This window comes from Pseudoalteromonas sp. bablab_jr010, assembly GCF_016464105.1.
Lineage (GTDB): Bacteria > Pseudomonadota > Gammaproteobacteria > Enterobacterales > Alteromonadaceae > Pseudoalteromonas > Pseudoalteromonas simplex.
Window position 1 is genome coordinate 1 of record NZ_JACDWV010000078.1, and the last position, 57,671, is coordinate 57,671.

Annotated in this window: 44 protein-coding genes and 1 pseudogene; 22 read left to right on the forward strand and 23 right to left on the reverse strand. The window is 41.5% G+C overall.

What is annotated here, in order from left to right:
• Window positions 1-235 precede the first annotated feature (235 nt).
• From JIG37_RS06830 to JIG37_RS06885, 12 genes are all read right to left on the reverse strand, one after another.
• Window positions 236-841, reverse strand: coding sequence for a hypothetical protein (locus JIG37_RS06830; RefSeq protein WP_199529026.1), 606 nt, complete (start codon window positions 839-841; stop codon window positions 236-238).
• Window positions 842-1,436: 595 nt separating this feature from the next.
• Window positions 1,437-2,453: a DUF4238 domain-containing protein gene (locus JIG37_RS06835; RefSeq protein WP_199529027.1), complete on the reverse strand. Its 1,017-nt coding sequence runs from the start codon at window positions 2,451-2,453 to the stop codon at window positions 1,437-1,439.
• A 424-nt stretch (window positions 2,454-2,877) separates the two neighbouring features.
• Window positions 2,878-3,093 (reverse strand): hypothetical protein, encoded by a 216-nt coding sequence (locus JIG37_RS06840; RefSeq protein WP_199529028.1) that lies wholly within the window; start codon window positions 3,091-3,093, stop codon window positions 2,878-2,880.
• A gap of 445 nt (window positions 3,094-3,538) precedes the next feature.
• A complete protein-coding gene (locus JIG37_RS06845; protein WP_199529029.1) occupies window positions 3,539-4,189 on the reverse strand; it encodes a hypothetical protein in 651 nt (216 codons plus the stop codon).
• A gap of 242 nt (window positions 4,190-4,431) precedes the next feature.
• Window positions 4,432-5,544 carry a hypothetical protein gene (locus tag JIG37_RS06850; protein WP_199529030.1) on the reverse strand — a complete coding sequence of 371 codons (1,113 nt, stop codon included), beginning with the start codon at window positions 5,542-5,544 and terminating at the stop codon, window positions 4,432-4,434.
• The gene (locus JIG37_RS06855; RefSeq protein ID WP_199529031.1) at window positions 5,544-6,140 is read right to left on the reverse strand and encodes a hypothetical protein; all 597 of its coding nucleotides are present in this window, start codon (window positions 6,138-6,140) and stop codon (window positions 5,544-5,546) included. The genes JIG37_RS06850 and JIG37_RS06855 overlap by 1 nt, the downstream gene beginning before the upstream one ends.
• A 25-nt stretch (window positions 6,141-6,165) precedes the next feature.
• The gene (locus JIG37_RS06860) at window positions 6,166-6,882 is read right to left on the reverse strand and encodes a SprT family zinc-dependent metalloprotease (RefSeq protein ID WP_199529032.1); all 717 of its coding nucleotides are present in this window, start codon (window positions 6,880-6,882) and stop codon (window positions 6,166-6,168) included.
• Window positions 6,883-6,929: 47 nt separating this feature from the next.
• On the reverse strand, window positions 6,930-10,211 hold the full coding sequence (locus JIG37_RS06865) for a type I restriction endonuclease subunit R (RefSeq protein ID WP_199529033.1): 3,282 nt from the start codon (window positions 10,209-10,211) through the stop codon (window positions 6,930-6,932).
• Between the two features lie 43 nt (window positions 10,212-10,254).
• Entirely contained in the window at window positions 10,255-13,194 is a 2,940-nt protein-coding gene (locus JIG37_RS06870) for a hypothetical protein (RefSeq protein ID WP_199529034.1), read from the reverse strand.
• 12 nt (window positions 13,195-13,206) lie between these two features.
• The gene (locus JIG37_RS06875) at window positions 13,207-14,427 is read right to left on the reverse strand and encodes a restriction endonuclease subunit S (protein ID WP_199529035.1); all 1,221 of its coding nucleotides are present in this window, start codon (window positions 14,425-14,427) and stop codon (window positions 13,207-13,209) included.
• Window positions 14,417-15,961: a type I restriction-modification system subunit M gene (locus JIG37_RS06880; protein ID WP_199529036.1), complete on the reverse strand. Its 1,545-nt coding sequence runs from the start codon at window positions 15,959-15,961 to the stop codon at window positions 14,417-14,419. The genes JIG37_RS06875 and JIG37_RS06880 overlap by 11 nt, the downstream gene beginning before the upstream one ends.
• A gap of 46 nt (window positions 15,962-16,007) precedes the next feature.
• Window positions 16,008-16,619, reverse strand: coding sequence for a restriction endonuclease subunit S (locus JIG37_RS06885; protein ID WP_199529037.1), 612 nt, complete (start codon window positions 16,617-16,619; stop codon window positions 16,008-16,010).
• A gap of 760 nt (window positions 16,620-17,379) precedes the next feature.
• Between JIG37_RS06885 and JIG37_RS06890 the strand changes: the two are divergent.
• The 7 genes and pseudogenes from JIG37_RS06890 to JIG37_RS06920 all read left to right on the forward strand — a co-directional run.
• Window positions 17,380-17,829: pseudogene (locus JIG37_RS06890) on the forward strand (band-7 C-terminal domain-containing protein); the annotation flags it as partial.
• A gap of 8 nt (window positions 17,830-17,837) precedes the next feature.
• Window positions 17,838-18,290, forward strand: a complete 453-nt coding sequence (locus tag JIG37_RS06895; RefSeq protein ID WP_199529038.1) for an NfeD family protein — start codon at window positions 17,838-17,840, stop codon at window positions 18,288-18,290.
• 103 nt (window positions 18,291-18,393) lie between these two features.
• Complete coding sequence (locus JIG37_RS06900; protein WP_199529039.1) at window positions 18,394-19,230, forward strand: patatin family protein; 837 nt, start codon at window positions 18,394-18,396, stop codon at window positions 19,228-19,230.
• A gap of 88 nt (window positions 19,231-19,318) precedes the next feature.
• Window positions 19,319-21,517 carry a carbohydrate-binding family V/XII gene (locus JIG37_RS06905; RefSeq protein ID WP_199529040.1) on the forward strand — a complete coding sequence of 733 codons (2,199 nt, stop codon included), beginning with the start codon at window positions 19,319-19,321 and terminating at the stop codon, window positions 21,515-21,517.
• 194 nt (window positions 21,518-21,711) lie between these two features.
• A complete protein-coding gene (locus JIG37_RS06910; protein WP_054553954.1) occupies window positions 21,712-23,337 on the forward strand; it encodes a methyl-accepting chemotaxis protein in 1,626 nt (541 codons plus the stop codon).
• 38 nt (window positions 23,338-23,375) lie between these two features.
• A complete protein-coding gene (locus tag JIG37_RS06915; RefSeq protein WP_054553955.1) occupies window positions 23,376-24,182 on the forward strand; it encodes a transporter substrate-binding domain-containing protein in 807 nt (268 codons plus the stop codon).
• A gap of 2 nt (window positions 24,183-24,184) precedes the next feature.
• Window positions 24,185-24,655, forward strand: a complete 471-nt coding sequence (locus JIG37_RS06920) for a DM13 domain-containing protein (RefSeq protein ID WP_054553956.1) — start codon at window positions 24,185-24,187, stop codon at window positions 24,653-24,655.
• Window positions 24,656-24,742: 87 nt separating this feature from the next.
• Here JIG37_RS06920 and ahpF read toward each other — a convergent pair whose 3' ends face one another.
• The 3 genes from ahpF to JIG37_RS06935 form a co-directional block, all read right to left on the reverse strand.
• Entirely contained in the window at window positions 24,743-26,323 is a 1,581-nt protein-coding gene (gene ahpF / locus JIG37_RS06925; RefSeq protein ID WP_054553957.1) for an alkyl hydroperoxide reductase subunit F, read from the reverse strand.
• Between the two features lie 155 nt (window positions 26,324-26,478).
• Entirely contained in the window at window positions 26,479-27,048 is a 570-nt protein-coding gene (ahpC, locus tag JIG37_RS06930) for an alkyl hydroperoxide reductase subunit C (RefSeq protein ID WP_054553958.1), read from the reverse strand.
• 207 nt (window positions 27,049-27,255) lie between these two features.
• The gene (locus tag JIG37_RS06935) at window positions 27,256-27,759 is read right to left on the reverse strand and encodes a 2,4'-dihydroxyacetophenone dioxygenase family protein (RefSeq protein WP_199529041.1); all 504 of its coding nucleotides are present in this window, start codon (window positions 27,757-27,759) and stop codon (window positions 27,256-27,258) included.
• 141 nt (window positions 27,760-27,900) lie between these two features.
• Between JIG37_RS06935 and JIG37_RS06940 the strand changes: the two genes are divergently transcribed.
• From JIG37_RS06940 to JIG37_RS06970, 7 genes are all read left to right on the forward strand, one after another.
• Window positions 27,901-28,920 (forward strand): AraC family transcriptional regulator, encoded by a 1,020-nt coding sequence (locus JIG37_RS06940; protein WP_054553960.1) that lies wholly within the window; start codon window positions 27,901-27,903, stop codon window positions 28,918-28,920.
• A 92-nt stretch (window positions 28,921-29,012) separates the two neighbouring features.
• Window positions 29,013-30,551, forward strand: a complete 1,539-nt coding sequence (locus JIG37_RS06945) for an AMP-binding protein (protein WP_138618330.1) — start codon at window positions 29,013-29,015, stop codon at window positions 30,549-30,551.
• Between the two features lie 78 nt (window positions 30,552-30,629).
• Entirely contained in the window at window positions 30,630-31,049 is a 420-nt protein-coding gene (locus tag JIG37_RS06950; protein WP_138618328.1) for a DUF3429 domain-containing protein, read from the forward strand.
• 54 nt (window positions 31,050-31,103) lie between these two features.
• Complete coding sequence (locus tag JIG37_RS06955) at window positions 31,104-31,475, forward strand: hypothetical protein (protein WP_054553963.1); 372 nt, start codon at window positions 31,104-31,106, stop codon at window positions 31,473-31,475.
• Between the two features lie 4 nt (window positions 31,476-31,479).
• A complete protein-coding gene (locus JIG37_RS06960) occupies window positions 31,480-32,280 on the forward strand; it encodes a class I SAM-dependent methyltransferase (RefSeq protein WP_138618326.1) in 801 nt (266 codons plus the stop codon).
• A gap of 2 nt (window positions 32,281-32,282) precedes the next feature.
• Window positions 32,283-33,269 (forward strand): Gfo/Idh/MocA family oxidoreductase, encoded by a 987-nt coding sequence (locus JIG37_RS06965; protein WP_138618324.1) that lies wholly within the window; start codon window positions 32,283-32,285, stop codon window positions 33,267-33,269.
• A gap of 151 nt (window positions 33,270-33,420) precedes the next feature.
• A complete protein-coding gene (locus tag JIG37_RS06970) occupies window positions 33,421-35,097 on the forward strand; it encodes a methyl-accepting chemotaxis protein (protein WP_199529042.1) in 1,677 nt (558 codons plus the stop codon).
• A 36-nt stretch (window positions 35,098-35,133) separates the two neighbouring features.
• Here the strand turns inward: JIG37_RS06970 and JIG37_RS06975 are convergent, their stop codons facing one another.
• Window positions 35,134-37,149 carry a TonB-dependent receptor gene (locus tag JIG37_RS06975; protein WP_199529069.1) on the reverse strand — a complete coding sequence of 672 codons (2,016 nt, stop codon included), beginning with the start codon at window positions 37,147-37,149 and terminating at the stop codon, window positions 35,134-35,136.
• Between the two features lie 443 nt (window positions 37,150-37,592).
• Between JIG37_RS06975 and JIG37_RS06980 the strand changes: the two genes are divergently transcribed.
• From JIG37_RS06980 to JIG37_RS06995, 4 genes are all read left to right on the forward strand, one after another.
• The gene (locus JIG37_RS06980) at window positions 37,593-37,883 is read left to right on the forward strand and encodes a hypothetical protein (RefSeq protein WP_054553967.1); all 291 of its coding nucleotides are present in this window, start codon (window positions 37,593-37,595) and stop codon (window positions 37,881-37,883) included.
• The gene (locus tag JIG37_RS06985; protein WP_199529043.1) at window positions 37,880-39,448 is read left to right on the forward strand and encodes a PepSY-associated TM helix domain-containing protein; all 1,569 of its coding nucleotides are present in this window, start codon (window positions 37,880-37,882) and stop codon (window positions 39,446-39,448) included. The genes JIG37_RS06980 and JIG37_RS06985 overlap by 4 nt, the downstream gene beginning before the upstream one ends.
• 150 nt (window positions 39,449-39,598) lie before the next feature.
• Window positions 39,599-40,456 carry a DMT family transporter gene (locus tag JIG37_RS06990; RefSeq protein ID WP_199529044.1) on the forward strand — a complete coding sequence of 286 codons (858 nt, stop codon included), beginning with the start codon at window positions 39,599-39,601 and terminating at the stop codon, window positions 40,454-40,456.
• A 231-nt stretch (window positions 40,457-40,687) separates the two neighbouring features.
• Entirely contained in the window at window positions 40,688-42,766 is a 2,079-nt protein-coding gene (locus JIG37_RS06995; RefSeq protein WP_199529045.1) for a TonB-dependent siderophore receptor, read from the forward strand.
• 46 nt (window positions 42,767-42,812) lie between these two features.
• Here the strand turns inward: JIG37_RS06995 and JIG37_RS07000 are convergent, their stop codons facing one another.
• Both JIG37_RS07000 and JIG37_RS07005 read right to left on the reverse strand, forming a co-directional pair.
• Window positions 42,813-44,993, reverse strand: a complete 2,181-nt coding sequence (locus JIG37_RS07000; protein WP_199529046.1) for a PHB depolymerase family esterase — start codon at window positions 44,991-44,993, stop codon at window positions 42,813-42,815.
• Window positions 44,994-45,214: 221 nt separating this feature from the next.
• Window positions 45,215-47,191: a ligand-gated channel protein gene (locus JIG37_RS07005; protein WP_244664367.1), complete on the reverse strand. Its 1,977-nt coding sequence runs from the start codon at window positions 47,189-47,191 to the stop codon at window positions 45,215-45,217.
• A 118-nt stretch (window positions 47,192-47,309) separates the two neighbouring features.
• Between JIG37_RS07005 and JIG37_RS07010 the strand changes: the two genes are divergently transcribed.
• The gene (locus JIG37_RS07010; RefSeq protein WP_138599394.1) at window positions 47,310-48,218 is read left to right on the forward strand and encodes a LysR family transcriptional regulator; all 909 of its coding nucleotides are present in this window, start codon (window positions 47,310-47,312) and stop codon (window positions 48,216-48,218) included.
• A gap of 58 nt (window positions 48,219-48,276) precedes the next feature.
• Here JIG37_RS07010 and JIG37_RS07015 read toward each other — a convergent pair whose 3' ends face one another.
• The gene (locus tag JIG37_RS07015; RefSeq protein WP_199529070.1) at window positions 48,277-48,894 is read right to left on the reverse strand and encodes a LysE family translocator; all 618 of its coding nucleotides are present in this window, start codon (window positions 48,892-48,894) and stop codon (window positions 48,277-48,279) included.
• Window positions 48,895-48,985: 91 nt separating this feature from the next.
• On the reverse strand, window positions 48,986-49,744 hold the full coding sequence (locus tag JIG37_RS07020) for an SDR family oxidoreductase (protein WP_135926970.1): 759 nt from the start codon (window positions 49,742-49,744) through the stop codon (window positions 48,986-48,988).
• 110 nt (window positions 49,745-49,854) lie between these two features.
• Here JIG37_RS07020 and JIG37_RS07025 point away from each other — a divergent pair, with 110 nt between their 5' ends.
• The gene (locus tag JIG37_RS07025; protein ID WP_199529048.1) at window positions 49,855-50,760 is read left to right on the forward strand and encodes a LysR family transcriptional regulator; all 906 of its coding nucleotides are present in this window, start codon (window positions 49,855-49,857) and stop codon (window positions 50,758-50,760) included.
• A gap of 24 nt (window positions 50,761-50,784) precedes the next feature.
• On the opposite strand, the gene JIG37_RS07030 is transcribed toward JIG37_RS07025, so the two are convergent.
• The 3 genes from JIG37_RS07030 to JIG37_RS07040 all read right to left on the reverse strand — a co-directional run bounded on the left by JIG37_RS07030 (window position 50,785) and on the right by JIG37_RS07040 (window position 55,159).
• Window positions 50,785-51,882 carry a serine hydrolase domain-containing protein gene (locus tag JIG37_RS07030; RefSeq protein WP_244664368.1) on the reverse strand — a complete coding sequence of 366 codons (1,098 nt, stop codon included), beginning with the start codon at window positions 51,880-51,882 and terminating at the stop codon, window positions 50,785-50,787.
• Window positions 51,883-52,134: 252 nt separating this feature from the next.
• Window positions 52,135-52,590: a hypothetical protein gene (locus tag JIG37_RS07035; protein WP_199529050.1), complete on the reverse strand. Its 456-nt coding sequence runs from the start codon at window positions 52,588-52,590 to the stop codon at window positions 52,135-52,137.
• 115 nt (window positions 52,591-52,705) lie between these two features.
• Window positions 52,706-55,159 (reverse strand): prolyl oligopeptidase family serine peptidase, encoded by a 2,454-nt coding sequence (locus tag JIG37_RS07040; protein WP_199529051.1) that lies wholly within the window; start codon window positions 55,157-55,159, stop codon window positions 52,706-52,708.
• Between the two features lie 162 nt (window positions 55,160-55,321).
• On the opposite strand from JIG37_RS07040, the gene JIG37_RS07045 reads away from it, so the two are divergent.
• Both JIG37_RS07045 and JIG37_RS07050 read left to right on the forward strand, forming a co-directional pair.
• The gene (locus JIG37_RS07045) at window positions 55,322-56,329 is read left to right on the forward strand and encodes a LacI family DNA-binding transcriptional regulator (protein WP_199529052.1); all 1,008 of its coding nucleotides are present in this window, start codon (window positions 55,322-55,324) and stop codon (window positions 56,327-56,329) included.
• Window positions 56,326-57,546 (forward strand): glycosyltransferase, encoded by a 1,221-nt coding sequence (locus tag JIG37_RS07050; protein WP_194441308.1) that lies wholly within the window; start codon window positions 56,326-56,328, stop codon window positions 57,544-57,546. The genes JIG37_RS07045 and JIG37_RS07050 overlap by 4 nt, the downstream gene beginning before the upstream one ends.
• The last annotated feature ends 125 nt before the right edge of the window (window positions 57,547-57,671 follow it).

Here is a 57,671-nt window from a genome sequence, read left to right on the forward strand (position 1 = left end):
AATATCAGCATGAAAACCGACGACATTACTTGCTTCATCCTATGTATTAACTCGCTCTAATTCGAGCTGAAGAAATTATGGCTTAAAAAGTTAGGCAAGGATCAGTGCGTTTAACTTGACTGTGGGAGTCATACCAACGCTTGCCTAACCGGCGCGAAATAGCAGGCTAAAATTAGCGATGAAGGAGCGCAAGCCTGCTGTTTTGCGTCCTTTGGTTTAGGCACTTGTTATAATTTTATTTTCGATTAAACTTTTGCAACATTACATCAAAGTCAACTACTGAGGTACCTGCCGATGTCGACGATAGATTCATAGACTTTGCCGATTCATTTACAACCCAACTAGCACCACCTTTAGGTAATTGTGTTGAATAAAATTTGTAAATTTTGCGATAGCCATACTTTGCCTCAAGCTCCGATATTACAGCCATAATATGATTATAAACGACCTTACCGAATCCAATAGCTTCATCTACTGATGGAATATATCCTTTATGGATTACCTTATTTCTAAAACCTCGATCTTTGCTACTTAGCTCTGGTGGTAATTCACCAAGTGATGATAAGTAAAGGTACGTAAAGGCACCAAGTTGACGTTCTGATTGATTTGAGATTGTCTTCCACGCTTGGTCTGATAACTCTGATGAAATATTGGCATTCTGCATTTGGAATTTAATAAAGAACTCATAAAATCGCTCTAACGAGCTTGCAAACGACGATACTGACTCTCTTGTATAACCGTCACTTAAAGCATTCATACCCAAGTCATACAAAATTTCGTATTTTGCTGCATTCAACACTACCGAATACTCGTGACCTTTAGGGCACCTGATTTCATGCACTCCGCTATCATGAAGCATATGGGGTGTCAGTCTAAAACTAAGAGACTGCATTCCAGTACTATCGAATGCTTCTTGCATACAGTAAGGACAAACATGATTTATCCGCACGAGGAGCCTCCAAAATTATAACAATTTTATAGTGCGCTCGTCGCGCATCTTTCTGCCGATGTTACGCGTATGTATTAATAAATCTATTTTTATCAAATAACGTAATGCATTGCCAACCATAATATTTTTATTGACACTAGAGGTACTCTGAAAAAGAAAATGCGCTCGTCGCTCATTTTCTTGAATATGGGAGCACAACAACAAAACTGTATATTAATACAGTTGTTTATATCATCACCAACATAAAAGTTAGTGGAATATCAGATTATGGAGTAGAGCCAATATCATTAAGTTCATCACTGTATCTGATAGCTCAAAGGTGATCTATAGAGTATTTACGTTAACTGACAATGGGGCAAAGACGAGTTATATACATAACCCGTCTCTGGACAAAAGTGTTTCAGCTTCTTCGCTAAATTAGCTGAAAACGGATTAAATAAAGTACGGGAAACCTTAAAAGGCAGAAGGAAGAATCGGCCCTCGCATTTTACCTTTCTACAAACTGTTTTGCTCGATCATGACGGTCTCCAACAAACTTGCTATATGGTTTCAAAGACTCCTCACTACATCCAAATATGTTTACATAAGCACCTTTAGCAATCTTTGTATTTAACTCATTGACATCATCAAGGGTTAATATTGATTCCCCGCCAGGAAAACGATGGGAACTGCTAACCATGATTGCAATTGTTGGAGACAACGGATAGTACAAGTCCAATTGGTCATCCTCTGGAGGCGTCATATCATTAGTCAAACCCTTATGAACGTTTATCACTGGATTATCCGACGTGATAAACGGTTGAGTAGTCTCATTTAATAGAAGGCAATAATTGTCCTCTTTTCGAGATACGAACATTGAGTAACCAAGGTTTTGACCTAGCATATGACTTATAAACCACCAACACTCAGTCGATATATGATGCACTAATTTTGCTTGTTCAGAATCATCTTTTGACATAACCAGTAGTGCGATGTCGCGAAATGGTTTTGTTCTAGTGAACTGGTGCCCAAGATAATTACAAAAAGCAGTCAATTGCTTCATATCATCTAAGCAAGACAAATCTCGATTAATTAGCAGAGAAATGGTCTTCCCAGCGCTGCTTTCATAAGCAGTATGCAAATTCTCTAGGGTATTATGTTTATGCGCTTCGATTTCCTTCTCTGTTTCCACGCTCTTCTTACCACTCGTTTGATAAAACTCCTCCATTTTCTGAATTAATAGAAATTTTTGGAGCAGCTCCATATTTTGTTTATGCAACTGACTTTCGGAAGATATCATTCTGATTATCTTTACATGATCTTTAGTCAGTGGCTTGATTTGGTAAAAGTGCTTCTCCTTCGCAACCATCTTTACACTATCATAAGCAAAACCACCTTTAGCCTTCTTAAACCAGACTTTATTTTTGGTATCACCTATAGCCCAGTTTCGTAAATAGTTAGCCCATACATAATGATGTTCCTTTTTTAGCTGATGTGCTTTCTTCAACGGCTGTTCTTGTAGCATAATACTTTCCATTGCAGGGATTGAACAATTAGTGTGCCATAGTCGAGTGTATTAACAATACTATAGTGACAAACGGATTTTACCCACCTAGTTAAATGCGTTATCTAAGTAAGTTTTCAAGGTTTATGGTATTACTAAAACTAAGTTCAATTATACTTTTCCGCGTCGAGTTGGTATTAAATTGAAACACATAATGGGGCAGAACCAATTTAGGTAGTCTGTCAGATATAATCACATCAAGAAAACGAAACTGACAGATTACATTCAGACTAATTCAATTTAGATTGTTACACCTAAATTTTACTAGCACCAAGGCTTCATTCTGATCGCCGATATTAGAATTAAGCTTTCTTTATGATACAAGAAGACTTGCTTTCAGCAATCATAGTATAAGTTAACGAAGAAATCATTTCAGTCAAATAGCTTACTTATAGTCATCAGGGTTTAGTGGCTCCACGCGAGCTAAATAGCCGTGTACTTTTATTTGTTCATCAGTTAAAGATTGATCTGAAAATTTTTCAAGTTCAATTGAGCGCTTATCTTCAGTAAGCTTACATAATAGAATATCACCGATATTTAAATTACATTCCTTATTGTCAGGTAGTGGAATAGCCCCATTTTTACCTACTTTCACAATCATATATCAACCTGCGTATGGTATTTAAATAGTCTTGACTCTGTTTAAGGATATTAGAAAAAGACTTCATTCTGATCTCAATACTTAAATAAAGTCTTGATGATAAACTCGAATATTGAAATAAGCCTTCATTCTGATCTCAATACTTAAATAAAGTCTTGATGATAAACTCGAATATTGAAATAAGCCTTCATTCTGATCTCAATACTAAAATGAAACCTTGCTGATAAACTCGAATATTGAAATAAGCCTTCATTCTGATCTCAATACTAAAATGAAGCCTTGATGATAAACTCGTATATTGAAATAAGCCTTCATTCTGATCTCAATACTAAAATGAAGCCTTGATGATAAACTCGAATATTGAAATAAGCCTTGATTCTGATCTTAATATTAAGATGAAGGCTTAATTCTAGTTTCGAATATTTAAATGAACCCTTGATTCTGATCACCTGCAATCATATTTACGCGAATTATCAAATTTACTTTGTGCGCGTAACCAAAAATCGCAAGGCATTCCGGTTAACGTCTCAAGCCGTTTAGCCAAAGTAACTGTTACACTTATTTTCTCTTTAAGAAAATCATCGAATTGCTCGACCGATATACCTAGCAGCTTGCTGAGAGAATCATTACTCAATTCTTGAGCTTTTAGCTTATGCAAAAATAAATCCTCGAAAAATCTCGCTGGGTGCAGCATCTCTTTGCCATCTGGAATATCGACAATATCACTGACTTTAATTTCAGTAATGGATGTAAACTTTTCCAGGCTGCGAATTCTTGAAGTCATAAAGTCTACACCGGGGTTACACAGATTCTTATGCTTGTATGGGTTTTGATGTCGACCTTGGCTTGTCTGCAAACTGTCACTCGAAGCCTGGATTACTTTTGCACTCGGTATAGCGTTCTTTACCTCAGCAACAACTGATTCGACCAAATCAGCGTAGCTAGTCGCATCTCTACTGCATTCTATTGCTAATTTTCCGTCGTCTGAATGACTAATAATCGCGTCATCAAATCCCGCCTCGAAAAGACAATCGTCAATATCATCTAACGTTAAAAAGTCATTATTAATCTCAAACCTTATTGTTACTTCAATCATGACGGGTATACCTTTATTTTCGTCAGCAGTCACTTAAGCCTACACCATTAACTCCAATATAATCAAAATGACTACATCCATTCAGTTGATCCTGCTAATTCCTTAAGCTAGTTCACTTAGGTTTAAACTTAGTTTTATTAATATACGCATCTCAGAAAGTCTGGAGTTTTAAGAGTGCCAATTTCAAGTTGGATTTATAATTAAGTCTTATACCCTTCGTTTCAAGAAAGGCATTTAATCTGCTAGAAAAACATCACTTGTCGATTTCGTAATACATCGCCATCATATTTCTCTTTCAAAGGGTTAATGGCTTTTTGAACAGCTTCAGCAAGGTCATTTACTTCACTGTAGAGTATCCTGAGCGCCTCTACTTTTTCTTCCGCATTGAATATCTTTCTTGATTCATCAGGGACTATTAGCGCGTTTCTTTCATCATCAAGATATGAAATTATTAGCAAGTATGAACGCAAATTTTCGAGGAGTGTTAACGGTAAATATTGGCTACAAAGTAACCTTTCATTCATAGAATAGGCAATCGCAGCAATATCGTAACTAGTAAGCTTTTTTGCTTTTGATTTCTTATAATCTGGCATATCGGCAATGATGTTTTTCATTAACCGAGTTACTTTTTTAAGGTTACCACCGTACTGAGTATCTCTGTTATTTACCTTCTTGATGTGAAGAAAAGGCTTGTTCTCAATTAAAGCATGATTGTCTTTGTTGTAAATATTTACTGCTCTGAAGTGCTCAAGCTTTGAGCTTTGGTAGTCATGCGTATCGTGCCAACTGCTTGGAACGATATCCACTTTTCGTCTTAGGCTCCCCCCACTGAGGGCTATCGACTTTGCTCCACTGGTGTTTACTTCAGCAGCATGATAGCGAGATTTGAGTTTTGCTTCCGCCTGAAGTCTCAGCTCTTTTACTATATCAACCATTAACCGAGTATCGCTAGAATCAGAGTAGTAGGTGCCGGGCAAAGCTGGTCTTTGGATAGTAATTACATCCGATTTTAGTACCAACATATCTACGTCAGAATGGCCTTCGATATGGATATCCAATGCCACAGAGCCTTGCATTCTAGCTTCGGTATTGATTCCTGATGTTTTCAGCATTTCAATCAGTGTTGATGCTACTCGCTCGCCCTCAACTATAGAAATTCGTGTAGACTCTGGACTGACTGCCGCCATTGAACCAATCACATATTTTATAGCAGCAATTTCGTGTAACTGTTCATGCGCTTCTGCCAGTCTTGTGTCGCCAGAATACGAATATAGTCCTTTTTCCAGACGATCTCTCTCAGCTGTTCCTTGGCGACGGTTTTTTAGATTCGCTAGTCTATTTTCAAAGTTGATCATTATTGTTCCTTCCTTAAAGTCATTCTTCCAAAAGTCCTTCTACCATTACTATTAAAATAAGCGGCTTCACCTAGGTTTAAATCTTTGTTAAAAAATAATTCACAATAGCCTTTGTGGGAATTCAATTTATGATATTGATCAGTATCAGGGTTATTTGTATAGCTATAGTGAAGAATCCAACCACCCTTTGTTCCCGGCTTTTTCCCCAGAGTAGCAGTATAGCTCTCGCTTGAACTCTCTGCTGCTTGTAAGGTTATAGAAATTTTTTCCCAAGTTTGTTCGATATCTATTTCTGCATCCCAGTTATACTTTGTGGAACCATCTTCATTTAGCGTTTCACCTTTCACTGACCAAATACCACTAATATCAGGGATGCTAAAGAACGGAATTTTCCACCCAAACCGATCAAAACAATAATGAAGACCAAAATAAATTATGGCTGGAGTTATAATGGCTGTTGCGAATGCTTCTATGTTTGTCGCTTCGTATAACCAAACCAATAACGAAGAAACAGCACCTGTTAAAATTACAGATGCTACACCGAGCCACCTTCCAATAGCTGCTCTACTATGACCAAATATTGCGTAGTCGTGCATTTTTTTGCTCCTATAAATTCATTAATCAATTAGTGATAACGGAAGCCATTCCATCCAGCCGTTTTTTCGTCTTTTCCCACTTTGGCATTACCTGGCCCATAAGCCGATAGAACCGCTCACTGTGGTTATGCTCCGCAATGTGGCAAAGCTCGTGTAGGATCACATAGTCTATACACTCACGCGTAGCTTTGACTAGGTTAGGGTTCAGGGTGATTCGGCCATTGGGTGAACAGCTGCCCCATTGCGTTTGCATGGTCAGTACGCGTAGCGGTGGCCGTTCTTCTACCCAAAGGGTTTGTTCCAGCATGGCATCAAGGCGTTTAGCGAATGTCTCCTTAGCCCGCAATTTGTACCAGTCTGTTAATAGCTCTTTAACCTTGTCAGCGGACCTTGTTCTTACCGAAACTTCTAACTTGCCGCGTAGCAGTTTCACGCCTTGAACCTGCTCAGGCGCTTCAATCACTTTCAGAAGGTACTGTTTTCCCAGATAGTAATGGCTCTCACCGCTGATGTATTGCCGAGGTGTGATGAATTCAAGTTGTTTGCGGAAATCCCGAAGCTGCTCGTATATCCAGCGCGCACGTTTTTTAACAGCAGATAATACAGCTTCGTTTTCTGCCCCCTCAGGAGCCGCTACAATTACCCGGAAATCGGGATAAACCTTGATTAATATCTTGCCTGTGGCTTGCAGGCGCTTAACTCGCTCAAAAGTAATCTGCTCGTCACCATAGCGGAAGCTCATGGTATCTCTTTGAGGTTTAGTAGGTACGTTCATCTGGTTATACCCACTCAAAAACCATTTAATCCGACCCGGGTGATCTGAACAATCATCTCAACAATCTTCTTGGCTTGGTCCATTCCTCCTCCAATGGCTTTGCACTCCTGAAACATACGCGGCAATAGTTTTTTTCGAATGTCGGCTTCGACATTCTGCGGGTTGATAGAGTTTTCTGCAACAGAGGTTTCTACTGCCTGGTCAATTTCAAAGGCAACTTTTACCCACTTATCCTGAACTTGCTGGTCCAGTATAGCCAAAGTTTCAGGCAGAACTTTCTTGAACACACCAAAGTAAGCCTGAGCATGGCGATTTCCTGTAAAGGCATCAGGAATGTCGTTCAAGCGCCTATCTTGAACTTGCTCTTCGAATTCACGGAACAGCATGTACTGTTTCAGTGGGTGGTCGAATAGCTTTTCAGCATCAAAAATGGCTTGGCGCAACAGCTTGGAAAATGCTTCTTGAGCGTAAGGGTCATTCCGTAGTTCTTGTTCAATCATGCGAGTTACGCGAGTTTTGATGATATCGGTTTCGTTGCGAGTTTTATCTTCGCTCCAGTCTTCTGGCTGTTGCTTTTGCCCCATCTTACCGACTTCATACACGCCACCGGATTCTTTAACCTCTACACCCACCACATGCTTATCCAGAAGCTTTTTCACTTGTTCAGCGTATTCGTCGTAATCAATCCTCTCACCAGCATCTTGCTGCACCAGTTGGCGCAGACTGGAGAATTGCTTCACAGTTTCTTTGTAATGACAACGATCCTGGTCGCTAAAGCTCTTGTCTTCAAAGAAAGAGGCTGATTGCAGCGCTACCTTCAAGCAGCTGGCAAAGGCCGTGAGGGCTTCGTAGAAGTCTTCACGTACCTTTAGATGCACGTCAACCAGCTCTCCGCCACGCTCTTCAATCTTTGGAACCAGCACCTTTCGTAACTGCTCAATGTCGTTCTTGTTTTTGATGCCATTGAATATTGACCATAGCTGCTTATAGAGTTGTGGCAAGCGCTTGTACTCGGTACTCATCTGGTTATAGAGGCCTGCAATATCATTGATGTCATAACCCCCCTGAGTGCGGGAAGCCAAATCCTGATATTTCTGAATAGTGGTATCCAATTCCGCCAGAATGCCACGGAAGTCAATAAGTAAACCAAATTTTTTCTTTGGATGCAGACGGTTTACCCGTGCAATCGCTTGGATCAGGTTGTGCTCTTTTAAGGGTTTGTCGATATACAGCACAGCGTTTTTCGGCTCATCAAAGCCAGTGAGCAGCTTATCAACCACGATGAGTATCTTCAATGAATCATCTTTATCAAAGCGTTCAATCTGGTTCTTAGTGTAAGCTTGTTCATCCTGACAGCCAATATTGTCTTTCCACCACTGGGACACTTCGGGTGTGGTTGCCTCATCCACAGCAGTATTGCCTTCGCGGCTATCGGGTGGGCTCATCACAATGGCAGTTTCAAACAAGCCAGCTTCGTCCAGATACTTTTTGTATTTGATTGCAGAGGCTTTGCTGTCGCAGGCTAACTGGCCTTTCAAACCTTCATCGATGTTCTTTACGAAATGGTTGGCAATATCCAGGGCAATCAAACGAATGCGGTCATCAGCACTGTATACCTGGCCTTTTTGGGCAAACTTACGCTTTAGATCGGCCTTTTGTTCGTCTGAAAGCCCTTCGGTAATACGTTCAAACCAACTGTCTATGGCGCGTTCATTCACGTCTAAGTCGGGAATGCGCTCTTCATAAAGCAGCGGTGTAACAGTCTGATCTTCCACTGCACGTTGCATGGTGTAAGCATGCAGAATGGGACCAAACTTATTGGTGGTCTTGTCATCTCTTAACAGTGGTGTGCCAGTGAAGGCGACAAAGGCTGCATTGGGCAGCGCCTGCTTCATGCGGATATGGTTTTCACCCCCCTGACTGCGGTGGCCTTCATCAATTAGCACAATAATGTCAGAGCTATCGTTTACACACTCTGGCATTTTGGTAGCGGTATTAAACTTCTGGATAAGCGAGAAGATGATCCGCTCTGTACCTTTACCGATCTGTTCGGCCAAGCGTTTGCCTGAGGTTGCCATCGCTGCTTCTTTGTCTTTTTTACCGGCCAACTCACCGCCGGAAGCAAAGGTTTTGCTCAGCTGAGTTTCCAGGTCTACCCGGTCAGTCACCACCACAATACGGCACTGCTTCAAGCTTCCATGTAGAATCAGCGCCTTACTTAAAAACACCATGGTAAATGACTTACCAGAACCCGTGGTGTGCCATATTACCCCACCTTCACGTCCGCCGGTTACACTTCGGGTATTAATGCGTTCAATCAGGCGCTTGATACCAAATACTTGCTGATAACGGGCAATGATTTTGCCAGCCTTTTTATCGAACAATGTGAAGTAACGATTCATCTCCAGCAACCGGGTAGGGCTTAGCAGGCTAATCAGTAATTGATCCTGACCAGTAACAGCAAGTTCCCCCGCAGCGTTCAGGCTCTGGTACCAATCCAAGTCTTTTGCTGGGCGATGGTTGAACAAGTTCGCCAGCTGTTCCTCTTTTAGCGTTTTGTTTTTGATAGCGTGCATCTCGCTATCGGTGATGTCTTCTTCACGCCAGGCGGCCCAGAACTTAGCGGGAGTGCCATTGGTACCATACCTGCCCTCGTTGCCGTTTATGGATAACAACATTTGGCTATAAGCAAACAATAACGGGATTTCGTCATGCCGTTGGTTACGCAGGCTTTGTGAAATGCCTTCGTCAATTGTGGGACCCTTTTTGGTATTACTATCGGGGCGTTTCGCCTCAATTACCACAAAGGGAATACCGTTTACAAAGCACACTATATCCGGTCTACGGCTTTCCACTCCGCCAGAGCGGGTAACAGTAAACTCTTCGGTATATACAAAGCTGTTATTGACCGGGTTCTGCCAGTCAATCAGTGCAACCGTCGGGTTGGCCTTTTTGCCATCTACAAACTCAGTGACAGGGATGCCGTACAGCAAGTGGTTGCATAGGCGTTCGTTGGCAGTTAACAGACCCTCATTAAGCGCAGGGCTGCATACCTCGGCAATCAGTTTGTCTATAGCCTTTTCAGAAAGCGGATGGCTTTTACCTGCGAAAGTAAAAGTGCGTTTTTGAAGTTCCATGCGTAGCACCTGGCGTAAAACCACTTCATCGACCTTACCACCACGGGCGGCTAACGCGTGTTCAGGAGAGAGAAATGACCACCCTAGGTTGGTCAACAACGTCAGAGCCGGTAACTTGGCACTGTATTCTTCCTGAAATTTGGGTATGTATTGTGTCATTCTTTATCTCTCTTCAACCCTTGATACGCGAGGTGCAGTAAGTTCATCGGGTGAGTACCGAGTCACAGTCATAACCTGGTGGTAGGTGTTTAAAATAGTCTTTTGAGCCTGGTTTTGACTTGTATTGAAAATCCCTAAGCCCTTTAATGTCGAGTTTTGTAGTCAGTACGCAAGGGTTTTCACCACCTTTAACATAAAGCATTGTCTTGCTCTCTGTTTTGGTTGGCCTTAATACGCAAGAGCCCCCGTATTGCGAGGTATTTGCTTGAACTGTGTAGCAATGCAGATCCCTGACGGCAGACTCCAGAATATGCTGATAATAATTTGTGTCTTTATTCCAGACGCATGCAAATAGCAGATCAATTTGCGATTTGAATAAAACTCGGTGTGTGATGTCTGATAGTTCGAAGCAGTTGTATGTCGTAAATGACAATCCACGCCATGATACTTTGTGATAGTATGCATTTTTCTTTAGTACAAGATTACCAGGCTTAAGCCTTACAGCTTCTAAAAGCTCTAGTTCGGCAGGGGCATAATGATTTTTTACGCGAGCTGTCATTACACAGGATTTGTACTTGCCAGACACTCTAAATGGCAACGCTTCTATGATCAAATTATATGCGACGCCATTCGATACCCAGTGTTCAAGTCCGAAAACAAGACCTATTTGATGTCTACGAGAAAATGACACCATGAATGGAAGCCAGCTGACAGGTATTGCAACTTCAGGCATCACCAATAGATCAGCTTTCTCATAAAGCGCCGAATTTAGAATGCTATAAAGATCCTCCTGACGTTTAAAGCTAAGATTTGGATGTCTATCTCGGCGGACAGCACTACTTATATCATCTTCTTTTACTCTCAGGTTTGCTATTGCCAAATTAATCTGGTCTCTAGAATCCTTGTCAGAAACAAATAGGCTGGACTTAACAATCCCTCCGGTGTCTAAATCTTCAGAGGTAAAGTCAACTGGAAACTCTTGCCCAAAGAATCGACTTTTATAGACATCAATGGTTTCTGTTAGCCAACCATTCAAATCATTCTCAACAGCGAGATGTTTTCCCAAATGAAATATCTGCCACTCGTCGAAGTGTATAAAACGTGGCGAAAAAGAAATTTTGTTCTCATCTAACGTGACATTTTCATTGCTTGTGAAATCATTTTCTAATGTCAGGTCAGATTCTTGACTAGAGTAGTTGGCCAGTGGCCAAGCAACTAGATGGTGACGAATTAAGTTTGAACATCTTAACTGCCATGCAAAATGATGCAGAGCAGATCCACGTGTAATTAATTCACTTAATTCTGATTTATGCTTATGAAATGCACTGCTAGAAGAAATAGTTGGACTGAAAAAGACAGAAATGCTCTTTATGTCCAAAAGACCGATCGTAATTGCTAATGCAATCTGGTTGTATAAATTGAGGTCTTTATTTAGCTTTTTAGTAAACCGGTTTGAAGACCTTCTAGAGTTTGGCATAATGCCAATAATCTTATTTATTTCGGCTTCAACATATCGATAGAAAAAAGACAAAAATCCGTAATTATTGGTAATTACTGAATATTGGTACAGCTTTTCCCATAAACGGAAAAATTGAAGTGCGTTCTGCCCTTTAAAAAACTGTTTAAGTTGTGGAAGAACCACATCCCTATTGTTCAGTTTGCATAGTCGATGAGCCGTTATATGGCTGGATAGGTACTTTGCCAGCTCTGTCTCATTTTCAGCTAGCCCAACAATGCTGCGTAACTTATTGGCAGACCCATCATAGAGTACGTCGTATGCAAATCTGTCGAGCTCTTTATTAATATGATCGCTCGGCAAAAATTTGAATGCACTGCTTCTTTCATCAAGTTCTTGCTTAAATACTTCCAGCCCGGCGCGGCTATGCTCCTTATCAAAGAACTGCAAAATGAGCTTATCCTGTTGCATTGGTAACGAATTGTCAGCAACTGATATAACATATTTGGCATTATCGTCGGTTGCTGTGAGCACAGAGCTTAAATAATGATTTACAAATGAGGGAATTGGGTTTTCTTCATCAAACTTAGGACGTTTGAAGACCATTATAATGTCATCGACGTAGCGACCATAATAAGCTGGCCTAACATCATCACCAATAGAATAATCAAATTCTGAAAGATACCAATTGGCGATGATGGATGCTGACGCCATGCCGATGGGTAAACACTTTTTATCTTTGCTCTTAATATGAGTTTGCTTAATTCTAGGTGCGATAACTTGTTGGTAACGCGTGTATATTGCTTCCAGTACAAGATTAAGCTTTAACGCAAATTCTAAGAGTTGGGCGTTGTCTGAATAGTGATTTTGAATTTCAGCTTCGATGCAGTTAAAATCTAAATCCACATGATAGAAGTAAGACTTCAAATCCAACGATAAAAGTGCAACATCATCACCATTCTTAGATACTTGAGTTGCAACCTCTAAGGCCTGATCGCGCCATTGGTTGTATTGGTCTATGTATCGCTTGAAGACCTCTTGGCCGGAAAGGTCACTATCTTTTGAAAAGTTAAGAGCCGAGGAGTGCATCCGATTTCCATAGCTGTCCTTGCTCATGCCTTTCTCAAGAGCAGGGCCAACAAACAGGCACCACAACATTTCAATAATATGAATTTCTACCGGAGCATTGATGAAGTAGTTAACTTTTGAAACTTGATATTGCTCAGAATCACGGACATTACTGATGAATAACCCTGAATTCAAGCTAGGTTTGTCTTCTTTGCGCTCAACCAGCTTTGGCAGCAAGTGGTAATTAATACTTTTAAGCAAATCCTTGAAATATTTTTGGTTGCAAGGATCTTCTTGATCAACTACCTCCAATATGGATTCTAATACCTTGTCCATTTCAGTATGGTTTGTTTCAAAATCTGCCACACGTTGTTTTAGAAACAGATTAAGGTTCTCATGGTATGCGTAGCTTTTAACGAACAGATACGCTTTCCTTATATGATTAATATTCAAATCCATAAATAGCCCTTCTTACACCAAAACCCTTCGTTTACCACTCAACAGCTGCTGCATCAGCGCTTTTTTCTCTTGCTTCAAAGCATCGAACTTGTGTTGCAAAGAAGATATTTCCTGATCGGCGCTGGAAAGTACGGTAGCGATTTTTTGTTGCTCATCGATAGACGGACAACGTATCTTGATTTTGAAAAATGTTTTTGGATTAAGTCGCTTTGATCCAGTGCCAGACATTTTGTTTTCAAGAGAAGTAAAGAAATGCCCTTGAGTCATATAGTGATAAAACCAAGACGACTCACAAGATCCGGTAAAGTCAAAGGCTGGTAAATCTTGTGAAGTTTCATAAGCATCCAGGTTTTTCGGTATTATACCGAATGCGCCTTTGTGTATATTTTGCTTGCCGTAAATGAACTGACCAGCTGACCTGACAAAGTGTGCTGTTGACTCAACAGCCTCGGTTCCTCGAAACTCTCTAGCTTCAATACCTTTCAAGTTCAATCTTACCGTTAACCTTTTGGACGGATTATTAGTTTTTGAAGGAATACGGCTTTCTTTCAGAAAATCTCCAATTTCTGCGACCTTCCATTCTCCACTAAACCTAACCCCATTCTTATCCAACAGGCGCTTTTTACCAGTCAGTAGCTGTTGCATTAGGGCTTTTTTCTGTTGCAAGCTATTGGCGATTAGTTGTTCTGTAGTGGTGATGGCTTTGTCCCAAGTAATAAGGATTTTGGCTATTTTATTTTGTTCTGTGTACGGAGGAACCGCGATTTTTAGCTTTTTAAAATACGGTAATCCAATTGTTTTAATAGTTGATCCAACAGCCTGGCGTTCAAACTCAGCCTTATTCAACTGAAGCCAGTTATACAGAAACCAGCTATTTAGTTTTTCCGTATTGTCGCACTTCCACGCAATAAAATGTTGACTGACTGCCATAGGAACAGCCATAACGCCACTTTTACCAATGCCAGCATCACGCGATAAAACGACAGTTTCTGCTGGGTGTAGTTCAGCGGAGCTATTTGCTATTCCTGCTTCAGATATTTCCTTATCTGTTTCGTAGACATACCCTTTATCTAAACGGAAGCTATCTGCTAGGGATATCCATTTAATCCCTCCATTCCAGTATTCTGGAAAAGATTTACTCGGCGTATGACCGCTGCAACGGGTTGCAAATTTGTCAAGCAGGTCGTACTTCCACCCACTAGGGATGCCCTCCTTAGCTAAACTACGCGCCATAACCTAGCTCCTCCAAATACTTGGCCATCTCGATTTCCAGCTTAGTCAGTTGTGCTTTTAGCTGCCCACGCTCGGTACGAACCGCCACTAGGTCGATTTCTTCCTCTTCTTCAAAAGTATCGACATAGCGCGGAATATTCAGGTTGTAACCGTTCTCTTTGATCTCTTCGAGACTGGCAACATAGGCGTACTTATCGACACTTTTACCTGCTTTATAGGTGGTAACGATTTTGGCGATATTTTTTTCTGTCAGCAGGTTCTGGTTTTTACCGGCTTTGAAGTCGCGGCTAGCGTCGATAAACAACACGTTGCTGTCTGTTTTGTGCTTTCTAAACAGCAGAATGACTGCGGGAATACCAGTGCCATAGAAGAGTTTTTCCGGCAAGCCAATCACGGCATCGAGCATGTTTTCATCAATCAGCTGCTGGCGAATTTTCCCCTCAGACGAGCCACGGAATAGCACGCCGTGCGGCACAACCACGCCCATTCTTCCTGTTTTGGGTTTGAGGGTTTCGAGCATATGCAAAATAAACGCATAGTCGCCTTTAGTTTTCGGCGGTATGCCACGGCGGAAGCGACTAAACGTATCGTGCTCGGCTTCGTCGTGGCCCCATTTATCCAAGCTGAAAGGTGGGTTGGCTGTCACGATATCAAACAGCATCAAATCGCCGTTTTTATATAAAAGCTTAGGGTTACGAATGGTGTCGCCCCATTCAATCTTGTGGTTATCTTCACCATGCAGGAACATGTTCATCTTGGCCAGCGACCAGGTAGAGCCAATGGCCTCTTGTCCGTATAAGGCGTACTGCTTGCTACCATGGTTTGCCACGACTTTGCGACCACACTTCATCAGCAACGAGCCAGAACCGCATGCTGGGTCACAGATACTGTCACCCGGTTGCGGGTCTAACAACTCGGCGATCAGGTCACTGACTTCCGGTGGAGTATAAAATTCACCGGCTTTCTGGCCACCACTGGCCGCAAAGTTTTTAATCAAGTATTCGTAAGCATTTCCGATCACATCTAGCGTGCCGACACGACTGGGCTTGAGGTTCAGCTCGGGTTTGGCAAAGTCTTCCAGCAGGTGACGCAAAATAGTGTTCTTTTGCTTTTCTTCACCAAGTTTATCTGTGTTAAAGCTGATGTCCTGAAATACACTCTTGCTAGCGTCTTTCAGTTTGGTTCCGTTGGCTTCTTCAATGGCGTGCAGAGCCTGGTCAATGCGCTCACCGTTACCAGGTGCGTAACGGTGCTCAAAGAGTGTATAGAAGCTGGCTGATTTAGACAGTACAAAGCGCTCGTTTTTCATCATCTCTTCGATGAGTTCTGGCTCGTCGCCGTATTCAATCTTGTAAGCATCGTAGTGATCCTGCCATACATCTGAGATGTACTTTAGGAACAACATAGTCAGAATGAAGTCTTTATAGGTATCGGCACTGATAGTGCCACGGAAGGTATCACAAGCACTCCACAGCGCTTTGTTGATGCTGTCTTGGTTAATCTTATCGTTACCACTCTTGGCTGTATCGTTCATCCATTGTTTCCTCTTGTTGAGCCACTTAGAACTGGCCCTATTTAAGTCATAAATTCGCTGTATTGGCTGTTTTACAACCATACTCCTGGTATAGGCTGTTGGCGATTGTGCCCATCATTCGCTCACTATTGTTAATTAGCCTCTGTATTAACCTTTGCTCCACATCAAGGATATTAGCCATTTCAATTATTGATTGTTGTTTGGCAAGTGGTGGTACAATAACTGGTATATCTTCTAACACGCTGCGACGAATGCTTTTTGTTAAGGAGCCTTCGGCATTCTGCTCAAAATACCGCTGAGCTGGTGCTTGATTTAATAACCACACCAAAAACTCAGGTAAAATACTTTTCTGCTCCAGTTTGACCACAAAGAAATGTGATGCGGCAACAGCTTGTTTACCGCTAGAAATTAATGACTGTTTCACCTGAACAGCATAGTTATGGCTGCCGCGGGCGACCACTAAAATATCACCTGTGGCCAGGTAGTTGGGTTCACGCTTGCCAGTTAGCTCTGTTTCTATGCAGTCTGACCAGCAAATTTCTCCGGTTAACGAGACATTCTTCATCTGAACCGCGACTACAGCAGAGCCTGGCTCTTCAGGAATTTTCCCCCTGAATGGGTAGCCTGCATTAATGGTTGCTACTTGTTTAAGTTTCACGCATAAATCTATTCATCGCCAATGATGCAGAAATAATCTATTTAACCTAGATAAATGTCAAGCTCAAACTCTCATCGCCTTTGATGAGAAGAAATTGCTTCAAGGTCATTTTGTTTCCTTGTATATGTACTCATAGGTGATGTTAGATAAATAAGTGTGAGTACTTATAAAATGAAATTCAATGTTTGAGCATTATTGGTATTCTCCAGTGAAGTAAACATTTATGTAATAAGACTCAGTAGGTGGCCACTGGTTAGATAATTTCACTCTAATTTGACCGTACAAATACCTGTTGGATGATCTAAAAATGAATTTACTCCCCAATCCCTTAACAAGGGACAGTTTAGTACTCCTAAATAGTAAGTCACTCGATCAACCCCATTGGTCGGAGCCTCTCTCAAAAGCTGCAATCGATAGCTTACTCACTGTGAATAATTCTAGACTTACAGGTTGATATTGAGAATAGAGCTTGTAATGTTATTTGCGATAAAAATTGGTGTTTTACTAAATCAAATAACACAATGTAGAAAATAATAAATAAGTAACTGCTGAACCAGCACCTCTGAATCCAAGCCGATTCATAAAGCAAATAGAAGCATTAGAGGCTAACTGCGGGTAATAGACAAAATTAACTAGTATTTTTAAGTGGTATAGTGTGAGTTATATTAATTTCTCATTAACCCCCTTAAAACATCACAAATAAAAGGATTCACTCACTCACCCACCAATAAGTAGTATCCTTTAGGGGGTTATACCAAGAATTAAAGATATTGTGCCACCTAACTCTGTCATGGAAGCGATGGAAGCACAAATGAAAGCTGAGCGTGTAAAACGTGCACAAATTTTAGAGTCTGAAGGTGATCGTCAGTCTGCTATTAACGTGGCAGAAGGTAAAAAGCAAGCGCAAGTTCTTGCAGCAGAAGCTGAAAAAGCAGAGCAAATCTTACGTGCTGAAGGTGAAGCAAAAGCGATTATCGCGGTTGCTGAAGCGCAAGCAGATGCACTACGTAAAGTAGGTGAAGCCGCCGATACAGAGCAAGGCCAAAAAGCAATTCAACTTGACCTTGCTACTAAAGCAATTGCTGCTAAAGAGGCCATTGCCCGTGAGTCATCTGTAGTATTACTGCCAGAGAGTGGCACAGATGCAAGCTCGCTTGTAGCTCAAGGCATGTCTATTATTAACTCTTTGAATAAAAAGCAACAAAGTTAGGTGAGCTAATGGCATTTTTAGATACCCATTTAGCCGAAGCACTGATGATTATAGGTGTTATCGCGCTCATTGTTGAAGTTGCTGTACTAGGTATGAGTACTTATGTATTACTGTTTTTAGGCTTATCTTTATTTGCCAGTGGCTTACTAATGAATATAGGCCTACTTGATACAACTTACACCACCGCGCTTTGGAGCAATATTGTATTTACTCTTGGTTTTGCACTCGTGCTTTGGAAACCACTCAAACGCATGCAAGATAAAACCGATACAACACCAATACATAGCGATTTTGCTGAACTTACCTTTGTCGTTAACGCTGATGTTGATGATAAAGGTTTAACCACGCATCAGTATTCGGGGATTACATGGCAATTAAAAAGTCACTTTCCCATTGCGGCGGGTAGCACAGTAAAAGTCACCGATAAACAAGTCGGTGTACTTTGGGTAGAGGCGGTGTAACTCTGCTTAGGCCAAACTTCACTTAGAGTCAAAACTCTATTTCGTTTTGTAACCGTGTTTGCTATGGTTAGAAGCATTCACGGTTACAAGCAAGGTTGCGAAAATGAACAATAACAGGGCTCTCGTTGTAGAAGGTGGCGCAATGCGTGGTATTTTTGCCACTGGCGTACTGGATTCTTTTATTCAAGCTAATTACCAACCTTTTACTCAATGCTATGGTGTTTCTGCCGGAGCCACTAACATTGCCGCTTATTTGTGTGCGCAATACAAACGTAACCATGCGGTGATCACCGATTACTCTTGCAGACCTGAGTTCATCGACTTTGTTCGTTTTATTAAAGGTGGCCACCTATTTGATTTAGACTGGTTGTGGCAAGAAACCATGCGTGATATTCGCCTTGATCTCGACACTTTCGAAAAACAAGCCAGTGAGTTTTATATTGTCACAACCAATATAAAAACTGGTCAGGCTGAGTATTTAAAAGCAAGTACAACACTTCTTGAAGAGCAATTAAAAGCCTCATGTGCGCTGCCGATTGCTTATCGAGAATTTCCCGTTATCGATAATTTACAACTTACAGATGGCGGCGTGGCAGATTCGATTCCAATTCGTAAAGCATACGAAATGGGCAATAAAGAAATCACCGTTATTTTATCTCAGCCTCTTGGCTATAAGAAAAAGCCTTCTAAAGCGCCTTGGTTTGTTAAACGTCTTTATAAGAAGACCCCGGCATTAGCTGAAGCCACCTTAAGGCGCGCAGAAAATTACAATCAAAGTATTGATTTTATTGCCAACCCACCAAGCGATTGTAAAATTAATATTATTGCACCACCACCCGACTTTGCTGTTGGTCGAACAACGAAATCATTTGAAAAACTCAGTGCAGGCTATGAAATGGGCTTAAATGCGGGCTCGCAATTTTTAACTCAAGTCGCCTAAGCTAACGCTTTAAAAATAGGCGCTGTTTTCAAGCGTTTTCGATGCCATTGGCTATACTTTAAAGAGTTACGTTAGCCAAGGATTGACCATGAAACTCTTCCTACCTTTTATCACTGCCTTCAGGGTATTAATACTCTCTTCTTTATGTTTATGTTCATTTTTTAGCAAAGCTATTGAGTGGCCTCAACAAGTAAAAACAAACCAAGGCACACTCATTGTTTACCAGCCACAACCCGAGAAACTAAACGGTAATACCTTAACAGCCCGTGCAGCAATGTCTTTTTCGCTTTCAGGCAATGATGCTGTGTTCGGCGTGTTTTGGTTTAGAGCTAAATTAGATACTGACCGCGAAAACGATACCGTCACCGTTCGCAATATGACAGTCACCGATGTACGCTGGCCTGAATCAAAAGATGCAGGCGAACAAAAATTTACTGCTGTCGTTAATGAAGCAATAAAAGCCAGTCAATTCGAAACCTCGCTTTCGCAACTCACCGCCAGCCTTGAAAGTGCAGAAGCAGCAGAGCAGAGTTTAACGCAATTAAAAACCGACCCTCCAACGATTATATTCAAAGAGCAACTGTCGGTACTGCTGAGTTTTGATGGTGAACCTAAGTTTAGTAAAGTTGAAAACAGCCAATATGAGCGTGCTTTAAACACCGCCATGACAGTGATTAAAGATAGCAAAAGTAAACTTTGTTATCTCACCGATGGGCAATTTTGGTATCAGGCAAAACAAGCCAAAGGGCCTTATGAATTCACTCAAACGCCACCTACCGAACTTGTAAAAATGCTCCCTAAAGATACTGAAAGTTCAGGTCTTAGTGCGCCACCAGCCATTGTTGTAGCCACTAAACCCACCGAACTTATTGCAACTGATGGCGCAGCTAAATGGAAAAGTCTAACCGGTGGCGAGCTCATGTATGTGTTTAACACTGAAACCCCGTGGCTACGTGAAATGCAAACGAATAACATGTATGTCTTGTTATCTGGGCGCTGGTACCGGGCAAAACAACAATCAGGCCCATGGACATTTGTTCGTGGCGATGAACTACCAGAGAGCTTTGCCAATATCCCACCTGAATCAGATTTAGCTGGCCTCAGAGTTTCAGTTGCCGGCACAGAAGAAGCTGACGAAGCTGTACTAGATGCAAAAGTGCCGCAAACAGCGGCTATCAGCCGTAAAGATACCAGTTTAACTGTGTACTATGATGGCAAACCTAAGTTTGAACGTATCCCGGGCACGCAAGTTTCTTATGCTATTAATACCGATGCACAAGTGCTGCAAATTAAAGGCAAATATTATGCAGTCGATAATGCGGTGTGGTTTAAAGCAAACTCCGCCCAAGGACCATGGCTTGTTGCTGATAGCATTCCCAAAAACGATATTGCAAAAATTCCTCCAAGCTCACCCGTATACAACGTCACTTACGTCGAGATATACGAGTCAACTCCTGAGGTGGTGTATGTTGGTTATTACCCAGGTTACATGTGGTCATACCCTTATTATGGCGTGCCAGTGTATGGAACGGGTTGGTATTACCCGCCATACTGGGGCGGTGGCTACTACTACCCTCGCCCACCGACTTGGGGGTTTAATATTGGCTATAACAACTGGACGGGTTGGTCGTTTGGCTTAAGTTGGAGCAATGGTTTTTTAAATCTAGGGATGAATTGGAATATTGGTTGGCCAACCCATTATCGACCTTATCATTGCTGTAATGGCTGGTATGGGGGTGGTTACCGCGGCCCAGTTTTTATTAATAATGGCAACATCAATATTGGTAACAAGATTAATGTCGGCCATAAACCTGGTCATCTTAATAAACAGCCAAGACATAACATTTATAAACGCGATAAAAGTAAATCTCGTCTAGCTTCAAAGCAGCAATTGAAACGCGATTTAAAAACCGCCATCAGCCAACGCGATAAGGCAAACAACGTGTTTGCGGATAAAAATGGAAACGTGCTCAAGCATGATGCCGATAAATGGCAACAGCGTGTTGAGGGAAAATGGCAAACATTACCTTCTGATAAACAGCAACAAATCAAAGATCGGGCACAAAACATTGACCGCCAGCAAGTGCAAAATAAATTGCAAAGCATAGATAAAAGTAAAGCGAAACAAGCATTACAGCAGCGTCAGCATATGCAAAACAGGCAGCAAAATCGTATGCAGCAATTAAATCGCGCGAACAGAGCACGTCAGCAAGGAATGCAACGCCAACAAATGCGCCGTAATACACAAAGACAGATACCAAGGCAAATGCCTAATCGCGGCCATTAATGTAAAAATAGGAACAAAACAAAGCCAACGTGAAAATTGGCTTTGTTGCCTACAATATAAAGGCTGCATATGGTGACTTTACTAACTAAATGAGGTCTATCAAAAGAAAAACCCATCAAACAATTGCAAAAACTTGCTTAAAACCATTTCTCTATTAGTTTTAATAATAAGTCCCTACAAAAGTTTGCTCGCTCATGTTAAATAACTACACTGTTCGTACGAGATTAGCTGTCTTAGCTTTGTTACCAGTTGCTGTTTTTGTGATCACATCTATTTTCACGATGTCGATGATGTCTAATATGGTCAAAGGAATTGATAGTTTGTATAGAGACAGAGTACTTCCGTTAGAGCAAATAAAAACAGTATCAGACAATTACGCCGTTAACATTGTTGATTTATTTCATAAATACCGCGCTGATCAAATCTCCAAAGCTGACTTTCTAGCCGCAGTTGAAAACGCAAAGAATGTTGCTGACAATAAATGGAAAAGCTATTTAGCAACAAAACTCACTTCCGAAGAACAACGCTTAGTTAATATTGTTGAAAAGAATCTCTCTGTAGTCGAAAGTGAACTTAGCAGGTTTTTAAACCAAGTTAACAGTAACCAGCTAAAAGCGATCCCTAATGAGGTGTTTGTAAAAGAACTTTACGACGTGTTTGACCCTCTCAGTGAAAGTTATCAAGGTCTGATTAATTTACAGATCAATGAAGCCAACAAATTTAAAAATGCGGCAGATAAAGACTTTTCCCAAGTCACTATCGCAATGACAGCTTCGATAACTATTTTAATTATTATCTTGTTGTTTATCGCTTTTGTTATTTATCGTTCTATTCACAACCCTCTGTTATCGCTGAGCGAAACAATAGGATCAATCTCTGAAAACGCTGATTTGCGGCTCCGCGCAAAAACCCATGGTAATGATGAGATAGCTCAAGCAGCAAACCACTTTAACGCTATGATGGAGCGCATTCATGCTCTTGTAAATGATGTAACCAGCGCAACACTTACTCTCTCATCTGCCGCTGAGCAAATGAACTCAATTAGCGACCAAGTTGCCAGCACTGCCACTGAACAAGAACAACAATCGGCAATGATTGCTACTGCTATTACGCAAATGAGCAGTGCTATTGAACAAGTTGCAGCTAATGCGCTTGCGACTTCAGAAAAAGCCACCCACACAGATAAGACAGCGAAGCTTGGCCAACAGTCTGTACAAGAAAATATCGATGCAATTAACCACTTGTCGCATATAGTTAATACCAATACTCAACTTATCAATGAGTTAAATACACAATCAACAGATATCAACCAAGTGGTAATGATGATTCAAGGGGTTGCTGAACAAACCAATTTACTTGCGTTAAATGCGGCCATTGAAGCAGCACGCGCAGGTGAGTCGGGTCGCGGTTTCGCTGTGGTGGCTGATGAAGTAAGGCAACTTGCGCACAACACGCAAAAAGCCACAGCGAGTATTAACGAAATGATCAGTAAACTACAAGCAATGGCGCAGCAAGCAGTGACCGCCATGGGCAATGCCGACGAAAGTGCTAAACAAAGTGTTGAATACGCAGAACGCTCATCACAATTACTGACTGAAATCACTCAAGAAATGGCACTTATTGCCGATATGAACAACGAAGTTTCTACCGCAACAGATGAGCAAACAATCGTTGCCAACGAACTTAGTTGTAATATCAATGAATTTAGCAGTAGTATTTCACTAGTTAGCGAAAGCTCGCAGCAAAACGCTCAAGCAAGTCAAGAATTAGCTTCATTAGCGTCGCGATTACAGCAACAGGTCCATGTATTCAAAGTATGATGGGCAACTGATTACTTTGCACACAGAGAACCTTATAAATGACTACAATTTGGCGCCTGTTTTTATTATTTTTAGCTTTGCATTGTTCTTACGCAATCGCGCAAAGTCAAATTGTAATCCAACTTGCTAAACCTATTTATACTGATGCAGTCAAACAGCAGTACATTCATAAAATACTTACGAAAAGCTTTGCCGCGGTAAATGCTGATATTATCATCCGATATGATTCGCAACCAATGAATGATAAACGAATAGTAGAGCAACTTAGCCACAACAAAGCCATAACTCTCGCCTGGCTGTCATTACCTTCTCAGTTAAGTAATACCTTAGTAAAAACAACTATTCCTATTTATAAAGGCTTACACGGTAAACGGCTACTAATTATTCATAAAAAAGAGCAACTAAAATTTAAAGCTATCAAAAACTTGGAACAATTAAGACCGCTACTTGCAGTGCAGCAACAAAGCTGGTCAGATTATGATGTGCTAAAAGCAAATGGTTTATCTGTAAATGGAGAGCTTGATTACGCAGGAATGGTCAAAGCACTTGAAAGTGGTCTAGCAGATTACTTTCCTCGTTCTGCATTAGCAATAGGTGTAGAACTTCAGCGACTACAACAAACAAACTTTGTCATTGCGCCAGACATTATGTTGCAATACCCCAATGACTATTACTTTTACTTAAGTAAAGAAAATCAAAATATTAGGGATTTGCTAGAACAAGGCATGCAAAAGATACAGCAATCGGGTGAACTTGAGCAGCTTTATTTACAACACTTTGGTGATGTTGAAAAGCAATTTTCTTTAAGTCAACGCCACATCATAAACTTAAAAAATAGGGAATAATAATGCTAAAAGCACTGTTAATTTTCATCATAGCATTGGCTATTTTTGCTGCGGGCTTTATGGCTGGGATATACAGTTTGCCAATTTTAACTGAGCAACCAGCCCCTGAAATCAAGACTCTTGAACAACATCAAACGAGAGCTCTGTTTAGTGCAGAGTTTAAACCTGATCTTAAAGGCTCAGATCGCCTTCATTATGGTGATGGTATGGTTTATCTAACGAATGATGCTATTTCTATGCAAGGCACGTTATCACCAGGGCCTGACTATCAACTTTATCTATCGCGAAACTTTATTGATAACGAAGCCGATTTTTTAGCACAAAAAGGCACCATGCAGCGTGTTGCAGGGGTGCGTTCGTTCAACGGCTTTAAATTAGTTGTGCCACAAGGTATTGATGTCAGAGATTACAATACTGTGATTATTTGGTGTGAAAGTTTTGAGGAATTTATAACTGCAGCACAGTATCAGTAGCTCGATGAATAAAACAAAGCCGCCTTTGGAGAGGGCGGCTTTAAAGCGGCAGCTATGGGTGTGAGCTGCCTAATCAAGAGTCGCTAATTAAGCTGCATCTTCGGTGTTTTGAATCTCATCGCTGTGGCGAATTAAGTAATCAAATGCACCTAAACTTGCCGTTGCACCACTGCCCATGGCAATAATGATTTGCTTAAACGGCGTTGTTGTTGCATCACCTGCCGCGTAAACACCCGGTAATGATGTTGCACCTTTGCTGTCTATTTCGATTTCGCCAAAGCGAGTCAGTACTAGTTCTGAATCTTTTAACCATTCAGTGTTTGGCACCAAGCCGATTTGCACAAAGATACCTGCAAGCTCAAGTGATTTTTCATCGCCAGAGATACGGTCAATATAGCTTAAGCCTGTTACTCGTTTACCATCACCTACAACTTCTGTTGTTTGCGCGTTTTTGATAATCGTAATGTTGTTTAAGCTATTTGCTTTGCGAATAAGTACTTCGTCAGCACGTAAGGTATCAGCAAATTCGAGCACAGTGACATGCTCAACAATGTTTGCAAGGTCGATTGCCGCTTCAATACCTGAGTTACCACCACCGATAACCGCAACCGCTTTTCCTTTAAATAACGGGCCATCGCAGTGAGGGCAGTAAGCAACGCCATGACCGCGATACTCTTTTTCACCGGGTACATTCATTTCACGCCAGCGTGCACCAGTTGCTAATACCACTGACTTAGCATTTAACACCGCGCCATTTTCTAGCGTGATTTGGTAATTACCTTGTTTAGTAAGCGATGCCGCACGTTGGTTTTGCATCACATCTACGTCGTATTCTTTTACGTGCTCTTCAAGTTGAGCAACTAATTTAGGACCTTCGGTCGCTTTTACTGAGATAAAGTTTTCAATTGCTAACGTGTCTGAAACCTGACCACCAAAACGCTCTGCCACAACACCGGTATTTAAGCCTTTACGCGCCGAATAAATTGCCGCAGAAGCCCCTGCCGGACCACCACCAACAACAAGTACATCGAATAACTCTTTATCGTTCAGTGCTTCGGCTTGGCGTGCAGCCGCTTTGGTATCTACTTTATTTAGAATGTCGGTCAGGTTAACAGCGCCTTGGCTGAATAACTCTCCATTTAAGTACACAGCCGGTACTGCTAACACATTACGCTCGTTCACTTCGTCTTGGAACAAGGCGCCATCAATCATAGTCGCCGTAATATTTTCATTGTGTGCCGCCATCAAGTTAAGTGCTTGCACTACTTGCGGACATGTTTGACAACTTAATGAAATATATACTTCAAAGTTGAGTGGCCCAGGCAATGATTTAATTTGTTCAATTTCAGTCTCTGATGCCTTGCTTGGATGACCACCAGTGTGAAGAAGTGCAAGGATCAAGCTTGTGAATTCGTGGCCCATAGGCACACCCGCAAATGTGATTTGCGTATTGTTAATAGGTGAAGACACCACCATAGACGGACGACGTACGTCTTGGTTAGGGTTATCTCGCACCGAGAATTTGTCGCTTAACGATGCTAAATCGTTCGCTAAGTTTTTAAGTTCTGTTGATTTATTGCTGTCATCCAAGGCGATAAGCAGCTCAACAGGGCTGGTAATAGAAGCAAAGTGGCTTGTTAATTGGTTTTTGATATTCGTATCTAACATGGCTTAGCCCTTGAGTTCAGAATAAATAATCTAGAAAAATTTTAGGGATAACTGCCCATCACCCGCTAATGTGCTTAATATGAGTTGTGATGGGCAATTAAGGTTGCATTGAGATAGCAAAGCAAAGCTTTGCTATCGTTTAATGCTGTGACAAATTAGATTTTGCCAACTAGGTCTAGTGAAGGAGCAAGTGTCTCTTCACCTGGCTGCCATGATGCAGGACATACTTCACCGTCGTGGTTAGCAATGTACTGTGCAGCTTGTACTTTACGTACTAACTCTTTCGCGCTACGGCCGATACCTAAGTCGTGAGTTTCGATTACTTTGATTTCGCCTTCAGGGTTCATTACGAATGTACCGCGAAGAGCAAGACCTTCGTCTTCAATCATCACACCGAAGTTACGTGTAATACGACCTGTAGGGTCACCAATCATTGGGAATTTGATTTTACCAATTGTGTCAGACGTATCGTGCCATGCTTTGTGAGTGAAGTGCGTGTCAGTTGATACTGAGTAAACTTCAACGCCCATTTCTTGAAGTTGCTCGTAGTAATCAGCAACATCACCAAGCTCTGTAGGACATACGAAAGTAAAGTCAGCTGGGTAGAAGAAGAAGATTGACCACTTACCTAGCACGTCTTTTTCTGTAAGTTCTACAAAGTCACCGTTGTGGTAAGCTGTTGCATTGAATGGTTGTAGTTTTGTGTTAATTAATGAAGTGCTCATAATATTCCTCATTGATGTATTTAAAAAGTTTAATTAACGCAGCCTTGCGTCTGCTTGATTAATACAATAGAGGCCTGAGCGATTAAAATAAAATTGATTGTTTAGATTAAATTGATTTGTTTTTTAGATTGAAAAGTTGGAAATAGCAAAAACTACAAAGCCCTCAATTACTTACGCAATCAAGGGCCTTCACTTCAGGGAATAAAATTACTTACTAAAACCGTATAAACTCTTTGGTTTTATGTAGTTAGGCTCAATTCCTTGCTCTTTTGCAGCTGCTAACATAACTTGTTCAATCCAACCTGCATCCATAATGTTCATATAGTTGCCATCTGGGTCAAAGTTAATATTAGCTCCCATTACTATCATAAAGGTATCGGTCACTTCAGTGTTGTCTGCTGGGACTTGAAATTGATGAATCGAACCACCTGGTTCAAACAAATAGCTACCCGCTACTTGTAAATCGTCAGGGTACTCAGTGTAGTGCCAGCTGCCTGCTAATGTATACAAATGTACAACACCAGTGTGAAAGTGCTTTGGCAAAACTGTACCCGGTTCAAATAAAACGCGTAAAACCCATACCCCATTCTCAGAATCCAGCATGAGTGGATAAATGTGCACGCCTGGTAAAGCGTTTTTAATTAGCTTTTCATCATTGGTATGAATAGTGAGTAAAAAATCTTGATGATTAATAATATCTGGTAATGCCATGTGTGTGCCCTCTTTAATGCGTGTTAGTAAATCAGCGTATTGTTTACGTTAATACATTGTTAAACTTTACCGACCTGTATTACTTTACTTTGTACGCAATTTTTTTTACTTTTTACGCCAGAGCACAAAAAAGAGCATACTATGCCCCGATTAACACAAGCACCTGATCTAATTAGAGTATCTGCTCTACATGGCTATATTGAGCTGATCGAAAGCAAATTGGTGAACCCTGATATACTTTTATCACACGTTGGTTTAGACAGAAAACAACTACAAGATGCCAATAGCTTTGTGCAGTATCAGCAACTCATTCAGCTGTTAGAGACCACGGCGAAAGAACTAAACCTGCCCTATTTTGGGTTAGAATTAGGGCGTTGGCAAAGCTTGAACATTTTGGGCTCTGTTGGTTATTTGGTGGGTAATTGCGACACCCTTGAATTGGCACTTAAAAATTTAACTAAGTATTATCACATTCATCAAAATAGCGCTGATTTACTCCTTGAAGTAGACCAAAACTATGTAAAACTATCATTTTTAGTTCGTAGTAGCTTAAAAGTGAGTGTCTATCATGGCGCTGATCTAGCCCTGAGTGTTGGGGTTAATTTATTAAAGAAACTAACCGATGATCAAATAAAACTGCACCGTTTGGAACTTCCCCATAGTTGTAATGAAAATCCGAGTGTTTATCGCCAAGCATTAGGTCAAGTTCCTGTGTTTAATTGTGCACACACAGCAGTCGTGTTTGAAAAAAAATACCTTAAACTCGCTATTAAGAACTCAGATAAGCAGTTGTTTTCTATACTCAGCCAACAGCTTGGGCTGATTCAAAACACCAAACGTGAAAATATCTCAGATCATGTTGAAGTGATGATCAAGCAGTACTTACTACACGAGGAGTTTGGGGTAAACCTTGTAGCCGAAAAGTTATCGATGAGTACCCGTAGCTTACAGCGCCACTTAACAAAGCATGGCACAACGTTTCGTGAATTAGTCGATGATGTACGCTGTCATTTGGCACATCAATATTTAATTGAATCTAGCCTCACTTTATCAAACATATCAGATATCTTGAGCTTTTCTAATTACAGCGAATTTACTCGATCTTTTAAACGTTGGTATGGTATTCCACCTAGAGATTACCGCAAGTTTCATTCCCATTAATGGCGTAAAAAGTCAAAAACAAGTCGTTTAAAGCTAAGTTTCACGTTAACAAATTGTATATATTCATTAGTCAAACAAGCTAAGGAATAACCATGAACACACATGATAACCTCACGCAATTAATTGAGCATAGTTGTAAGACTTATGCTGACTTTCCTGCCTACACAAGTGTGGGAAGAACATTCACTTTTTCTCAAGTAGAACAACAATCTCGCTATTTAGCCCAGTGGTTTCAACAGCAAAGTGGTCTTGTTGCAGGAGACAGAATTGCTATTCAACTACCTAATATTGTTGATTACCCTATCGTAACTTATGCAGCATTTCGTGCAGGATTAATCGTAGTCAATACCAACCCGCTTTATACTGCCCGTGAAATGCTACACCAGTTTAATGATGCAGAGGTAAAAGCCATTGTTATTCTTGATGCCCTTAGCGAAAAATTAGCAACAATTATTAATGATACATCCATTAAAACCGTTATTGTTGCAGCCGCTTTAGCTGAGCCAGCATTACAAGAGAATCAATTTTCGTTAAACGAACTCATTCGCCAAGGTGAAAGACTTGCCCCTCTTGACGCTCATCAAGCAAGTCGTGACGATATTGCTGTTTTACAATACACCGGTGGTACCACAGGAGTTGCCAAAGCAGCGATGCTTAGTCATGGCAACATCTTAGCCAATGCCGAGCAAATGAATGAGCGCTTTGACAACATTTTAACGCCTGGTCAAGAAACCGGTATTTGCCCGCTTCCGCTTTATCATATATATGCCTTTACGGTGAACATGGTTAGCTTATTTGCCATGGGGCAATTTAATGTACTTATTCCAAACCCTCGTGATTTAGATGCCTTAGTTAAACAAATCGAACCTTTTGATATTAATTACTTTTCAGGGATTAACACCTTGTTTATTGGTCTGTGTATGCACCCAAGGTTTAAAGCTCTAAATTTTTCAAACCTAAAAATGACCGTGTCAGGAGGAGCAGCTTTAACGCATGCTGCAGCTGATGCGTGGATGAGCACCACAGGTTGTACAATCACAGAAGGCTATGGCTTATCAGAAACCTCGCCTGTTGTGACATTAAACGATTTTCAAAATGAAGAAATTGGCAGCATTGGCCTCCCACTATCAAACACCACCGTGGAAATTTGGGATGAAAACGACGAGCCCGTTGCAGACGGTGAGTCTGGCGAGATAGTTGTTAAAGGCCCGCAAGTAATGATGGGCTACTGGCAACGCCAAGATGAAACCGATAAATGCATGAAACGTGGTTTTTTCAAAACCGGTGATGTGGGTCTGAAGCTACCAAGTGGTAATTACAAAATTGTAGACCGATTAAAAGACATGATTATTGTCTCTGGTTTTAACGTGTACCCTAACGAAGTTGAAAACATACTTTGTCAGCATCCGGCTATCTGCGAAGCGGCTGTTATTGGTGCAAAAGATGAAAAAACCGGTGAGCGTGTGTGTGCCTACATTACTTTAAAAGAGCAGATTGATGAACAACAAGTGAGTGACTACTGCCGCGAAAACTTAAGTGCTTATAAGGTGCCTAAATCAATCATTTTTATGGAACAATTGCCTAAATCGACGGTTGGCAAAATTCTACGTCGAGAGTTACGTCAGCAATAAAGCGATCGTTTTAGCCGCCTAACTGGTATAAAATAACTACGAGTTATTTTATACCAGTTAGGTAGTTTAAAGGTCATTATGGAAAAGTTTATTAATCACATTCAACTTGGTTACTTAGGTTTACTGCCTTTTTTAGGCTGTGTAGGCTGGCCGCTTATAGCAGGTAGTAATGCTGTTAACTTAGACTTTTTCACTTTTTATAGCATCGCCATTTTAGCCTTTATGGCTGGTAATTTATGGCATGCAGGCCAGCAAACGCATGCTGATGCCATCAAAGCAATTATTCCTATCTTACCGATTGGTTTTTTAAGCTTTTTACCGTCAAGCTGGATACTGGCTTGGCTTGCTGCGAGCTTTTGGCTCGTGCTGTTGTTTGAGAAAAGCACACCGCAGTGGCAAACCTATCACGTTGATTATCAAAAAATGCGATTCGTTTTAACCTCGGTTGTGTTTGTATGCCACATATTTGTAATTGGCATGAGTATCTATCCTGAGTAGCCCTTTTCTTGCGTTTGCGGTAACATCCGCGGCTCAGTTTTTTAAGGACTTGCTATGATAGATCAACTGCGCGCTAAACTAGATCACTTAGGTGAAAATTACGTAGAAAAAAACGCTCACTTTAAAATAAAAGTGATCCCATTTTTTTGTGCAATTCACATCAAAAAAGATCATAAAAACCAAGGCAACTTAAAGCTATACTCAAATCAGCTGATTGAAATATTTTTAGCTACCATGTTCTTGTTATTCGGCTTAATGCTTTTTGATACAGAAGCAGGTTTTACCCATGGCCCTATTCATATCGTTATTGCTGTTTTAATTAGTTTCAATCTAATTTTTAAGCAAATAGCCATAGAAGGCCTTAAAACTCGCTTAGCCCTTTGCCCTAAAATTTCAGTTGAAATAGCGCCAGAACAAGGCAAATAACCCCATGTATTTAGACCCTAGTTGGCGCATATTAACGGTAGGCGATGGTGATTTATCATTTTCACACTCTGTTGCTCGTTATATAAAACCAGCCAAGCTTGTTGCTTCAACTTATGATGATGCAAACACCATAGAACAAAAATATGCCGACAATGCACTTAGCGCCTTGCAACAACTTAATATTGAAACACTCACTGAGTTTGATGTAACAAGGCCAGACTCATGGCAGCGCTTAGATGGCGCTTGTTTCGATGTGGTTATTTTTCAATTTCCGCTGATACCTGCATTTAAAGGTGAAGCCGCATTTAAAGCACACACCCAACAAGGTGGTATGAATGTATTAAACCGTGCTTTGTTGCATCGCTACCTAGACTACGCTAGCCAGTTTGCATTAGATAAAAACGGCCTGATGTTATGTTACATCACCTCTAAAGATGTAAAACCTTACCGCGAATGGAATATTGAGGGCAGCTTAAATCAAGGGCTTAATTGCCAATACCTTGGCCAAATGCCATTCGATATTAGCGTGTTTCCGGGCTATAAAATTCGCAATGTTGATCGCGATAAACACGTTAAAGATACTAGCGGCATTACCTATGTATTTAGCGAAAAAACTAACAATGAAATTACCCCTAAGCTTAGTTTTCCTGCTTATTTAGGTGAAAAATACTGTGCATTATGCCGCGTTGGCCCTTATATGGCCCAAGAAGATGAAGACAAACATTTGTTAAGCAAAAAACATAAACAAATGGAAAAATTTGAACAGAATTGGCAAGCATGGCTTGTACAAAACAGCGAGGAGTAACCATGAACTTTGTGATTGTAGGTACCAATTTTATAAGCGATACACTACTGAGTGCAGCTAAAGAAATTGAACATTTCTCCTTATATGGTGTGTGCTCTCGAGAGCAGCAAACAGGCGAGGCTTTCCTTATAAAGCACGATGCTCAAAACGCTAAAGTGTTTACCAATATTGAGCAAGTATGCGAAGACCCATCAGTCGATGCCGTTTATATTGCAGCACCAAATAGCTTACACAAAGATTATGCCGTCATGTGTTTAAAAGCAGGTAAACACGTTTTAGGCGAAAAACCTTCTGCTGCGAATAGCAAAGAGCTTGAGTCAATCGTGCAAGCAGCAAAAACCCATCAACGCTTATACATGGAAGCGATGATGACTACCCATTTACCAAACTTTGCACGCTTAAAAAGTGCCATGGCAAAGATTGGCACACCCCGCAAATATATTGGCCAATATAGTCAGTACTCATCGCGTTACGATAAATATAAAAACGGCGAACGCCCAAATACCTTCTTGCCAGAATTTGCTAACGGTGCATTAGTCGATTTAGGTATTTATCCGCTGTATATTTTACTCGCATTATGGGGTGCGCCTCAGAGTGTAAAAGCCAGTGGTGTGTTGCTTGAAACTGGTGTTGATGGCGCTGGCGATGTGCTTTTGAATTACGCTGATAAGCAAGCGGTGATCAGCTATTCGAAAATCTCGCAAGGCGATAATTTTACTGAAATTCAAGGTGAGAAAGGCCGAATACGTATTGAAGCGGTGTCATTATTAAAGCGCATGCAATTTATTGGTAACAATGGCACGGTTGAAGAACTGTCTGAGCCATTTGATGATCACTTTATGCGCCATGAGGTCAGCCACTTTATTCAAGCTGCGAATGCAGGACAAATTGAGTCATCTGTTAATACTCATACACTGTCAAAACAAGTTATGGCTGTACTTGATGAAGCACGAAATCAGCTTGGCGTTGTGTATCCAGCAGACCAATAAATGCATTACTCAAGGGTGGTTGACTCTGCCCTTTTCATTTTCAACATAAGCTTAAATGACCACCTCTAAATAACTTACCCGTAATTTTTATTGAATCAAAAATTTTGTACTATGGTTAATAGTACTTACTTTCAATATGAAGGGTAATACTTTGACTATACGCTTTTTACTCAGAACCGTTTTCGCAGCAACCATTACCCTTGCAGCCGGACTTCTCTTCATTATTTTATTTTTACAATCAGGCCAAGATGAGAGTATGGAGTCGGCTCAACAGCGTTATGAGCTAAGCCATCTTGCTCAGTTTTCATCTTCAAATTCGATTCGCCTTACTGAGCTTGCTCGTCAACATGTCGTAACCTTAGATCCTCGCTATGAAGTTGAATACCATCATCTTGTTGACCAAATTCAAGGAAAAGCAGCTTGGCTCAATGGTCAGAAAAAAAACTATGTGCAGCGCTTAAAAGCCTTTAATGTCGCTACCGATGATTTGGCTTTATTACAAAAATCCAACGACTTATCACTCAAACTAGTCGAAACAGAAGAAAAAGCATTTAGCTTAGTCAGTGATTTACTTGGTCGAGATACTAACAACTTAACCGTCAGCGAGCATAAAAGATGGGTGCAAGCTATTAGGCTTTTAACCAACGATGCTTACATGGCCGAAGTTGAGAAAATTCAGCAGCCTGTAAAGGCCTTTTTAAATTCAATTGAGGAAAAAAGTGCAGCAGAGGTAAAAAATAATCATGACCGTGTGGTAACTTTAAGCCTAGTTAGCACCGCTTTAGTTCTAACCATCATTGCTACCTTGATAGTGTGTTATTGGCAATTAGAGAAAAAAGTGATTAAAGCAACTCATGCTTTAATTAATGAGGCCAGGCGTATCTCTGAAGGAGATCTCTCTCGCTATATTGACCATAAAGCTGATGATGAAATAGGCCAACTTGCGGTCAGCTTCAACATTATGGTTGATAAGCTCTCCCAGCTTCTAAAAGCAATACATAATCAATCAGAGCAAGCACAAGTGGCAGCGAAAAGTTTAGATGAAATATCACAGCAAGCTAAAACACTTAATGATATTCAAAGCCAAGCTATTGAGGTAATTTCAAGCTCAGTCTATGAAAACTCAACGGCCGTAAAAGAGGTTTCTCAAAACTGTGCAGAAGCGGCAAGCAGTGCCACCGCTGCTAATCAAAAAACCAAAGAAGGCCTACAGGTTGTCCAACAAGGGGTAAGCTCTGTTGAGTCAGTGGCCGACACCTTAACCAAATCGCTAACAGATCTTAATCAGCTGGAAGCCTCAGTAAATGAAGTCACTGCTATTTTAAGTGTAATAAGTAACATTGCCGAACAAACTAATTTACTAGCACTGAATGCTGCAATCGAAGCCGCAAGAGCGGGTGAACAAGGCAGAGGATTTGCAGTGGTTGCTGATGAAGTAAGAACATTGGCTAGTCGCACACAGAGCTCAACCCTTGAGATCCAAGATAAAATTGACTCATTACAATCTGCAACCAATGCAGTAACGCAAAGGATCCGTTCAAGCGATGCGCAAATTAAAGAGGCGGTGCTCAATTCAGAAAAAGTAGGCCATATGCTTGATGAAATTAGCCTTCAAGCAAAAGCGATTTCTGATGCCAATATGACCATAGCTTCTGCATCTGAGCAGCAATCTCAAGTGACCGAAGAAATAGCCCTGCGTTTAAACGAAGTCCAAGATACAAGTCGTCAGTCGCAGCAACAAACACAAAATATTTCAGATTCTTCAAGCAAACTGGCTAACTTAGCAAATAACTTAAACGGGCAGATTAACCGCTTTAAATTGGGCTAGTCGCTGGTTCTGCTCAGCGACTAGCGATTAGTTTATTTAAAATCGGTAAGTAACAGATGCACCGATTGTTTGTGGGTTTACAACTGCAACATAGCCTTGTGGGTAACGGCCACTAGCAGGCTCTTTTGCAGTATACGCCTCTTCATCTAAGGCGTTGTTGATGAAAGCACTGATCAGCCACTGTTCGGTATCGTAGCTCATCGATAAACGCGTAATGGTGTAATCACCTGCAACGCGCTCTTCAGTGTTCGTTAAATCGCCATAAAACTCATCAACATAATTAGCACTTAAATTGACTTTTAAACTATCAGTAAACCAGTGAGATACACCCAAACTCGCGGTTAACTCCGGCGCAGAATTTAGTTCATTGCCAACGGCTTCTGGGAACGCAATTGATTCATCTATTTTAGTTTTCAATAAACCAAAACCGCCATGTAATTGCCACTGTTCGCCCAGCATGCTGTAAGCTTCAACTTCTAAACCATAGCTATGGGCATCTTCAATATTAGTGATTTTACGCTCAGAGCTTAGCGCTTGATAACCGTTGAAGTTATTGTAAAACACGTTGGCACTAATATTAATATCGCCATTATTTAAAACGCTGCGTGAGCCAATTTCATAGGTATTAACCGTTTCTTCATCGTAGTAGTAATAATCTTCTGCGGTAAAATCAAGGGCACCGCCCCCTGCATTGTAACCACGACGAGCACTAGCAAATAAAGTCGTTTCGTCGCTAATGTCATATTGAATCGCGAGCTTTGGTAAACGCAGTGTGTGAGAGTTATCAAGTTGTTCAACCAGCATATCACCGCGAAATGCCATATTAAAATTACGTAATTGTTCTTCACGCTCAATGCGCAGACCCGCTGTTAATGTGAAATCGCGACTTAAGTTAAAGCTTGTTTCACCATATATTGCCGTCGATTTACTACTATCGTCACCGTAATAATTAGTCGCTCCAACACTTTCAAAGTCTTGGTCGCGGTCAAAATAGGCAAGACCCACAAAACCAGAGTAAAAATCATTGCTTAAACCAAAGTTCAATTTGGTATCGACAGTGATGTTACTCTCATCCATTGATACATCAGATTCTGCGCTTTCAAGTGGCTCATATGCTTCAAAGCCCCATTTGTAATCCATATAAGCAACTAAAACATCTAGCGAAAAATCATCGTTAATTTTGTAATCAACATTCACTTGCGTGGTGTCAGATTCAGTATCCATAATACGTTGATATAGTGGCTCATAATCAAATGGCTCATCCGCTAAAAAGTACTTACGACCCGAGTTACCCTCTTCACTATAAGTTGAATATGTTAGCTGTACTGATAAATCTTGGCTTGGTGTGTAAAGTAATTTAGCGCGTGTGCTACTGGTATTTAACTTGTTTAATTCACGATCAGTTGGGTTTGTTTCGTATACCGGCGGATTTGAAAATTTTTCGCCATCAACGTACTGAGTTGATAAACGAAATGCTAATACATCTTCAACTAACGCTCCTGATACCACTGCGGCAGTGTCTAGGTAGCTATCTTGGTTGCGATAACCGACGCGCACAGCGCCTTCAAAATCTTGAGTTGGCGCTTTAGTTGTCATGTAGACAGCACCCGCAATACTATTACGACCATTGCTGGTTGATTGCGGCCCTCGGTAAACCTCAATTTGTTCTACATCCCACAGACCCGTATCACCAGTTAAATCAGCTACAAACGGCTGGCTTACACCATCAATCAAGGTTGAGACACGAGCCTTTGAACCACCACTAAATGAGTTAAAGCCCGTTGCGCCACCATTACCAGACACACCTCGCATATCTGGCACCGAGCCCGTTAACACAACAACGTTCGCCATTTCTGACAGTGCTTCAGATATCGATGCAAATTGGCCGTTTTCTAATAGCGACTTATCAACAACTGCCACTGACGACATCGTCTCTTTAAGTGACTTCTCAGTTTTTTCACCTGTAACAACAATGGTATCCATTGATTTTCGACTGTTTTGATCGTCGTCGGCCCACGCTGAGCATTGCGTAACAAGTAATGATGCAAGCATAACTTTGGTGAGTGAATTAAGTTTAAATGCTGTAGCCAATGTCCTTTCCCCGTAAGAGATTATTAGAATTAAACAAATTGCGTTTGATAAAAAACGCTAGGAAATTAACACAAGCCCAATGTTATTGCAATTGAGTTTGGTTATCATTTACAATAAGATTTAACATTTACTACAACTATAATCTCATGCTCATTTTTACTGTTACTCTGCTTATCTTTTTCGCTGTCAGTATTTTATATTGCACCAGAAAACAGCAGCGATTCTTAAAAAAACCAATTAAAAAACAATGGCGATTACTTTCAATTGCGTTAACTATTTGCGCATCAATACTTGCCCTTCAACAATTCTCAGTCACAGCGGCCGTGTTCTACATCATCTTTAGTGTGATGCTAATGTTGATGCTGCTCCCTTTTGTGAGCCTGCTGCAAAGAAAAGGATAACTCATGACAAGTTCAGCTAAACGCCAACCAACTTGGTTAGGGAAAACGCTAGCAGGTGCAATTTTAGGGCTAGCACTTTCATTTATTTTCGTTGCTTTTTTTGCTTGGTATGGCCCTGGAGGCATTGACGCTCGCGATAAAGTGCAATTTAACATGTGGATGATCACGCCAGTTTGGCTAACCATTTTTAGTTTTAGTTATTTGTTCAACTCAGCAAAGCAAGCTTGGCTTGTACTTGGTGGGTTAACTGTGCTGCTTTATGGCGTATTTTTTATGCTAAGGAACGCATTATGAAAGTCAGATCGGATATTCTTCGCACCTATCAAGGAGTACACACATGGACAGGCATCATTGCAGGTTTAGTGCTATTCATAGGTTTTTATGCTGGCAGCTTGACCATGTTCAAACACGAAATCCAGCAATGGGCTGCCCCCATTCAAGCTCCTAAAGTCACCAGCTCTAATTATGACTACCAAACGCTGGTAGATACGGCAATTAATGAGCAAGGCGAACAACTTGCTAAAGGCTTTAACCTTGATTTACATACCCAAGATGCACCTCTTTCGTGGTATATCAAAGGCAATGCCCGAGGCATGGAGCTTGATAAACAACTGAACTTCGCCCACCTAAATGCTGATGGCAGTTTAAACGTCAGCGTACAAACCGAAAATGAACTTGCTGATTTAGTTGATTATTTACACCGTACAGCAGGCTTTATAGGCGAAATTGGTCATGATCAATCAGGGGTGTATATTCTTGGTATTGCCTGTATTTTGTATTTTTTAGCTTTGGTCTCAGGAGTGATTATTTTACTGCCGACATTAGTTAAAACTTTTTTTGCACTGCGAAAAGAAAAAGGGCCTAGTCGATTTTGGCTTGATAGCCATAACCTTGTCGGTATAGCCAGTTTACCATTTCATTTAGTCATTGCTTTTACCGTGGTGGTATTTGCATTTCATGATTTTATTTATGGTGGTTTAGCACAATTTTATGATGGTAAGCCGCTATTTCAGCGCCCTACGCCTGCGGCGCAAAGTTTTCATATTGAAAACTTGCCACGCATTGATGAGCAAGTACTCGCAGCGAAAAACTATGCCCCCGGCTATGAGCCAATCCATATTCGCTATAGTAATTTAAATTCAGCATCACCTTCTGCGGTGTTTATGATGAGTAACAATAATACGGTAGTGCGTGGACCAGATACTGATTACCTATTCATGAACCCGTACACACTAGAAGTGGTTAACTCAAGCTACCCGCAAGGCGAAGATGCAGTGTGGGGTAACATGGTTGCCAGTATTTTCTCACTTCATTTTGGCACCTATGGAGGAGACTGGGGTCGTTGGGGTTACTTCATTATGGGATTACTTGGCGCCTTCTTATTCTATTCAGGTAATTTATTGTGGATAGACAAACGCTTCAAAAAAGATCCTAATAAACGCAGTACCTTGTTTATGGCAAAACTCACCATTGGCGTTTGTTTAGGGTCTATGATTGCCGTTGCTTTTACACTCGTCGCTGCCAAATGGCTACCTGCATTTGTTAGCAACACAAACTACGCTACCCTATACAGTTACTATGCAGCCTTTTTTGTTTTTGTAATATATAGCTTCTTAAAACCTGTGCAAAAGGCAACCACGGTTGGGTTTTATTTACTCGCAAGTCTGTGTGCATTAATGGTGTTATCTACGCTAGTAAAACTTGCCAGCGACACCAATTCACTATTCTACTCAAGCTATTTAGTTGATATTGTCGCTGCTATTTTTGCGGCTACTTTCTTTAAAGTGGCAAAACGCCAGCAGCAAAAACAGGCCACGCAAACCATCATGCTGACCTTTGAACAAGCAGGACAAAGTTAAGCACTCTCTTTATGGGTATCAAAGCAATTTGATACCCATAATTTTGCTTTATCGAAAATCTGTGTCTGTTTAACGAAAAACATTTCTTCTCCCTCAAAACATCAGTAGAATCGCCGCAAACTTGAACTATTAACTTTCATAAGGACAGTGATGCAGCGCACCATTCCACCGTTTTTTATTGCTGTTATTTGCGTGCTTCTTGCAATGGTTACCATTCAATCTGGTGCCTCTGTTGCAAAGCAATTATTCCCTTTAATAGGCCCTGAAGGTACCACAGCACTTCGATTAGGTTTTTCAGCTGCTATTTTGTGCCTGGTTTTTAAGCCTTGGCGAGCTTTTCCGCCGATAGGGCAACGCATGCCGATCATCGTTTATGGACTGAGTTTAGGTGGCATGAATATCCTGTTCTATTACGCGATTGAGCGCATTCCTTTAGGCATTGGTGTTGCTCTGGAGTTTACTGGCCCCCTTGCTGTTGCCCTACTTTCATCTCGTAAAAAGCGCGATCTGTTTTGGGTAGCCTGCGCCATTGTTGGCATTATTTTATTGCTACCTGACATGAAAGGCGAAGACAGCCTCGATCCTGTGGGCGTGATCTTAGCCCTTGCAGCAGGTGCATGTTGGGCGTTTTATATATTGTTTGGCAAAAAAACTGGAAACCAAGGCTCTGGCGGGATGACTGTAGCCATGGGGATGAGCGTCGCCGCGATTGTGCTTGTACCTTACGGCGCCGTTTCGCAAGGCGCTGCATTATTGAGTTGGGAAGTATTACCACTTGGTATTTTAGTGGCTATTATGTCTAGCGCACTACCCTATACGTTAGAAATGGTGGCACTTCGCAATATGCCCGCACAAGGCTTTAGCATCATGATGAGTTTAGAGCCTGCGATCGCAGCATTGGCTGGTTTTATAATCCTCTCTGAATTTTTAAGTGTATGGCAATGGCTGGCCATTTTATTAGTGATTACCGCTTCGGTTGGCAGTTCGATGTCGAGTGATAATAAATAACATTATCTAGGCGCCTCAGGGCGCCTTTTTCATATCCTTTTAGTAAACTCGCCTTTTCATATAGACAAAACTCTTCGACATAATTTGTTACATATATTTGTATTAACATACCACTTTTGCGATGAATGGTGATGATAACTATTATCAGTTGTGATAACTTACCCGCCAATTGTTTCCTTATTAAAAACAATAACCCTATAAAAATTTGCTAAATAACATGCGGAGATAAAAATGAAATTCACTCAGTTGCCTGTTGCAACCGCTATTCTTTGTGTACTTTACCCTCAAATCAGTTTTGCAGAACAAACAACTGACGTAGAAGCGAATCTCGAAAAAATCGAAATTGTGGGTATTCGACAAAACCGTATTAGTGAAGGCGCGACAGGTTTAGCACTAGAAATTGATGAAACGCCGCAATCAATCAGTGTGATCTCTGCTGAGCAATTAAAAAATTATTCTGCTTTTAACATTAATGATGCTTTGCGCTTAGCGCCAGGTATCAATGTTGAAGAATGGGAAACAAACCGTACCAACTACACATCACGTGGTTTTGAAATTAAGAATACACAAATCGATGGGGTTGGCTTACCGAATGACTGGGGTATCGTTACCGGCGCAATGGAAGCATACGGCTACGAAAAAATTGAAGTTATTCGTGGTGCCAATGGCTTACTCACTGGTGTAGGTAATGCATCGGGTACGCTTAACTATGTACGCAAACGCCCTAAAAACGAAAACGGCGGCGAAATCGGAGTCTCTGTTGGCTCATGGGATTTTAAACGTTTACAAGCTGACTACTCACTATTATTAACCGAATCAGGTAGTTGGGCTGCTCGTTTTGTGGCTGCCGCAGAAGATAAAGAATCATATCTGGATGGTCTTGAGAACAATCGCGAGTTTTTCTCTGCGGTGGTAGATGGTCAGCTTACAGATAACTCAACGGTTACTATCGGTTACTCATATCAAGACGCAGATACCGATGGCAATACTTGGGGCGGCCTTGTTTATAACTACACAGATGGTACGCAAGCTAAATGGGATGTCAGCGACACAACCACCCAAGAGTGGACAATGTGGGACACCATTAACACCTCTGCATTTGTTGAGTACAACTATGTTTTTGCAAACGCATGGCAGCTTCAAGCGAGCTACAACTTCCGTGGTTTTGAAGAGCAAGACAAACTATTTTATGCCAGCGGCAGCATTGATAAAGACACCAATCTTGGCCTAAGTGGTTGGCCGGGTCGTTACGACAGCGAGGTAGATGCTGATTTATTTGAAATCAAAGCATTTGGTGCCTTTGAATTGTTTGGTAAAGAGCACCAAGCAAGCTTTGGGGTAAGCCATGCTAAAAGTGATGATGTGATGTATCAACACCCGTTTGATTTTGCAAATACACCGGCGTATGGACCAACGCCTGCGTTTCCGTACGATTTAGATGCGATCCCAGAACCGGATTGGTTAACACCAGTTCTTTATTCAGATATTGAACAAAAGCTAACCCGTTACTTTGGCTCGGCTCAGTTAAATATTACTGATAAATTATTTACCGTGGTTGGTTTTAACGCTATTGAATTTGAACGCTCAGGTATGAATGCCGGTGCATCAATCGATAATGACGAAAGCGAAACAAGCCCATATATCGGTTTTACCTATAAGTTAAACGACGATTTAAACTTATATGCTAGTTACTCAGATATTTATCAGCCGCAAGAGCAAGCTGATTACAACGGCCAATACTTAGCACCTACCAAAGGCACTAACTTTGAAACCGGTGTTAAAGCTTCTTGGTTTGATGATGCCCTAATGACAACATTTGCTTATTTTACTGCTGAGCAAGATAATTTTGCGCAATATGCGGGCCTCACTGAAGATGGTATTTATTACTATGAAGGCGTGTCTATTGAGTCAGAAGGCTATGAATTTGAAGTCACTGGTAAAATCACCGACGCTATGAATATCGTCGCATCTTATACACATATTGATGTAACAGATGAAAATGGTGATGACACCAATAAATGGGCACCTCGCGATGTTGTTGGTGTAACAGTGGATTATGCACTAACAGATGCAGTGGTTGTTGGTTTAAATGGCCGTTGGCAATCTAAAATCGAAAGCACTGATTACAATGTTAAGCAAGGTAGTTACGCCCTGCTAAACGCCTTCGCACGTTGGAATATTAATGACCAAGTAGCAGTACAAGCTAACGTTAATAATATTACTGATGAGCAGTACATCAATAGCTTACAAACCGTGGGTTATTACGGCGCGCCAACAAACGGAAGCCTAACTCTGACCTATAAGTTCTAAACGCTGTTTAGAAAAAAGTGTCGCCCGATTGGGCGACACACATCTATTAATTAGGGCAATTACCTAATTCATAATACCCAGCACTAGTTTGCGCTAAGGTACTAGTATAAAAGGTGTTATAAAGACCAAGGTTATCACCTGAGCCTACCGCATAGGCGTAAGAGCCATTCGTGGTTGCGCGATTTGCTTGCACATGCGCATAGTTGCTTGAGGTGGTTTCAGTGCATTGGTAATCACCATTCGGTGTTGAGTCACACGCATCACCCACACCATCTGCATCACTATCCAGTTGATCACTATTGGCCACCAGCGGGCAGTTATCTAGGCTATCACTGACACCATCGCTGTCGGAGTCACTCGTTTCACCATCAGGAGTGCTGTCACACACATTACCAACCCCGTCATTATCGTTATCGGCTTGATCAGCATTCGCTACATTCGGGCAATTATCTGCACCGTCGAGCACACCGTCATTGTCTGCGTCATTAGTCGGTTCGGTGGTGGTTTTGCATGCCTGTAATGGCCCTGCACAACTTGAATCACCATCAGCAATCCACTGACATTGATTTGTGCCCGCTGAATACTCGCGCATAGTAAATGCTGCAGTTCCAAACGCTAAATAACAGGCAGAATAGCCTTCGCCCCAGCTAATGTGGCCTTCGTTGATATGAAGATTGTAATCGCCTGTTACACCAGCATCGATGACAAAACTAATGCTATCTGTTGATGTAAGCGCAGTATCATCAGTTGCGGTGATCACTGCGGTATTATTGCCACCAGCCAAATTGCATTGCTCAGCAAAGTACTCTAGCCCATTCACCGTAGCCGTCACATCACCATTGCTAAAGCTTACCACTACAGTGCTTAAATTTTGATTATCATCAATCACCGTGCCCGTTACCGTAGCGCACTGCCCGTTTACACTAGCCGCAGTGTCACTCAGTAGCGGTGCTGTAGCCGCAGGCTCTGGTCCAACGCGTACCGTTAGATTAGCTTCATCACCTTGTTTCGCTTCATTATCTGTGGCACTGACACGCACTTCATAAAGTCCATCACTGAGTGCACTTGTCACCCCGCTAAAAGTATTATTCGCATCGACTTGCACGTTCAGTGACTCAATTAAGCTTGCCGCGCCACCGGCTAGGCTATACACGTTAATATCAACATTCGTTACACTGCCTTCTGGGTCGACTGCACTGCCTGTAATGGTGAGCTGATTATTACTGTCTGTGGCAGTTAAATTACTAATTTCAGGGCCTGCATTACGATCAACTCGTTTATTATTAGTCGCAAAGTACTCACCGAGATAGGTTGCAAAATTAATACTGTTTGCCGCCACATAATCGCCAGACGCACCTTGCCCGCCCGACCACGAATGATCCAAATTATTAAACCACAGCATAGCAACCCGATTCTCTTGCCAAAGTGACTGCTCAGCGGTACGCGTTGCATCATCACTTATTGTCGTCGTGCCTGAAAGTTGATTAACCCCATAAAGGGCAGCAAAGCCATCTGCGTTTTGCTGGTTGTAACAGGTATTGACTGTGGTATCGGCAGTACCGTGACCAATCACCGCTATTTGTGTGGCAAAATGATCTTTATAACTGCCAGCATAGCTTTCACAGCGGGATACAAAGGTGTTTTCAGACACTGTTTCACAGGTCGAAATTGCCCCACTTGAACTTGTGCCGATGGTCGGCCCAGCGCTGGGTGCAACCCCGGCAAACACATCAGGCGCTACACAAGCCGTTTGTGCAGCCATTGCAGCCCCAGATGATAAACCTGCAATATACACTTGTTTGTGATCAATATTACGCGCTGCATCAGAACTTAATGCATTGGCTAAATTAATCAAATTCTTATAATCGCCAGAGCTTCTATTAATTGCTCCTTGCCAATATGACCAGCAGCTATAGCCTGCTTTATTCATTGCATCAGGAACGGCTATTACCATGCCATGGGCTTCGGCTGCATCTTCAAGATTCGCAGTTAAGTAGTTATTAATGGGTTGTACGCAGCCATGTAATACCAGCATCAAAGAATGGCCATTGCCTATGCTTGATTGCGTATCAGGAGTGTAAATGTGAACATTATTAAAACCGCCAATGCTGACATTTTGCTGCCAACTCCCTGCAAAACTTGGCTGTGAGAAAATAGCAGCACAGAGCACTGCGAGCGGAGTAAACGACGCTGATTTTCGTTTACATAATTGTGTTACTTTTTGCATATATCGCCTTTATAGTCGTTATCATTGTTGTCTGTCAGTTGATGACTAACCCAATGTAGTAGAACTATTTAAAAAGCGAACTATAACTATAGTGCTATACAGGCATTAAAAAACAACCCAAAGGTAGCATCATCGGGTTTGTTGTTATTTTCAAAACTAAAACCAATTTCATTAACAAAGCCAACGTAACTCGTTGGCTTTGCTTTTGCTAAGGTATGGGCTTAAAAATTAAACCCGACTGATAGCCAATAACGGCGACCATCTTCAACATATCCGTATTCAGCTTCGGTGATTTCTTTATCAAATAAATTATAAACACCAAACCCTAACTTAATGCTGCGGCTTAAATCATAGTTACCACCAATATCAGCCAAGGTGTAATCTGGCGCAATTAAGCTGTCTTGTGACGGACCTGTTGTCGGCTGACTTTCTTCACCACGGTAATGTACACGCAGCCACGTACCTAGCTTATCAACCGGGCGCCAATTAACTGAAGTTTGTAAAATATGCTTTGGTAATTGGTTAAGTGGGCTGCCTTTGTATTCACCGGTTTTTTGCTCAGAATCGGTGTAGGTGTAGTTGGCACTAACATCAAGCTCACTGGTAATGTCGTAAGATACTGATAACTCAAAACCTTGTGTAACGGCCTCATCCACATTGACATAGGTCGTTGGCATCGAACCAAACTGGTTTGGTCCATCAGTACACTGGGTGAGTGGGCACGAAATACGGGTAATTTTGTCTTCAAATTCGTTGTAAAATACGGTGCTTGAAAGCGATAAATCACGGTTTGCATCGTAATAGATACCCATTTCGTAGTTTACAGATTTTTCAGGGCTTAAATCTGGGTTACCGTAAATATTACCACCTCGGCTCACTTGCCCCCAGGCCGCGGTAGATTGACGAATATTCGGCGCTCTAAAGCCTGTAGAGATACCGCCTTTTACCGTCAACGATTTAGTTGCTGTATACACACCATACAAACGTGGGCTGAAATGGCCTGAAAAATTGCCATCATGGTCATAACGAAGACCTGTTGTGAGTTTAAACTGCTTGGTTGCTGCCCACTCATCTTCGGCAAACACCGACCACTGCTCGTTTTCAACATGCGTTAGATCACTAATTTTGTTACTTGTGTAATCATCAAGCTCTTCTTTTAAATAAGCTGCACCAAGTGTTGCGTTGTGATCAGTAAATGGCAGCGTCCAGCTGGTTTGCGCATCGGTATTCTCGACGTACATTTCGCGCGAAGTATTATCAAATTTATCGTACTTTAGGTAACTGCGTGATGAACCAAAATCATAAAAACCGTTATGGCTTAGTGAATAGCTCTCTTGGTCATACTCTGTGGTTGATGACTCTGGGCAACCATTTCGGCCACAGCTTTCACCTTCAGCTAAAGGAGCAACTGTTTTGCCTAATGTTTCGTCAAGTTTTTGTTTTGCAGAGCCTACTTCCAGCATGATTTCGTGGTTATCAGAAGGTGTTAAGATAAACTTTGCTTTGATATTGCTTTGCTCTTTGCCACGAAAACCGGCTTCAAAATCGTCTTCATCACGCTTTGAAAACTGACCTGATAACTGCATACCTAATAACTCAGGGATTAAACCACCCGCAGTAAAGAAACTGCCTTGATTGATATTGCCCGACTCACTTGATTCTTGAATGGTGCTATCTAAACGCAGTTCGCCGTACCATTTTTCTGGTGTTTTACGGGTAATAATATTGATAACCCCACCGATTGCATCTGAGCCATATAATGACGACATAGGGCCACGGATAACCTCGATGCGTTCAATCGCTGAGATAGGCGGAGTCCATGCTCCTTCAACACCAGGGCCATCACTATTTGGGCGGGTTTCACGAGAGGTTTGACGCTGGCCATCAATTAAAATCAAAGTATATTGACTTGCCATACCACGAAGACTGATATCTTTTCTGTCGCCACCACCTGTGACAACCACACCAGGAACATCTGTCATTGCATCGGTTAGATCACGATAAAAACGCTTTTCGAGTTGCTCACGATCAATAACACTGATGCTGGCTGGTGCCTCTTTAAGCATCTGCTCATAACCTGAAGCAGAAACTACAATCACTTCCATGTCTTGCTTTTTATCATCTGCATTTGCAGAATAAGACAAACTAGCCAGTATAGCTGCCGTTAATGGTAAAATGTTCGTAACAACCCTCGTCATAATAATACTCCGTGACATTTTGTTTATTAATGATAATAATTAGCGTTTGCATACTAATGAGAAGTCCCGATTTTCACAATTTACGATTTCTTAAAACTGAATTAAGAAGGCCTGAACTATGAATTCCAAGCTGATAAAAACACTACGCGTTTTTTCTCGTACTGTAGAGACAGGCAATATGAGCGGTGCAGCTGCAGAGTTATCGATGACCACATCGGCTGTGAGTCAACACATTAAGCAATTAGAACAAGAAATCGGATTAAGCCTATTTAACCGCAGCCCACGCGAACTTACCTTAACCGAAGCCGGCCACCTGTATTATCAAAGCTGTTTAAAAATGCTGGCACTAGCTGATCAAGCCAGTACGCAATTACAACATTTGCAAAATAAGCCCAGTGGCGAGCTTAAATTAGTGGCGCCAGTGGGTTTTGGTGGAGGATTATTAAGCGAGCCGTTGGAGCGCTTAATTAACGAATTTGATGATTTACGTATTCAGTTAATTTTGACTGACGAGCCAATTGATATGATTAAATGCGGCGCTGACTTAGCAATCGCTATTGGCCCATTAACAGATTCCAACCTAGTAGCAAGGCAATTAGCAACGTGGCCACTAAAGTTATGCGCCCATAAAGATCATCCAATTAGTCAAATAAAACAGGCTCGCTGGCAAGATCTCAACCAGTTTGCCAGAATTGGACACAGTAATGCTGACAGCAACGCATTTAACCCTTCTACATTAGAAAGCAAGCCACTGCCAAAGGCTAAAATTACAGTGAACAACATGCAAAGTTTAATCAAACTTGTGATTGATGGTGTTGGCTATGGCGTGTTACCCGAACCAGAAGTTAGGCATTTACTAAAATCGAAAGAACTGGTTGAAATAGCACCTGAATGGGCAATGCCAAACTATACTGTTTATGCTGTAACACCAGCCCGAGACAGTTTAGCGGCAAAAACAAGGACTGCCATTGATACTTTAAAACTATGCTTTAACCATGTGTCTAAGCAAGTTGAATTAGTTGATTAAGACTCATAAAGGATAATAGCCATTTGCAATATGCAGATGGGTATTATCCAACTTAGCGTTAACCTAGCGCCAGCCAAACGCCTACACCCATCATAAGCGCGCCAGCAATACGGTTTAACCACTTCACATTATCGCCTTTATCTAAAAACAGCCTTAAGCTTTTACCGCCTGTTGCGTAAATCAACATACAGATAAATTCGCTCAGCATAATAATGCTCACTAATACCGCAAGCTGAGGAGCAACCGCTAAATCAACATTAATAAACGGAGGGAGTAAAGAAATCATAAATGCCCACCCTTTTGGGTTTGCAATGGCAGTGATATAACCCTGCGAAAATAATTGCCCACGACCAATTTGTTGCTGTGTAGCATCGTTAGGTTTAAAGCTGGTTTTAGCGCGCCACATATTAACACCTAAGTATATTAAGTACGCGCCACCTAGGTATTTTAAAAAGACAAATAAGTCAGGGTAATTAAGCATAATACTAGCAACCCCAATCACCGCAGCAATGGCTACCGTGGCAACCCCTAACACCTCACCGACCATCATCCACAGCGTACGTCTAACGCCTACACTCATGCCTAACGTCATGGCGAGCGTCATACACATACCGGGTGTAATAGAAACAAAGAAAAAGGTCGGAATAAAAACCGCGAGTACTGCTAAATCGAGCATAAATGCAATCACATGTTTATTGCTTAAAAAGAGAAAGCGATTAAATCACATTCACTTAAATAAGCAAACAAACACGCGATTGCTAACAGGCTTATAAAAACATACCGCCTGATGCTTCAATGCGTTGTCCGGTCACCCAACGGTTTTCATCACCGAGTAGCTGCGCAATCATAGGACCAATATCATCAGCTTGGCCAACGCGTCCCATGGCTGTAAATGAACTCACTAATTGCGCAACATGCTCATTATCACGGACAGCACCGCCACCAAAATCAGTGGCAATTGCGCCAGGCGCGACGACATTCACGGCAATATTGCGACCAGCAAGTTCCTTTGCCAGGTATTTGGTTAATACTTCAACGGCCCCTTTCATGGTGGCGTAGGCCGCTTTTCCTGGTAATGCAAAACGTGTCAGCCCAGAAGATAAGTTAATAATACGCCCGCCATCATTGATCATCTCATGCAGTGTTTGTGTTAAGAAAAACACACCTTTAACATGTACATTCATCAAATTATCAAACATAGCTTCACTGGTATCAGCAAATGCACTATCACTGCCATGACCTGCGTTATTGATTAAATAATCAAATCGAGACGTTTGCCATTGTGTTGCCAAAGTACTTTCAAGTGTTTGTTTAAATTCAGCAAAACCTAAAATATCGCTCACATCAAGTTGAATGGCGACGGCTTTTGCCCCTAGCGCTGCAACTTCTTCTACAACTTGCTGCGCTTCATCTTTATGGCTTCTGTAAGTAAATACACAATCAATGTTCTTACGTGCCAAACTTAAAACTGTATTTTTACCTAAACCGCGATTACCACCTGTGATCACTGCAATTTTGTTGCTCATCGTGCTTACCCTTTTGCTTTGAAGTAATTGTGAGCAACCAGTATATTTACACTGCAAAACCAGATAAACCATGTAAAATTGAATTAACTGTTCGCAAATAACAAACAATCATGAATGAACTAAATGCCATGAAAACCTTTGTTCAGGTTGCAGAGCTAAAAAGCTTTTCGGCTGCAGCACTTGCACTGAGCATGCCTAAATCATCCGTCTCGCAGTTGGTCAAACAACTCGAAGATACGCTAGGTGCTCGGCTTCTAAACCGCACAACAAGACGGGTTACGCTGACCAATGAAGGCACTGTGTTTTATCAGCGCTGCAAAGATATGCTTGCTGATATAGACGAACTACAAACCCTATTTCATAAAAAAGACGAAGCGTTATCAGGGCGTCTTAGAGTAGATATGCCACAGCCAATTAGCAGACGTTTAGTGCTGCCGAATCTAGACAGCTTTTTATCTGCACACCCGCAATTAGAGATTGAACTGAGTAGTTCTGACAGACGAGTTAACCTAATTGAAGAAGGCTTTGATTGTGTAGTGCGAGTCGGTAATTTAGAAGACTCATCGCTGATTGCGAAAAAAATTGGCCACTGCCCTACGATTAACTGTGTAAGCCCAGGTTATATTAAAAACTATGGCAACATCACTGAACTTAGCGATTTAGCCGAGCATTACATTGTTCGCTATAGCCAAACGCTCGGCCAACTTGACCCTGGCTTTGAATACCAAGATACGCAAGGCGATTGGCAAACCCTGACCATGAAATCACAGCTCACAGTCAACAATACGGATGCCTATAAAGCAGCGTGTTTAGCTGGGCTTGGCCTTATTCAAGTGCCTCGTCATGGAGTTCTTGACGAGCTTAGTTGTGGTGAACTTATCCAAGTTTTGCCTGACTATAATTTGCCGCCCATGCCTATGAATATCGTCTACCCAAATCGACGCCATTTACCAAGGCGTACCCGAGTGTTTATTGATTGGTTAAGCGAGCAATTAAAACCGATTACCCATAGCTAAGATACTTGCTATGTGCGCTTCAGTTTACCTACCTTTAATTACAGACAGCAGGAGTTGATCAATTTCATTATTCACTCCACCAACGCTACTATTGTTTAATATTACATAACCAATATTTTTATCTGTCACAGAGCGAGTTAAGGATGTCCAGCCTCTATTAAACCCTGCAAAACCTAGACTGTTATTCTCAGAGTCTACGACATAACTCATACTCCATCGCCCTCCTGTGTGAGGCTGAGCTTGAATCATATTTGCAATAAGCTGATTTGATAAAATATTTGAACCAATGTAATTACCTTGCTCATTTTTTAGCACTGCCTGATTAAACTTAGCTAAATCATCTGCCGTTGTTATAAAGCCAGCGGCAGCTGTTTCTGTAAAGTACACCATAGCTGTTTTGTTGCCATTCTCATCGTAAGGACTAGCCAGCTTTGCTGGAGAAATGCGGTTGATATCAAACGAAGAATTTGTCATTCCGAGGGGTAAAAGAACGTTTTCAGTCATAAAATTACTGAAAGATTGATTAGTCAGGTCTTCAATTAACAGCTGAACTATCGTGTAACCACCACCTGAGTATGACCATTTAGTGTCAGGTTCATGAATAATTTTAACGGCTCCATCACCCGTATTATTGCCTTCTAATGACTCTACAAGAGTAGGTAATGGATCTTCAGCACTCCATCCATTGTAGCCACTTAATGAAAGCCCTGCAGTATGAGAGAGAATATTACGTAAAGTTACTTTGTTAGCATCAAACTGAGAATTCGGTATTTTCCAGCTTTTTAAGTAATCATTAATTGGTTTATCAAGTTCAACTTTACCTTGTTCAACTAGTATCATTGCGCCCCAAGCTGTAATCACTTTAGAAATGGAGCCAACATTGAATAAAGTTTTGTGTGTGATTGGGGTTCTATTTTCAGCGTCAGCATGGCCATAAGAATATGAACCAAGCACCTCATTCCCTTGAACAATCGATATAGCAATACCACGCGCTTTGCTTTTTTCAAGAATTAACGGGATCTCCTTATCTAGCACTTTAGAAAATTCTAAACTTTTGGTTTGTTTTGCATGTAATGAGCAAGACGATATTAAAAATAATATTAGAATTATAAACTTATTCATGAGCATCCTTGTTTTATAACGACCGCATCAAAGGCCTAATTTAATTGACTAAAATAGCATTCAAAGCAGAAACCAAGCACTTAGGACCTTCCCTTAAGCTATTGCCTGCTAAACTTTTAGAGCTGATAGTAACTTCTCAGCTTCATCAGATAGCTTAACGCGTTCATCCATTTTTGAAACATGCTTTAAGCGCGTGTAGATTTCAATATAACGTGTTCTTGCTTTTACAAAAGCCTCTGAATGATAGCAGCTTTAAATCCACTCCAGCTCTTGCTCTGATATGCTTTCGAGAACTCTGTGTGGTACTTCCTCACAATACTCTAACAGTGAGAAGTTTGTTAGATGGCGCATATCAATAGGTTCTACTTTTTCATCAAGTAGCCATGGCAATAAATATACATTCGAAAACATAGTTTCAGCTAGTTCGTAAGACGCCTTATTAATATCACCAATACGAAACGTTAGTATCGAACGACACAACATTTGCACTGGCTCACCCATATCATCAGGAAAGTGTGAATCATGCCACTGTATATGTTGCTCAGCTTTTTTCATATCATTGAGTACGAGCAACAAAGGAAATATTAAATATCGCTTACCATAACCATCTGAGATACAGCCATAATCTCTAATCTCTCGGTTAAAAGCAGATTTATAGCTAGATATCTTTGCTCGAATTTTCTTGTCGGTATCTGGAATTATAAACATGAACAACATTTCCTCTTATTTGCTAACCGCTTATCTACGAATAAGAATATGCAAGTAGGCAATACAAAAATCCCCGCTTAATGGGCGGGGATTCCTAACATGACCATTTAACAAATTACTGAGTGACACCGTCAGCGGCAACTGGCTCTGCGGGTTTTTCGTCACTTAATAAATATTTTTCTAACCACTGCTCTTGCTCCCAAAGTACATGCAGCAAGCTCTTACGAGCACGATAGCCATGCGCCTCAAAAGGTAACATCACTAATCGGGCTTCTTTACCTAGGCCTTTTAATGCAGCGTACATACGCTCACTTTGCATTGGGAAAGTACCCGAATTAGGATCTTCTTGACCATGGATCATCAGCATAGGCTCATTGATTTTCTCAGCGTGGAAAAACGGTGACATAGCCGCGTACACATCTTGCGCTTGCCAAAAATCACGCTCTTCACCTTGGAAACCAAATGGCGTTAGGGTGCGGTTGTAAGCACCACTGCGAGCAATACCGGTTTTAAATAAGTCGCTGTGTGCTAATAAATTCGCCACCATAAAGGCACCATAAGAGTGACCAGCAATGGCAATTTTGTTTTTATCTGCCACCCCTTTTTCAACAAGTACATCTACCGCAGCCTTAGCACTTGCTACCAGCTGCTTACGGAATAAGTCGTTTGGCTCTTTACCGTCAACACCCACAATTGGCATTTTCGGGTCGTCAAATACGGCAATACCTTTTGCAAGATAAGGCATTGGCCCCCAATAACCGATATAAGTGAACTCATAAGGCGACTCGCGCATTTGTGACGCAACGGCTTTATCTTTATATTCAAGCGGATAAGCCCACATTAGAACTGGTAACGGGCCTTGAGTTGAATCATAACCAGGCGGTAAATAAAGCGTACCACTAAGCTCAACGCCATCATCACGCTGGTATCGAATTAGCTCTTTAGTCACCCCTTTAAATTCTGGGTAAGGGTGCTCAAAAGTCGTAAGTTGAGTCAGGGTTTTATCGTCTAGGTCGCGAATAAAAAAGTTAGGTTGCTCAGTTTTAGATTCGCGAATCGTAATTAAACGCTCGCCTTCATCATCAAGCATTGCACGCACACGCTCATAGTATGGTGCTTCTGATTGCCAAACACGTGTTGTGGTATTAGTTTTTACATCATAACGATCTAAAAACGGAATATTGCCCTTTTCAGATGCACCGTTACCGCGTAAGAAAAGATAACGCCCTCCAACGACTTTTAATACGTCAGCACCTAAATCATTCTTTTCATAAATTGGGTAACCTGGGTTTTTGTAGGCATCGTTATAGCTGCGCTCAGAAAAAAGCACGCGGTTTTTATCTGCATTACGCGGTTGAATAACAAATGTGCGAACTTGTCGGTCGCTAAAGCGCCATTCAGATAACAGAGCAACATTACCGTTGCCCCAAGTTATTGAATCAAAACGGCGTTCAACTTTCGCAAATAACTTCGCATCACGTTTAAAAGGTGCTCTTAGGCTATAAAGGTGATCGTGATAAGGCACGTCGGTTTTCATATCACCGCCGTCTTGTGCTTCTGCCCAAATTACTTCAGCGCCTTGATCTGCTCGCCATTGAAATTCGCGGCGACCAGTACGCACACTGTCATAACCTTGTGGAATGTTATCTGCTAAAGGCTGCTTCGCAAGCTCTGCTAACGTATAGCCACGCATGCCCCAAATTTGCCAAGTCGCAGCAAATCGGCTGTAAGGTACTTGATACGAAAAAGGCTCATCAATCATGCCAACCAAAATATTGGTTGAATCAGGCGAGACCGAAAACGATTTAATTAAGCCCGGTTGACCAATCGGTTGGCCTTGACCACTGAGCGGAATATAAGTCAGCTGGCTTTGGGCAAAGAACTTAAATTGTGCTTCATCGTATGGGCTAGTTAGCAGGTTTTGATAAGTACGCGCAGGCGCTTTTTCACCACTACTTTGCTGAATAACAGGCACAACCTGCGAGCTGTCATTGCTGATACGTGCTTTACCAATATTGACCGCTGCATTTGCGACAATAGCGCTGCTATCTGGCAACCACGTATAAGGCGTGCGCGTTAGCACAGAATTAAGAGGCGTATCACTTAACTGGCGGGCTTGCTTAGTACTTACATTATAGACCCATAGGTTAGCACTCGATGCTTGCTCAACTACAAATGCCAAATATTGACTGTCGCTTGACCAACTTGGTGAGCGTAAAATTCCATTTGGCAAACCAGATACAACAATTTCAGAGCCTGTTTCAACATGCTTAAGCACTAAAGATGTAAATTTATTACGCACTCGTGAGCGCGAAAAATTAGCAGGATTAAGCTTAATACCCGCAAGTTTCAACTCTTCTTTGGCTAAGTCTTGTAAGGTATCGATGCGTTTTCTATCAAATAACGCCAGCCACTGGCCATCATTCGATAAATAACTACTCGGTGCAAGCTTAGCGTCAACCACAGCAGCCAGTGCCGGCGATGGAGTTTGATAACCTTGATTAGCAAAACTGGGTGTGCAAACAGCTGCGCCAATGACTAGCGCAAAAAGCAGTTTAAATGCTTTCATGTTCGTTCCTTTTTCGTTTTTATTTTCGATTCTGTAAACAAGTAGAACATGTTTGCAGCATTTCATAAAGAGTTTCGACCCTTTTGGCAGCCAATCAGTGACTTAAACAGCTAAATTACGCTAAAATAAGAGCACTCTATTCGCCACTTTTTGCTAATAAAAATGAAAAAATCGACAGGCAAAGTCACAATTTGGGATGTAGCTGAACAAGCACAGGTTTCAAAATCAACGGTGTCTTTGGTCCTTACCAACAGTGATAAGGTCAGTAAAAAAAGTAAAGAAAAAGTACTGGCTGCCATTGATAAGCTTGGCTATGTGTATAACCGCGATGCTGCAGCACTACGCAGCAAGCGATCAAACCTAGTCGCGTTGGTTATAAATGACTTAACCAACCCGTATTCAGCTCAGCTTGCTGTTGGTCTCGAAAAACACATCTTTAAGCTTGGCATGCTGCCAATGCTGGTGAATATTGCAGAGTGTGTCGAAAGGCAAACTCAAGTGGTGAAAACCCTAAAAGAATACAACGTATCGGCGTTTATTATGTGTCCAGCACCGGGGACAGAGCAGCAGTGGCAAGATGATTTAATAAATAGTGGTTTTCCGGTTATTAATATCATGCGTGAAATTCCGTTTTCAGCTGCGCCGTGTATTTTGCCTGATAACAAAAAAGGCACACATATTTCGACTAGCCATATTTTATCGCAAGGCATAGAAGAAGTTGCATTTTTAGGCGGCACGGCAGAAATATCTGACTACCATGAACGTTTAAGTGGTTTTTTAGCTGCGCTTGAGCAATTTAATATCACTGACGAAAAACCCGTTATTCAAGCGCCGACAAACCGCCAAGGTGGCCGAGAAGCCTTTAATACCCTTATAAAACAAGCACCAAATACCAAAGCCATTGTCTGTTTTAATGATGTGATTGCTTACGGCGCGATTGAAGCTATGCGCCAACACGGCCTTGAGCCGGGTAAAGACATTAAAGTTATTGGCTTTGATGACCTAGAAGATTCACGCTTAATGTTGCCTTCTCTTTCAACCATCGCCATTAATGCCGATGAAATCGGTAAACGCACCTGTCAGGTGTTAAAAGAACTATTAGATAAATCAACGCCACCCGTTCGCACCTTGGTGGATGTTAACTTAAAAATACGAGATTCAAGTCAATGAAAAAAGTGTTAGTGATCGGCTATGTATGGCCTGAGCCTAATTCGTCGGCAGCCGGCACCCACATGATGTCACTCTTGCGCGCCTTTCGTGCAGAAAACTGGCAAGTTGAATTTGCAAGCCCAGCGCAAAAAACCGAACACATGGTGGATCTCAGCGAAGATGGCATTACCACACAGGTCATTGCATTAAACTGCTCAAGCTTTGATGAGTACGTGCAAGCGTATAACCCTGATATTGTGATGTTTGATCGCTTTATGATGGAAGAACAGTTCGGTTGGCGAGTCGATAAATACTGCCCTAACGCACTTAAAATTCTTGATACCGAAGATTTACAGTGCCTAAGAAATGCCCGTCACGAAGCTCATAAAGCAGGCCGAGCATTCAGCCATAGTGATTTACACAGCGATATTGCAAAGCGAGAAATCGCGGCAATTTTACGCTCAGACATCAGCTTAATTATCTCGCATTACGAGATGCAGCTACTCAATGACGTTTTCAAAGTTGATAGCGCCCTACTTCACCATTTACCATTTTTGGTTGATTTACAGCATATTCCTACCAGCACCAAAGCATTTGCTGAGCGTAAGCACTTTATGACCATTGGTAATTTTCGTCATGCGCCAAACTGGGATGCAGTGTTGTACTTGCAACAGATTTGGCCGCTGATCCGCAAACAATTACCCGATGCTGAACTCCATATTTATGGCTCTTACCCACCGCCTAAGGCGACAGCGCTTAACAATCCAAAAACCGGCTTCTTAATCAAAGGCTGGGCAGATGATGCTTATCAAGTTATGGAAGATGCCCGAGTATGTTTATCGCCACTGCGTTTTGGGGCGGGTATTAAGGGTAAGTTACTCGAAGCGATGATCATGCAAACGCCGAGCGTAACAACCCCTATTGGTAGTGAAGGCATGCATCAAGATGAGCCTTGGTCAGGCGCAATCTGTGAAGATGCAAAGCAATTTGCAGGTGCTGCAGTAGCACTTTATCAAGATGAAGCGTTATTTACTCAGGCACAGCAAAATGGCCAGCAGTTATTGCAAAAATATTATGATAAATCAAAACTTCAGTCGCAGTTAATCGCTAAAATCACCACCATTAGTGAGTCATTAGCGCAGCATAGACAGCAAAATTTTACCGGCCAAATGCTTAAACATCACACCATGCGTTCGACCCAATACATGGCGCAGTGGATTGAAGCAAAAAATAAGTAATTTTGCCGTAAATAACACTAGACATAGCGGCTTTTGTCGCTAAAATCGCGCTGGTCAATTTAAGCGATATAGTCTAGCTATTAGACTATATCTTATTGAATTTTGGTCTATCCTTAACTGAACAA

What these genes read in the sequence shown, in the direction of transcription:
- JIG37_RS06900 (WP_199529039.1), top strand. Translation starts at nt 18,394, where the DNA reads ATGAACAATAACAGGGCTCTCGTTGTAGAAGGTGGCGCAATGCGTGGT.
- JIG37_RS06905 (WP_199529040.1), top strand. Translation starts at nt 19,319, where the DNA reads ATGAAACTCTTCCTACCTTTTATCACTGCCTTCAGGGTATTAATACTC.
- JIG37_RS06845 (WP_199529029.1), bottom strand. Translation starts at nt 4,189, where the DNA reads ATGATTGAAGTAACAATAAGGTTTGAGATTAATAATGACTTTTTAACG.
- JIG37_RS07005 (WP_244664367.1), bottom strand. Translation starts at nt 47,191, where the DNA reads ATGACGAGGGTTGTTACGAACATTTTACCATTAACGGCAGCTATACTG.
- JIG37_RS07030 (WP_244664368.1), bottom strand. Translation starts at nt 51,882, where the DNA reads ATGAATAAGTTTATAATTCTAATATTATTTTTAATATCGTCTTGCTCA.
- JIG37_RS06960 (WP_138618326.1), top strand. Translation starts at nt 31,480, where the DNA reads ATGTATTTAGACCCTAGTTGGCGCATATTAACGGTAGGCGATGGTGAT.
- JIG37_RS06860 (WP_199529032.1), bottom strand. Translation starts at nt 6,882, where the DNA reads ATGAGCTTCCGCTATGGTGACGAGCAGATTACTTTTGAGCGAGTTAAG.
- JIG37_RS06935 (WP_199529041.1), bottom strand. Translation starts at nt 27,759, where the DNA reads ATGGCATTACCAGATATTATTAATCATCAAGATTTTTTACTCACTATT.
- JIG37_RS06910 (WP_054553954.1), top strand. Translation starts at nt 21,712, where the DNA reads ATGTTAAATAACTACACTGTTCGTACGAGATTAGCTGTCTTAGCTTTG.
- JIG37_RS07000 (WP_199529046.1), bottom strand. Translation starts at nt 44,993, where the DNA reads ATGCAAAAAGTAACACAATTATGTAAACGAAAATCAGCGTCGTTTACT.
- JIG37_RS07040 (WP_199529051.1), bottom strand. Translation starts at nt 55,159, where the DNA reads ATGAAAGCATTTAAACTGCTTTTTGCGCTAGTCATTGGCGCAGCTGTT.
- JIG37_RS06865 (WP_199529033.1), bottom strand. Translation starts at nt 10,211, where the DNA reads ATGACACAATACATACCCAAATTTCAGGAAGAATACAGTGCCAAGTTA.
- JIG37_RS07010 (WP_138599394.1), top strand. Translation starts at nt 47,310, where the DNA reads ATGAATTCCAAGCTGATAAAAACACTACGCGTTTTTTCTCGTACTGTA.
- JIG37_RS06975 (WP_199529069.1), bottom strand. Translation starts at nt 37,149, where the DNA reads ATGCTTGCATCATTACTTGTTACGCAATGCTCAGCGTGGGCCGACGAC.
- JIG37_RS06915 (WP_054553955.1), top strand. Translation starts at nt 23,376, where the DNA reads ATGACTACAATTTGGCGCCTGTTTTTATTATTTTTAGCTTTGCATTGT.
- JIG37_RS06985 (WP_199529043.1), top strand. Translation starts at nt 37,880, where the DNA reads ATGAAAGTCAGATCGGATATTCTTCGCACCTATCAAGGAGTACACACA.
- JIG37_RS06945 (WP_138618330.1), top strand. Translation starts at nt 29,013, where the DNA reads ATGAACACACATGATAACCTCACGCAATTAATTGAGCATAGTTGTAAG.
- JIG37_RS06875 (WP_199529035.1), bottom strand. Translation starts at nt 14,427, where the DNA reads ATGGCGCGTAGTTTAGCTAAGGAGGGCATCCCTAGTGGGTGGAAGTAC.
- ahpC (WP_054553958.1), bottom strand. Translation starts at nt 27,048, where the DNA reads ATGAGCACTTCATTAATTAACACAAAACTACAACCATTCAATGCAACA.
- JIG37_RS07025 (WP_199529048.1), top strand. Translation starts at nt 49,855, where the DNA reads ATGAATGAACTAAATGCCATGAAAACCTTTGTTCAGGTTGCAGAGCTA.
- JIG37_RS06840 (WP_199529028.1), bottom strand. Translation starts at nt 3,093, where the DNA reads ATGATTGTGAAAGTAGGTAAAAATGGGGCTATTCCACTACCTGACAAT.
- JIG37_RS06995 (WP_199529045.1), top strand. Translation starts at nt 40,688, where the DNA reads ATGAAATTCACTCAGTTGCCTGTTGCAACCGCTATTCTTTGTGTACTT.
- JIG37_RS06955 (WP_054553963.1), top strand. Translation starts at nt 31,104, where the DNA reads ATGATAGATCAACTGCGCGCTAAACTAGATCACTTAGGTGAAAATTAC.
- JIG37_RS07015 (WP_199529070.1), bottom strand. Translation starts at nt 48,894, where the DNA reads ATGCTCGATTTAGCAGTACTCGCGGTTTTTATTCCGACCTTTTTCTTT.
- JIG37_RS06870 (WP_199529034.1), bottom strand. Translation starts at nt 13,194, where the DNA reads ATGGATTTGAATATTAATCATATAAGGAAAGCGTATCTGTTCGTTAAA.
- JIG37_RS06850 (WP_199529030.1), bottom strand. Translation starts at nt 5,544, where the DNA reads ATGATCAACTTTGAAAATAGACTAGCGAATCTAAAAAACCGTCGCCAA.
- JIG37_RS06855 (WP_199529031.1), bottom strand. Translation starts at nt 6,140, where the DNA reads ATGCACGACTACGCAATATTTGGTCATAGTAGAGCAGCTATTGGAAGG.
- JIG37_RS07035 (WP_199529050.1), bottom strand. Translation starts at nt 52,590, where the DNA reads ATGTTTATAATTCCAGATACCGACAAGAAAATTCGAGCAAAGATATCT.
- ahpF (WP_054553957.1), bottom strand. Translation starts at nt 26,323, where the DNA reads ATGTTAGATACGAATATCAAAAACCAATTAACAAGCCACTTTGCTTCT.
- JIG37_RS07045 (WP_199529052.1), top strand. Translation starts at nt 55,322, where the DNA reads ATGAAAAAATCGACAGGCAAAGTCACAATTTGGGATGTAGCTGAACAA.
- JIG37_RS07050 (WP_194441308.1), top strand. Translation starts at nt 56,326, where the DNA reads ATGAAAAAAGTGTTAGTGATCGGCTATGTATGGCCTGAGCCTAATTCG.
- JIG37_RS06980 (WP_054553967.1), top strand. Translation starts at nt 37,593, where the DNA reads ATGACAAGTTCAGCTAAACGCCAACCAACTTGGTTAGGGAAAACGCTA.
- JIG37_RS06990 (WP_199529044.1), top strand. Translation starts at nt 39,599, where the DNA reads ATGCAGCGCACCATTCCACCGTTTTTTATTGCTGTTATTTGCGTGCTT.
- JIG37_RS06940 (WP_054553960.1), top strand. Translation starts at nt 27,901, where the DNA reads ATGCCCCGATTAACACAAGCACCTGATCTAATTAGAGTATCTGCTCTA.
- JIG37_RS06880 (WP_199529036.1), bottom strand. Translation starts at nt 15,961, where the DNA reads ATGAACGATACAGCCAAGAGTGGTAACGATAAGATTAACCAAGACAGC.
- JIG37_RS07020 (WP_135926970.1), bottom strand. Translation starts at nt 49,744, where the DNA reads ATGAGCAACAAAATTGCAGTGATCACAGGTGGTAATCGCGGTTTAGGT.
- JIG37_RS06920 (WP_054553956.1), top strand. Translation starts at nt 24,185, where the DNA reads ATGCTAAAAGCACTGTTAATTTTCATCATAGCATTGGCTATTTTTGCT.
- JIG37_RS06895 (WP_199529038.1), top strand. Translation starts at nt 17,838, where the DNA reads ATGGCATTTTTAGATACCCATTTAGCCGAAGCACTGATGATTATAGGT.
- JIG37_RS06835 (WP_199529027.1), bottom strand. Translation starts at nt 2,453, where the DNA reads ATGCTACAAGAACAGCCGTTGAAGAAAGCACATCAGCTAAAAAAGGAA.
- JIG37_RS06965 (WP_138618324.1), top strand. Translation starts at nt 32,283, where the DNA reads ATGAACTTTGTGATTGTAGGTACCAATTTTATAAGCGATACACTACTG.
- JIG37_RS06950 (WP_138618328.1), top strand. Translation starts at nt 30,630, where the DNA reads ATGGAAAAGTTTATTAATCACATTCAACTTGGTTACTTAGGTTTACTG.